Source organism: Oricola nitratireducens, from assembly GCF_014904745.1.
Lineage (GTDB): Bacteria > Pseudomonadota > Alphaproteobacteria > Rhizobiales > Rhizobiaceae > Oricola > Oricola nitratireducens.
The window spans coordinates 337,996-393,572 of sequence record NZ_JACZCS010000001.1; the positions used below are offsets into that span (position 1 = coordinate 337,996).

General features: G+C 64.1%; 58 protein-coding genes, 1 pseudogene and 1 riboswitch (2 of these 60 only partly in view). Of the genes and pseudogenes, 32 read left to right on the forward strand and 27 right to left on the reverse strand.

What is annotated here, in order from left to right; all coding sequences use genetic code 11:
• The 6 genes from hemC to IG169_RS01685 all read left to right on the forward strand — a co-directional run.
• On the forward strand, positions 1-718 hold the 3' portion of the coding sequence (gene hemC / locus IG169_RS01660) for a hydroxymethylbilane synthase (protein ID WP_428982222.1). It extends 227 nt beyond the left edge of the window; the window shows 718 of its 945 coding nt (coding positions 228-945); the start codon falls outside the window, past its left edge; the stop codon is at positions 716-718.
• A 22-nt stretch (positions 719-740) separates the two neighbouring features.
• Positions 741-1,481 (forward strand): uroporphyrinogen-III synthase, encoded by a 741-nt coding sequence (locus tag IG169_RS01665; protein WP_193174399.1) that lies wholly within the window; start codon positions 741-743, stop codon positions 1,479-1,481.
• Between the two features lie 75 nt (positions 1,482-1,556).
• A complete protein-coding gene (locus IG169_RS01670) occupies positions 1,557-2,996 on the forward strand; it encodes a COG4223 family protein (protein WP_193174400.1) in 1,440 nt (479 codons plus the stop codon).
• A 12-nt stretch (positions 2,997-3,008) separates the two neighbouring features.
• On the forward strand, positions 3,009-4,727 hold the full coding sequence (locus IG169_RS01675) for a heme biosynthesis protein HemY (protein WP_193174401.1): 1,719 nt from the start codon (positions 3,009-3,011) through the stop codon (positions 4,725-4,727).
• Between the two features lie 50 nt (positions 4,728-4,777).
• Positions 4,778-5,263, forward strand: a complete 486-nt coding sequence (locus IG169_RS01680; protein ID WP_193174402.1) for a tellurite resistance TerB family protein — start codon at positions 4,778-4,780, stop codon at positions 5,261-5,263.
• Positions 5,260-5,973, forward strand: coding sequence for a glutamine amidotransferase (locus IG169_RS01685; protein ID WP_193174403.1), 714 nt, complete (start codon positions 5,260-5,262; stop codon positions 5,971-5,973). Before IG169_RS01680 ends, IG169_RS01685 begins: the two co-directional genes overlap by 4 nt.
• Positions 5,974-5,981: 8 nt before the next feature.
• On the opposite strand, the gene IG169_RS01690 is transcribed toward IG169_RS01685, so the two are convergent.
• A complete protein-coding gene (locus tag IG169_RS01690; RefSeq protein WP_193174404.1) occupies positions 5,982-7,226 on the reverse strand; it encodes an MFS transporter in 1,245 nt (414 codons plus the stop codon).
• A gap of 138 nt (positions 7,227-7,364) precedes the next feature.
• On the opposite strand from IG169_RS01690, the gene IG169_RS01695 reads away from it, so the two are divergent.
• Together IG169_RS01695 and IG169_RS01700 are read left to right on the forward strand one after the other, a co-directional pair.
• Positions 7,365-7,658 carry a YggT family protein gene (locus tag IG169_RS01695; protein WP_193174405.1) on the forward strand — a complete coding sequence of 98 codons (294 nt, stop codon included), beginning with the start codon at positions 7,365-7,367 and terminating at the stop codon, positions 7,656-7,658.
• A complete protein-coding gene (locus tag IG169_RS01700) occupies positions 7,658-7,978 on the forward strand; it encodes an ACR/YggU family protein (protein ID WP_193174406.1) in 321 nt (106 codons plus the stop codon). Before IG169_RS01695 ends, IG169_RS01700 begins: the two co-directional genes overlap by 1 nt.
• An 11-nt stretch (positions 7,979-7,989) precedes the next feature.
• On the opposite strand, the gene ppa is transcribed toward IG169_RS01700, so the two are convergent.
• Positions 7,990-8,526, reverse strand: a complete 537-nt coding sequence (gene ppa / locus IG169_RS01705; protein ID WP_193174407.1) for an inorganic diphosphatase — start codon at positions 8,524-8,526, stop codon at positions 7,990-7,992.
• Between the two features lie 142 nt (positions 8,527-8,668).
• On the opposite strand from ppa, the gene IG169_RS01710 reads away from it, so the two are divergent.
• A complete protein-coding gene (locus IG169_RS01710; protein WP_193174408.1) occupies positions 8,669-9,292 on the forward strand; it encodes a hypothetical protein in 624 nt (207 codons plus the stop codon).
• A gap of 15 nt (positions 9,293-9,307) precedes the next feature.
• Here the strand turns inward: IG169_RS01710 and IG169_RS01715 are convergent, their stop codons facing one another.
• The 8 genes from IG169_RS01715 to ccmA all read right to left on the reverse strand — a co-directional run bounded on the left by IG169_RS01715 (position 9,308) and on the right by ccmA (position 15,969).
• Positions 9,308-10,840, reverse strand: a complete 1,533-nt coding sequence (locus tag IG169_RS01715; protein ID WP_193174409.1) for a nitrilase-related carbon-nitrogen hydrolase — start codon at positions 10,838-10,840, stop codon at positions 9,308-9,310.
• 128 nt (positions 10,841-10,968) lie between these two features.
• Positions 10,969-12,237: an Hsp70 family protein gene (locus IG169_RS01720; RefSeq protein ID WP_193174410.1), complete on the reverse strand. Its 1,269-nt coding sequence runs from the start codon at positions 12,235-12,237 to the stop codon at positions 10,969-10,971.
• Between the two features lie 153 nt (positions 12,238-12,390).
• Positions 12,391-12,897 carry a GNAT family N-acetyltransferase gene (locus IG169_RS01725; protein ID WP_193174411.1) on the reverse strand — a complete coding sequence of 169 codons (507 nt, stop codon included), beginning with the start codon at positions 12,895-12,897 and terminating at the stop codon, positions 12,391-12,393.
• Positions 12,898-13,053: 156 nt separating this feature from the next.
• Positions 13,054-13,653, reverse strand: a complete 600-nt coding sequence (locus IG169_RS01730; protein ID WP_193174412.1) for a DsbE family thiol:disulfide interchange protein — start codon at positions 13,651-13,653, stop codon at positions 13,054-13,056.
• Positions 13,650-13,820 (reverse strand): heme exporter protein CcmD, encoded by a 171-nt coding sequence (gene ccmD, locus IG169_RS01735; protein ID WP_193174413.1) that lies wholly within the window; start codon positions 13,818-13,820, stop codon positions 13,650-13,652. The genes IG169_RS01730 and ccmD overlap by 4 nt, the downstream gene beginning before the upstream one ends.
• 4 nt (positions 13,821-13,824) lie before the next feature.
• Positions 13,825-14,610, reverse strand: coding sequence for a heme ABC transporter permease (locus IG169_RS01740; protein WP_193174414.1), 786 nt, complete (start codon positions 14,608-14,610; stop codon positions 13,825-13,827).
• 82 nt (positions 14,611-14,692) lie between these two features.
• A complete protein-coding gene (ccmB, locus tag IG169_RS01745; protein ID WP_193174415.1) occupies positions 14,693-15,358 on the reverse strand; it encodes a heme exporter protein CcmB in 666 nt (221 codons plus the stop codon).
• Positions 15,355-15,969: a heme ABC exporter ATP-binding protein CcmA gene (ccmA, locus tag IG169_RS01750; protein ID WP_193174416.1), complete on the reverse strand. Its 615-nt coding sequence runs from the start codon at positions 15,967-15,969 to the stop codon at positions 15,355-15,357. Before ccmA ends, ccmB begins: the two co-directional genes overlap by 4 nt.
• Before the next feature lie 298 nt (positions 15,970-16,267).
• On the opposite strand from ccmA, the gene acnA reads away from it, so the two are divergent.
• Positions 16,268-18,958, forward strand: a complete 2,691-nt coding sequence (gene acnA / locus IG169_RS01755; RefSeq protein ID WP_193174417.1) for an aconitate hydratase AcnA — start codon at positions 16,268-16,270, stop codon at positions 18,956-18,958.
• A 330-nt stretch (positions 18,959-19,288) separates the two neighbouring features.
• Here acnA and IG169_RS01760 read toward each other — a convergent pair.
• Positions 19,289-19,570: pseudogene (locus IG169_RS01760) on the reverse strand (GIY-YIG nuclease family protein); the annotation flags it as partial.
• 228 nt (positions 19,571-19,798) lie between these two features.
• Here IG169_RS01760 and IG169_RS01765 point away from each other — a divergent pair.
• The 4 genes from IG169_RS01765 to IG169_RS01780 all read left to right on the forward strand — a co-directional run bounded on the left by IG169_RS01765 (position 19,799) and on the right by IG169_RS01780 (position 22,637).
• The gene (locus IG169_RS01765; protein ID WP_193174419.1) at positions 19,799-20,452 is read left to right on the forward strand and encodes a hypothetical protein; all 654 of its coding nucleotides are present in this window, start codon (positions 19,799-19,801) and stop codon (positions 20,450-20,452) included.
• 101 nt (positions 20,453-20,553) lie between these two features.
• Positions 20,554-21,141 (forward strand): TetR/AcrR family transcriptional regulator, encoded by a 588-nt coding sequence (locus tag IG169_RS01770; RefSeq protein WP_193174420.1) that lies wholly within the window; start codon positions 20,554-20,556, stop codon positions 21,139-21,141.
• Between the two features lie 35 nt (positions 21,142-21,176).
• Positions 21,177-22,154: a zinc-binding dehydrogenase gene (locus IG169_RS01775; protein WP_193174421.1), complete on the forward strand. Its 978-nt coding sequence runs from the start codon at positions 21,177-21,179 to the stop codon at positions 22,152-22,154.
• 99 nt (positions 22,155-22,253) lie between these two features.
• Positions 22,254-22,637, forward strand: coding sequence for a VOC family protein (locus IG169_RS01780; protein WP_193174422.1), 384 nt, complete (start codon positions 22,254-22,256; stop codon positions 22,635-22,637).
• Here the strand turns inward: IG169_RS01780 and IG169_RS01785 are convergent.
• Together IG169_RS01785 and IG169_RS01790 are read right to left on the reverse strand one after the other, a co-directional pair.
• Positions 22,634-23,512, reverse strand: coding sequence for an NAD-dependent epimerase/dehydratase family protein (locus tag IG169_RS01785; protein WP_193174423.1), 879 nt, complete (start codon positions 23,510-23,512; stop codon positions 22,634-22,636). The genes IG169_RS01780 and IG169_RS01785 overlap by 4 nt on opposite strands.
• Positions 23,509-24,324 carry a glycosyltransferase gene (locus IG169_RS01790; RefSeq protein WP_193174424.1) on the reverse strand — a complete coding sequence of 272 codons (816 nt, stop codon included), beginning with the start codon at positions 24,322-24,324 and terminating at the stop codon, positions 23,509-23,511. Before IG169_RS01790 ends, IG169_RS01785 begins: the two co-directional genes overlap by 4 nt.
• 72 nt (positions 24,325-24,396) lie before the next feature.
• Between IG169_RS01790 and IG169_RS01795 the strand changes: the two genes are divergently transcribed.
• Positions 24,397-24,957 carry an NUDIX domain-containing protein gene (locus tag IG169_RS01795; RefSeq protein ID WP_343225524.1) on the forward strand — a complete coding sequence of 187 codons (561 nt, stop codon included), beginning with the start codon at positions 24,397-24,399 and terminating at the stop codon, positions 24,955-24,957.
• Between the two features lie 19 nt (positions 24,958-24,976).
• Here the strand turns inward: IG169_RS01795 and IG169_RS01800 are convergent, their stop codons facing one another.
• The gene (locus IG169_RS01800; RefSeq protein ID WP_193174425.1) at positions 24,977-26,197 is read right to left on the reverse strand and encodes an NAD-dependent epimerase/dehydratase family protein; all 1,221 of its coding nucleotides are present in this window, start codon (positions 26,195-26,197) and stop codon (positions 24,977-24,979) included.
• A 136-nt stretch (positions 26,198-26,333) separates the two neighbouring features.
• Positions 26,334-26,428: riboswitch (glycine riboswitch) on the forward strand.
• A gap of 187 nt (positions 26,429-26,615) precedes the next feature.
• Between IG169_RS01800 and IG169_RS01805 the strand changes: the two genes are divergently transcribed.
• The 3 genes from IG169_RS01805 to IG169_RS01815 all read left to right on the forward strand — a co-directional run bounded on the left by IG169_RS01805 (position 26,616) and on the right by IG169_RS01815 (position 29,596).
• Positions 26,616-27,881 (forward strand): D-amino acid dehydrogenase, encoded by a 1,266-nt coding sequence (locus IG169_RS01805; protein WP_193174426.1) that lies wholly within the window; start codon positions 26,616-26,618, stop codon positions 27,879-27,881.
• Positions 27,882-28,012: 131 nt separating this feature from the next.
• The gene (locus IG169_RS01810; protein WP_343225525.1) at positions 28,013-28,777 is read left to right on the forward strand and encodes a DUF1223 domain-containing protein; all 765 of its coding nucleotides are present in this window, start codon (positions 28,013-28,015) and stop codon (positions 28,775-28,777) included.
• A 405-nt stretch (positions 28,778-29,182) separates the two neighbouring features.
• Positions 29,183-29,596 carry a DUF2794 domain-containing protein gene (locus IG169_RS01815; protein WP_193174427.1) on the forward strand — a complete coding sequence of 138 codons (414 nt, stop codon included), beginning with the start codon at positions 29,183-29,185 and terminating at the stop codon, positions 29,594-29,596.
• Here IG169_RS01815 and IG169_RS01820 read toward each other — a convergent pair.
• The 4 genes from IG169_RS01820 to IG169_RS01835 form a co-directional block, all read right to left on the reverse strand.
• Positions 29,588-30,208: a GNAT family N-acetyltransferase gene (locus IG169_RS01820; RefSeq protein ID WP_246717055.1), complete on the reverse strand. Its 621-nt coding sequence runs from the start codon at positions 30,206-30,208 to the stop codon at positions 29,588-29,590. The genes IG169_RS01815 and IG169_RS01820 overlap by 9 nt on opposite strands.
• Positions 30,209-30,276: 68 nt before the next feature.
• Positions 30,277-31,053 (reverse strand): Bax inhibitor-1/YccA family protein, encoded by a 777-nt coding sequence (locus IG169_RS01825; protein WP_193174428.1) that lies wholly within the window; start codon positions 31,051-31,053, stop codon positions 30,277-30,279.
• A 222-nt stretch (positions 31,054-31,275) separates the two neighbouring features.
• Entirely contained in the window at positions 31,276-33,828 is a 2,553-nt protein-coding gene (locus IG169_RS01830; protein WP_193174555.1) for an ABC transporter permease, read from the reverse strand.
• Positions 33,829-33,833: 5 nt separating this feature from the next.
• Positions 33,834-34,532, reverse strand: coding sequence for an ATP-binding cassette domain-containing protein (locus IG169_RS01835; protein WP_193174429.1), 699 nt, complete (start codon positions 34,530-34,532; stop codon positions 33,834-33,836).
• Between the two features lie 53 nt (positions 34,533-34,585).
• Here IG169_RS01835 and IG169_RS01840 point away from each other — a divergent pair, with 53 nt between their 5' ends.
• The 4 genes from IG169_RS01840 (at position 34,586) to IG169_RS01855 (ending at position 36,712) form a co-directional block, all read left to right on the forward strand.
• Positions 34,586-35,221: an arylesterase gene (locus tag IG169_RS01840; RefSeq protein ID WP_193174430.1), complete on the forward strand. Its 636-nt coding sequence runs from the start codon at positions 34,586-34,588 to the stop codon at positions 35,219-35,221.
• A 144-nt stretch (positions 35,222-35,365) separates the two neighbouring features.
• Entirely contained in the window at positions 35,366-35,959 is a 594-nt protein-coding gene (gene thpR, locus IG169_RS01845; protein ID WP_193174431.1) for an RNA 2',3'-cyclic phosphodiesterase, read from the forward strand.
• The gene (locus IG169_RS01850; protein ID WP_193174432.1) at positions 35,956-36,249 is read left to right on the forward strand and encodes a 4a-hydroxytetrahydrobiopterin dehydratase; all 294 of its coding nucleotides are present in this window, start codon (positions 35,956-35,958) and stop codon (positions 36,247-36,249) included. Before thpR ends, IG169_RS01850 begins: the two co-directional genes overlap by 4 nt.
• A gap of 52 nt (positions 36,250-36,301) precedes the next feature.
• The gene (locus tag IG169_RS01855) at positions 36,302-36,712 is read left to right on the forward strand and encodes a YkvA family protein (protein ID WP_193174556.1); all 411 of its coding nucleotides are present in this window, start codon (positions 36,302-36,304) and stop codon (positions 36,710-36,712) included.
• A 20-nt stretch (positions 36,713-36,732) separates the two neighbouring features.
• On the opposite strand, the gene IG169_RS01860 is transcribed toward IG169_RS01855, so the two are convergent.
• Entirely contained in the window at positions 36,733-37,305 is a 573-nt protein-coding gene (locus tag IG169_RS01860) for a hypothetical protein (RefSeq protein ID WP_193174433.1), read from the reverse strand.
• 140 nt (positions 37,306-37,445) lie between these two features.
• Entirely contained in the window at positions 37,446-38,024 is a 579-nt protein-coding gene (locus IG169_RS01865) for a sigma-70 family RNA polymerase sigma factor (RefSeq protein WP_193174434.1), read from the reverse strand.
• 304 nt (positions 38,025-38,328) lie between these two features.
• Here IG169_RS01865 and IG169_RS01870 point away from each other — a divergent pair, with 304 nt between their 5' ends.
• Positions 38,329-38,844, forward strand: a complete 516-nt coding sequence (locus tag IG169_RS01870) for an invasion associated locus B family protein (protein ID WP_193174435.1) — start codon at positions 38,329-38,331, stop codon at positions 38,842-38,844.
• Positions 38,845-38,967: 123 nt separating this feature from the next.
• Complete coding sequence (gene rlmN / locus IG169_RS01875; RefSeq protein WP_193174436.1) at positions 38,968-40,203, forward strand: dual-specificity RNA methyltransferase RlmN; 1,236 nt, start codon at positions 38,968-38,970, stop codon at positions 40,201-40,203.
• An 8-nt stretch (positions 40,204-40,211) separates the two neighbouring features.
• On the opposite strand, the gene IG169_RS01880 is transcribed toward rlmN, so the two are convergent.
• Positions 40,212-40,856: a LysE family translocator gene (locus tag IG169_RS01880; RefSeq protein ID WP_193174437.1), complete on the reverse strand. Its 645-nt coding sequence runs from the start codon at positions 40,854-40,856 to the stop codon at positions 40,212-40,214.
• Between the two features lie 87 nt (positions 40,857-40,943).
• Between IG169_RS01880 and IG169_RS01885 the strand changes: the two genes are divergently transcribed.
• Both IG169_RS01885 and IG169_RS01890 read left to right on the forward strand, forming a co-directional pair.
• Positions 40,944-41,702: a phosphatase PAP2 family protein gene (locus IG169_RS01885; RefSeq protein ID WP_193174438.1), complete on the forward strand. Its 759-nt coding sequence runs from the start codon at positions 40,944-40,946 to the stop codon at positions 41,700-41,702.
• Between the two features lie 87 nt (positions 41,703-41,789).
• On the forward strand, positions 41,790-43,016 hold the full coding sequence (locus IG169_RS01890) for an argininosuccinate synthase (RefSeq protein ID WP_193174439.1): 1,227 nt from the start codon (positions 41,790-41,792) through the stop codon (positions 43,014-43,016).
• Positions 43,017-43,022: 6 nt separating this feature from the next.
• On the opposite strand, the gene IG169_RS01895 is transcribed toward IG169_RS01890, so the two are convergent.
• Both IG169_RS01895 and IG169_RS01900 read right to left on the reverse strand, forming a co-directional pair.
• On the reverse strand, positions 43,023-44,273 hold the full coding sequence (locus tag IG169_RS01895; protein WP_193174440.1) for a multidrug effflux MFS transporter: 1,251 nt from the start codon (positions 44,271-44,273) through the stop codon (positions 43,023-43,025).
• Positions 44,270-44,734: a MarR family winged helix-turn-helix transcriptional regulator gene (locus tag IG169_RS01900; RefSeq protein WP_343225538.1), complete on the reverse strand. Its 465-nt coding sequence runs from the start codon at positions 44,732-44,734 to the stop codon at positions 44,270-44,272. The genes IG169_RS01895 and IG169_RS01900 overlap by 4 nt, the downstream gene beginning before the upstream one ends.
• Before the next feature lie 175 nt (positions 44,735-44,909).
• Here IG169_RS01900 and IG169_RS01905 point away from each other — a divergent pair, with 175 nt between their 5' ends.
• Positions 44,910-46,952 carry a M3 family metallopeptidase gene (locus tag IG169_RS01905; RefSeq protein WP_193174442.1) on the forward strand — a complete coding sequence of 681 codons (2,043 nt, stop codon included), beginning with the start codon at positions 44,910-44,912 and terminating at the stop codon, positions 46,950-46,952.
• A 6-nt stretch (positions 46,953-46,958) separates the two neighbouring features.
• Here the strand turns inward: IG169_RS01905 and gnd are convergent, their stop codons facing one another.
• Positions 46,959-47,939, reverse strand: coding sequence for a phosphogluconate dehydrogenase (NAD(+)-dependent, decarboxylating) (gnd, locus tag IG169_RS01910; protein WP_193174443.1), 981 nt, complete (start codon positions 47,937-47,939; stop codon positions 46,959-46,961).
• 147 nt (positions 47,940-48,086) lie between these two features.
• On the opposite strand from gnd, the gene IG169_RS01915 reads away from it, so the two are divergent.
• Entirely contained in the window at positions 48,087-49,175 is a 1,089-nt protein-coding gene (locus tag IG169_RS01915) for a site-2 protease family protein (RefSeq protein WP_193174444.1), read from the forward strand.
• Here IG169_RS01915 and IG169_RS01920 read toward each other — a convergent pair.
• Entirely contained in the window at positions 49,172-49,414 is a 243-nt protein-coding gene (locus IG169_RS01920; RefSeq protein WP_193174445.1) for a hypothetical protein, read from the reverse strand. The two genes, IG169_RS01915 and IG169_RS01920, sit on opposite strands and share 4 nt — an antisense overlap.
• 173 nt (positions 49,415-49,587) lie before the next feature.
• Between IG169_RS01920 and typA the strand changes: the two genes are divergently transcribed.
• The 3 genes from typA to IG169_RS01935 all read left to right on the forward strand — a co-directional run bounded on the left by typA (position 49,588) and on the right by IG169_RS01935 (position 53,788).
• Positions 49,588-51,408, forward strand: a complete 1,821-nt coding sequence (gene typA, locus IG169_RS01925) for a translational GTPase TypA (RefSeq protein WP_193174446.1) — start codon at positions 49,588-49,590, stop codon at positions 51,406-51,408.
• Positions 51,409-51,621: 213 nt separating this feature from the next.
• Positions 51,622-52,425 (forward strand): hypothetical protein, encoded by an 804-nt coding sequence (locus IG169_RS01930; protein ID WP_193174447.1) that lies wholly within the window; start codon positions 51,622-51,624, stop codon positions 52,423-52,425.
• Positions 52,426-52,570: 145 nt separating this feature from the next.
• Positions 52,571-53,788 carry an MFS transporter gene (locus tag IG169_RS01935; RefSeq protein ID WP_193174448.1) on the forward strand — a complete coding sequence of 406 codons (1,218 nt, stop codon included), beginning with the start codon at positions 52,571-52,573 and terminating at the stop codon, positions 53,786-53,788.
• Between the two features lies 1 nt (position 53,789).
• Here the strand turns inward: IG169_RS01935 and IG169_RS01940 are convergent, their stop codons facing one another.
• Positions 53,790-54,452, reverse strand: a complete 663-nt coding sequence (locus IG169_RS01940) for a septation protein A (RefSeq protein WP_193174449.1) — start codon at positions 54,450-54,452, stop codon at positions 53,790-53,792.
• A 267-nt stretch (positions 54,453-54,719) separates the two neighbouring features.
• On the opposite strand from IG169_RS01940, the gene IG169_RS01945 reads away from it, so the two are divergent.
• Positions 54,720-55,391: a hypothetical protein gene (locus tag IG169_RS01945; protein WP_193174450.1), complete on the forward strand. Its 672-nt coding sequence runs from the start codon at positions 54,720-54,722 to the stop codon at positions 55,389-55,391.
• Here IG169_RS01945 and ftsY read toward each other — a convergent pair whose 3' ends face one another.
• Positions 55,392-55,577, reverse strand: the 3' end of a protein-coding gene (gene ftsY, locus IG169_RS01950; RefSeq protein ID WP_193174451.1) for a signal recognition particle-docking protein FtsY. It continues 1,575 nt past the right edge of the window; the window shows 186 of its 1,761 coding nt (coding positions 1,576-1,761); the start codon falls outside the window, past its right edge; it ends in the stop codon at positions 55,392-55,394.

Consider the following 55,577-nt stretch of genomic DNA (forward strand, 5'->3'; position numbering starts at 1 on the left):
ACTCGCCGACGGGCGGATCGATCTCGCGGTGCATTCCTCGAAGGACATGCCGACCGTCCTGCCGGACGGGCTGGCGATCACGGCGTTTCTGGAGCGCGAGGACCCGCGCGACGCCTTTATCTCCAACAAGGCGAAGTCGCTGACGGACCTGCCGCAGGGCGCGGTGGTCGGTTCCTCGTCGCTGCGCCGCCAGGCGCTGATCCGCAAGCTTAGGCCCGACATCTCGGTGGTGCAGTTCCGGGGCAATGTGCAGACACGGCTGCGCAAGCTGTCGGAAGGCGTTGCCGACGCGACGCTGCTCGCCAATGCCGGGCTTCGCCGGCTCGGCATGGCCGACATCATCACCGACCTGATGGATCCGGACTTCTTTCTGCCAGCGCCGGGCCAGGGCGCAATATGCATCGAGGGACGGGCCGGCGACGTGCGCACCGACGCGCTGGTCGAGCCGTTGAACCACGATGTCACGGCAACGGCGCTTGCCTGCGAACGCGCCTTTCTCGCCGAACTCGACGGCTCCTGCCGGACGCCGATCGCGGGCCTGGCGACGGTCGACGGAAGCGGTGTCGCGTTTCGCGGCATGATCCTGACACCCGACGGGAGCGAGGCGCACGAGATCGCTCTTGCCGGCCCCGTTTCCGATTCCGCCGCCCTCGGCCGCGACGCCGGCCGCCGTCTGCGCCGGGATGCCGGCGACGCGTTCTTTTCCTCCTGGCTGTGAGCGCGGCTCGGCAATGAGCGCGGTGGCGAAACCCGTCATCTGGATCACGCGGCCGCAGCCCGGCGCGGACAAATCGGCTGCCGCGATCGCGACGATGGGGTTCCATCCGGTCGTCGTTCCGCTGACCGAAGTGGCGGCGACGGAGCCCGCGATCGACCCGGCGGAAGCGGCACGCGCCGATGCCGTCGTCGTCACCAGCGGCAACGCGGTGCGGCTCGTGCCCGACGCGCTCGTCTCGGCGCTTTTCGACAAGACCGTCTACACTGTCGGCGCGGCGACGAAGGCCGACGCGCTGGCGCGCGGATTTCGCGATGTCCGCTCCGCCGACGGGGCGGTCGACGATCTCGTGGCGCTGGTTTGCGCGCGCGAGAAACCGGGTTCGGCGCTGGTCTATCTGTGCGGCAAGCTGCGGACCGGCGACCTGGAAGGAAAGCTCGCCCGCAAAGGCCTGAACTGCCTCGTTTGCGAGGTCTATTCGACCAAAATAGTCAGTCATATGACTGATATTCTGGAGAAAAAATTGTCGGCCGGATCGCCCGACACGGTGCTTTTCCATTCGGCTCTTTCGGCCCGCGCCTTCGCGGAACATGCCAAGGCGCAGTCTCCGCAAGTTTATGAATATACGCGGTTTTTAACGATCTCCGAGCGAGTCGCCATGGCGCTTCCGGATTACCTGAAAGACCGGATTACCGTCGCGGAAGAACCAACCGAGCAATCCCTGCTCGCGGCGCTCTGCGACATCGTGTCCGCCGGCAGGGACTGATTCCCGATTCTCGCCCTTTAGCTTTGCGAAAGCCGTGCTAAGACGACGCGAAGCACTTCCTGCAGGAGTCTCCCGATGGTTCAGAAGCCGACCAGCCGGCGCAGCAAACCGACGCGCAAGCCCGTGACACTCGATCTCGAAGCCACCGAGGTCACCGAGGCGCCGAAAACGAACGAAACCGTTCCCGAAGCCGAACCCGTCGCGTTCGAATTCGGCCGTCCCGCAGAGGCGGAAATCGAGGCGGCGGCGGCCGCGACCTCGGGCGCCGCCGACGCGATGGACGAGGCCGCGCGCGGCGCGGTCGAAAGCAGTGAGCGGCCGGTGGACGAAAAGCCTGCCGACACTGCGGCCCCGGAACCGGCCATGGCTGCCCCGCCCGCGGCAAACGGCCGCGGCCTGTCGGCGCTTGGCGGCGGGATCCTCGGCGGACTCGTCGCGCTGTTGCTCGCCGGTGGTTTGCAGTGGGCGGGCATCATCCCGTCGCTGCGCACGGCGCCCGCGCCTGACCTGACGCCGCTGCAATCGCAGATCGACATGCTGACCTCCAAGGTCACGTCGATGGAAGGCGCCGCGCCGTCGGCGCCCGGCAATCTGTCCGACGAAGTCGAGGCGGTGCGTGGCGTGGTCGACACCCACGGCCAGGCGCTGGCGACGGTCCAGGACGATTACGCCGCCCTGAAGCAGCGCGTCGATTCGCTTGCCAATGCGGTTTCCTCGGGCGGCGCCGGTGAGGGCGCCGGTCTGAAAGCACTGTCCGGGCGCATCGGCGACGTCGAGACGCAACTTGCCGACCTGTCGGCCAAGCTCTCGGTTCTTGAAGGCGGGACGTCGGGCGTCGACGCGGCGGCGCTGGAGGCGGTTCGCGGCGAGGCCGGGTCTGCGGTCCAGGCGGCGAAAGACGCAAGCGACGCCATTGCCGGCCTGAAGACTGAAATCGGCGCGCTGCAGGAGCGCGTCGCGGGCGTCGAGCATGACATCCAATCCGGCGCCGGCAACCGCGTCGCCGCAGCCATCGCCGCGACGGCGCTGAAATCGGCGGCCGACCGGGGAACCGGCTTCATGAGCGAGCTCGAAGCCTATGCCTCGGTCAGCAAGGACGACGCCGGCGTCGCGGCATTGCGCGATTACGCGGCGACGGGCGTTCCGACGCTGGCGCAGCTGACCGAACGGTTTCCGTCCGTCGCCAACCAGATCGTCGCGGCGGCAAGCGGGGTTGGCCCCGATGCCGGAATCGCGGACCGGCTGATGGCAAGCGCGCGGTCGCTGGTCAAGGTGCGGCCGGTCGGCGAGGTCGAGGGCGACGATCCGGGCGCGATCGCCGCGCGGATGGAAGTCGCGCTGCATGACGGCGATCTCGATCGCGTGACGGCCGAATGGGACAAGCTGCCCGAGGCGTCGAAACAGGCGTCGTCCGGGTTCATGGCCGACCTGAAGGCACGCCGCGAACTCGACAGGCTGATCTCCAATGTGCTGACGGGCGCGGTCAAGGCCGGCGCGCCGGATGCGGGCCAATAGGGAGCGACGGGCATGTTACGCGTATTATTCTTCGTTATCGCCGTCGCGGTCCTGGGTTTCGGGTTCGCATGGGTCGCCGACACGCCCGGCATGATCGTGATGACGATCGCCGGACGCGAGATCACCGTTTCGCTGATGGTTGCCGCCGTGGCGCTGGTGACCATCGTGGTCGCGATCATGCTGACATGGTGGATCGTGCGCGTTCTCATCACCTCGCCGCACCGGGTGCAGCGTTTCTTCCGGGCGCGGCGGCGCGACCGGGGTTACCAGTCGCTGTCGACCGGAATCATCGCGGCGGGCGCCGGCGACAGCGTCACGGCGCGGCTCATGCTCAAGCAGGCCGGCGGGTTGCTCAATTCGACGACCGAGCCGCTGTTGCAGCTGCTCGACGCGCAGGCGAGCATGGTGGAAGGCCACAATGACGACGCCCGGCAGAAATTCGAGGCGATGCTTGAGGATCCGGAATTGCGCATTCTCGGCCTCCGTGGCCTCTACATGGAGGCCAAGCGCCTCGGCGACCGGGCGGCGGCGAAGCATTATGCCGAAAAGGCCGCCGAACTGGCGCCGCATCTCGGCTGGGCCGGCAACGCCGCGCTGGAACTGAAGACGGCCGCCAGCGACTGGGACGGGGCGATCCGGCTTCTGGAAAGCCAGAAGAAGGCCAAGCAGATCGACCGCGACGCGGCCAAGCGCAAGCGGGCCGTGCTTCTGACCGCGCTGGCGCTGGAAAATCTCGAGAAAGATCCCGCCAAGGCGAAGTCGGCAGCGCTGGAAGCGCACCGGCTGGCGCCGGATTTCGCGCCGGCCGCGGTTGCCGCCGCGCAGGCGGCGTTCCGGCTGAACGATCAGCGCAAGGGCGTGCATGTGCTCGAAGCGACATGGCGCAAGGCGCCGCATCCCGAAATCGCGCTTGCCTATGTCAATGCGCGGCCGGGCGATTCGGCGAGCGACCGCTACAAGAAGGCCAGGCGGCTGGCGCAGTTGAAGCCGAACAATACCGAATCCTCGATGATCGCGGCGCAGATGGCGCTGGAAGCGGGCGAATATTCCGATGCGCGCAAGGCCGTGGCCACGGTGCTGCGCAACGATCCGCGCGAGGGCGCCTTCATGCTGATGGCCGATATAGAAGACGCCGAAACCGGCGATCAGGGCAAGGTGCGCGAATGGCTCGCCCGGGCGGTGCGCGCGCCGCGCGATCCGGCCTGGACGGCCGACGGCTATGTCTCGGGAAGCTGGGCGCCGATCTCGCCGATCAGCGGACGCCTCGACGCCTTCGAGTGGAAGGTGCCGGTCGAGCGGCTCGGTCCGGTGCTGGAAAACGACCTCGATCCGATGGTGCCCGGGATTCCCGCCGGCAGCCCGGCCGCGCCGCCGGAGACGAAGCCGGCGAAGTCTGCGCCCGAGTCTGTCGAAGCCGAAGTGACCGAGGATACCGGGACCATCGAAGAGGCCACGGAGGATGCGGCATTCGGCCCGGTGATCGACGCGGTCGCGGTCGATGAACCGGCCAAACCGGCGGCGGAAGAAAAGCCGGCCGAAAAAGCCGCCGAAACGGAAACCGCGAAAGCGGCGCCCGAGCAAGCGGCAAGCGCGCCGGCGGAAAATCCGGATACCGGCAAGGCAAAAACCGTCGCCGAGCCGGAAATCGAGCAGCGGCCGCTTCCCGACGACCCGGGAATCGACGCCGATTCGGAGCCGGACGAATCTTCGCGCCGTTTTCGCCTGTTTTGAATGTTGCACTGCGGCGGGCAAACTGACAGTTTCCCGTCGAGGTAATTGGAATGTTTGAACGAATCGCTGCTTTTTTCAAAGGGCTGAATATCGACGCGGCGCATGACGGCGACCGCGCTTTTCCCCGGGACGATCCGAGACTGGCTGCGGCGGCGCTGATGTATCACGTCATCGGGGCCGACGGCGTCTACAGCGAGGCCGAGCAGGAGCGCTTCGCGACGGTCCTCAAGGAAACCTACGCGCTCGATACGGAGACGCTCGACAAGCTGATCGCGGCGGCGCGCGACGCCGACAACGAGGCCGTCGATCTCTACCAGTTCACCAGCGTCCTGATGAAGACCCTCGAGGCGGACGAGCGCGTGCATTTCATCGAGCTGCTGTGGGAAATCGTCTATGCGGACGGTTCGAACCACGAGCTCGAGGACAATCTGGTCTGGCGTGTCGCCGAACTGCTCGGCGTCGACGGGCGCGACCGCGTGCTGCTGCGCAACGCCGTTCAGGCGCGGGTCACCGGCAGCGGAGACGCCGAGGGATGACGGAGACCGCCGGCCGCGAACCGGTCCTGATCGTGCTGCATCAGGAAACCTCGTCTCCAGGCCGTGTCGGGCAACAGCTTTCGCGCATGGGATTTCCGCTCGATATCAGGCGGCCGCCGCTCGGCGATGCCTTGCCCGAAACGCTGGAAGATCATGCCGGCGCGGTGGTGTTCGGCGGGCCGATGAGCGCCAATGACGAGCACGACTACATCCGCTACGAGACCGACTGGCTGGCGGTTCCGCTGAAGGAGGACAAGCCGCTACTCGGCATCTGCCTTGGCGCGCAGATGCTGGTCAACCATCTCGGCGGCACGGTCGAAAGCCACCCGGACGGACTGGTCGAGATCGGCTGGTACAGGATCGACCCGACCGAGGAGGGACGGGCGCTGATTGAGTGGCCGGAGATGATCTACCAGTTCCATCGCGAGGGCTTTTCGCTGCCGTCGGGCGCCGTGAGGCTGGCGGCCGGCGAAACCTACGAAAACCAGGCGTTCCGCTACGGAGACAATGCCTGGGCGGTGCAGTTCCATGCCGAACTGACGCAGGCGATGATGCAGCGCTGGGTGGTGCGCGGCGCGCATCGCTTCGAATTGCCGGGCTCGCAGCAAGGCAAACAGCACCTGCAGGGCCGCTATCTCTACGATCGCGCCGTTTTCGCGTGGCTGCAGGATTTCCTCGATCTGGTGTTCCTGCCCGGCGACCGCGCCTGAGACAGGTTTTATCCCTGCCGGTGCAGGTAGCGCGCGTCGCGCAATTGCGGGAACAGCAACGCCCAGGCGACTGCGACGCCGATCGCACCGGCGCCGCCAAACACCACCGCGGGAACCACGCCGATCAGCGCCGCCATGAAACCCGCGCGGAACTCTCCGAGTTCGTTGGACGCGCCGAGGAAGACCATGTTCACCGCGTTGACGCGGCCGCGCACCTCGTCCGGCGTCCACAGCTGCAGCAACGTCTCGCGGACATAGACGCTGACCATGTCGGCGGCACCGATCAGCGCCAGCGCGCCGATCGACAGCCAGGTCAGCGACGACAGGCCGAACAGGGCGGTGAACAGGCCGAAAAGGCCGACGAAGAAAAGCAGGATGCGGCCGGCATGATCGGTGATCGGCGAGGCGGCGAGAAAGCCCGCCATGACGATGGCGCCGATGCCGGGCGCGGAGCGCAGCAGGCCGAGGCCCCAGGGGCCGAGATGCAAAATGTCGCGGGCATAGGCCGGCAGCAGCGCCACCGCGCCGCCGAGCAGGACGGCGAAGAGATCAAGCGAGATCGCGCCGAGAACGACCTTTTCCTTGCGGATGAAGCGCAGCCCGTCGAAGAGCGAGGAAAAGGTGACCTTGCGGGTTTCGCTGCGCACCGGCGGCCTGGGAATGCGGGTGATCAGCAGGAACGACGCCAGGAACATCGCCACCGCGACCGCATAGGCGACATTGGCGCCGACGCCGTAAAGGAGGCCGCCGGCGACCGGGCCGACGATGCTCGCCACCTGCCAGGAAGACGCGTTCCAGGCGACCGCGTTGGCGAAGTCTTGCTGCGGAACGAGGTTGACGACCAGAGACTGCGAGGCGGGGCCGAAAAAGGCGCGGGCCGTGCCCATTCCGGCGAGCGCGATGAAGATCGGCAGCGGGCCCGACAAGCCGCGTATCGAAAAATACAGGATCGCCCCGGCGCAGGCGCATTCCAGCGCCACGGCGGCGCCCATGACATGGCGGCGGCCGAACCGGTCGGCGACGGTGCCGGTGACGAGAACGAGCAGCAGCAGCGGCAGGAACTGGACGAGGCCGATCAGGCCCAGATCGAAGGGATCGCGGGTCAGGTCATAGACCTGCCAGCCGACGGAGACAGCGACGATCTGGACGGCGAAAGTGGAGAAGAACCGCGCCGTCCAGTAGTTGACGAAGGCCCCGTGAGCGAAAGCCGCAAAGCGCTTGGCGCTGATCGTTTCGGGGGAATCCGCTGTCATGTCGGCCACCGTTATTTGCTGGACGGCCGCTTGGCAAAGAAGAAATGCCGGCGATGGCGATTTTCATCCGCCGGCATCGTCTTGCAGGCGGCGGCCGGAACGCCTAAGTGATCTTCGGCTGTACAAAGGAGACTGCGCGTGGGCCTGACGATCATTCAAACGCTGTTGTTCGCGATCGGTATCTACAAGTGGATCGTGATCGCGATGGTCATTTTCTCGTGGCTTTACGCGTTCAACGTGGTGAACAACCACAATCGCTTCGTCGCGATGATCGGCGATTTCCTTTACAAGGCGACCGAGCCGCTGCTCCGGCCGATCCGCAGCGTCATCCCCGATCTCGGCGGCATCGACATTTCGCCGATCGTGCTCTTCGTCGCCATCTTCTTCCTCGAGCGCATCATCATCAACGTGCTGGCGCCCGCCATCATCTGATGGATTTGCCTGCGTTCGCCCGTGCCGGCGACGGTCATGTCGACATTTTCCTGCGCGTGACGCCGAACGCGTCGCGCAATGCGATCGAGGGTGCGGAGACGCGCGACGACGGCCAGGTCCGGCTCAGGCTGCGGATCACGGCGCAGCCGGAAAAGGGCAAGGCGAACAAGGCGGCGATCGCGATTCTGGCCAAGGCGCTTCACTTGCCGAAATCGGCCTTCAGCGTCATTTCCGGGGAGACCGCCCGCGACAAGACGCTGCGCATCGGGGCCGTCGACGGGATTGCCGTCGCGCTGAACGGGCTGGCGAAAACGGATTAGTTAAACCGGTCTCAGGCTTTCGCGGTCTTGGCGCGCTCGACGGCTTCCAGGATCAGCTGCTTGGCGGTATCGACATTCTGCCAGCCACCGATCTTGACCCATTTGCCGGGCTCGAGATCCTTGTAGTGCTCGAAGAAATGCTCGATCTGCTTGAGCGTGATGTCGGGCATGTCGACATAGTCCTTGACGTTGTCGTAGCGCTTGGTCAGGGCATGCGTCGGCACCGCGATGATCTTCTCGTCCTGGCCGGAATTGTCTTCCATCAGCATCACGCCGATCGGGCGGACATTGATGACGCAGCCCGGAATGAGCGGGCGGGTGTTGCAGACCAGCACGTCGATCGGGTCGCCGTCATCGGACAGGGTGTGCGGGACGAAGCCGTAATTTCCGGGATAGGTCATCGGCGTATAGAGGAAGCGGTCGACCACCAGAACGCCGGCATCCTTGTCCATCTCGTACTTGATCGGCTGGCCGCCGACCGGCACCTCGATGATCACGTTGATATCTTCGGGCGGGTTGTTGCCTATCGCAATCGCTTCGATGCGCATCCGGTTACTCCTTGGTGTCGGCGGCTGATACCGGTTTTTACTGTGCGGTGCAACAATACCAACGCCGCATTCCCTTCCCCCACGCTACATTGCCCCTTTGGCGGCGGGATGGCATTCTCGCCGGAACCGGAGATGGATGGCGATGACCGCAAGAGACCTGTTCCTGTCCTGCGCGTTGATGGCTTTTACGCTGGACGTGCCCTTGCCGGCGCATGCGGGCGGCGCGGTCGACAGCATCTACACCAGGATCGAGTTCGATACCGGCTGCATCGCGCTGTTGACGGACGAGGTCGGCGGCACGTTTTCGTGCTCCGGCCATGCCGGATACGGGATCCTGTTTTCCGAGGGGGATCTGCGCCAGACGGTGTTCTTCGGCTATGTCGGCGACTGGTATGCCGGCAATGCCTGGGAGAGCTTCGGCGCCTTCAACCAGGCAAACGACACGGTGGAATGGCGGCTGCGCGACGGCGTGCCGTTCGCGACGATCCTCCGTTGGTATATCGAGAATCCAAACCCGGATACGGGCGCGCCGGACGAGGCGCATCGCGGCCAGGTGCTGGTCGTCTCCAAGGTCGGCCAGCCGGGGATCGGCGACGCCTGCGTGGTCGGCTATGTCGACGCGCTGGCCAATCCGCAAGCCAATGACCTGGCGCGCCAAGTAGCGGACACGATGGCCGACGGCTTCGCCTGTCGTATCGACGAGCCGGCCTATCACGGCGTACGCGGGCCGCTCAGCGGCGATCCGACTCGGGTGTTCAGCAAGTAGGGCGCACCGTTCAGATCAGGCGGGCGGCATCGCCGGTGCGGCTCGTCCCGACCGGCCGGCGACTATCGCCAGCACCGCGAACAGCACCACCAGTCCACAAGACAGCCAGCCCAGCCAGTCGCCGAAGCGCCCGTAAAGTGTCCGAACGCCTCTCATCGGCACGTCGACATACATGATCCCGGGCACGCCGGTGCCGCGATGCATCTGTGCGAGGACGTGGCCATAGGGATCCATGGCATAGGTGATGCCGTCATAGGTCGGGCGGATATGGGTGAAGCCGTTCTCGATCGCCCTATAGGGATCGTTGAGCGTGATGCCCTTGGGAAATTCGTGCGATCCGGTCAGCATGATGTCGGCGCCGGCTCGGCCCGCCTGGCGGGCGAAGTCGGGAAAACTCATGTCGCGGCAGATCGCCAGGGCGATGCGCCCATAGGGGCTGTCGGCGGTCTGGATGATCTCGGCGCCCTTTTTGAAAACGGCGTTTTCGCCGAAGTCGCCGAATCCGAGCAGGAAACGTTTTTGGTAATCGGCCCGGACCGCGCCGGTATCGTCGATGAGCAGGTGCCGGTTCGCGCCCTTGCCGGTTTCCGGCACCCAGCCATAGGGGATCGCCAGCCACACGCCGTTATCGGCCGCGATCTTCGAGAATTCCGCGCGGGCGCGTTCATGGTTCGCCTCGGTGACGAGGATGGCGAATTCGTTGAAGGCGACGATTTTTGCGCCGTTGGCCGCGGCCGCGGCGGTCATGGAGCGGATATGGTTCATCGTCGGCCCGTAGGGCGAGGTCATCCGGTCCTCGAAGACCTGAACCATCGATGCGGGACCGCCTTCCTCCTTTGGCATCACGACAGCGGCAACCTTGACCGTTTGTCCGTCGGGCGCGTTCATGATGCGCAGGCTGCCCCATGCGTAGAGCCCGCCCGCGACCAGGACGAAAGCCAGGCCCGCCGCGACCGCCTGCCGGTGCCGGAAACCGCTCTCCCAGGCATGGTTGACGCAAGACGCAAGCCACGACCACAGGAACACGAAGCTCCACAGTCCGGCGAGCGCGTAGATCTGCAGAAGCGGCAGGGGCGCGGTGGAGAAGACGTTCTTTGCTGCGGTGCCGTCGATCGGCGGCGGCATAGAGGACAGGAACATCGACGCCGTCATCGCGGCGGGGAAGACGAGTGTGGCGTAAAGTCGTTTGCCCAAACGCGGCGCGACGAGCCGGTCGACCACAAAGGGCAGCGCATAATAGAGCGCGATGATCGTCGAGCGGATGACGTTGAACACCAGACTCAGGGTCGGGTCGCCCACGTCGAAGATACCCCACAGCGAAATATTGAAAGCGAGCACGAATCCCAGGATCGTGAGACCGATCGAACGGCCGGCCGGCAGCACGCGGCTGAACCGCAGGATGAAGATCGGCGCGACGACGATCATTGCCGGGATCATCGGCAGAAAGTCGCTGCGGCGGCAGAACATGAACAGGCCGAACCCGAGGACGAAAAGAACGGCGGCTTCAGTAAAACCTGCCCGGTGAGTGGCGTGTGCTGGACCCGGCATCGGCGGCTCTCCCCTTCCTCGATGCGAAGCGGCGCGATCAAACTGAAGACCCATCCTCCCCGCGCCCGCGTGATCGAAGCCTACCAACGGCGAAACCGGGGATCATTGACCCGTATCAAGTCCGGCGCCTAGCCGAACCGGCGCCCGGCCTCCAGGGCCAGGCCGATACCGACGCTGCCGAACCGGTCGCCGTCGACGACTGTCGCATCGGGAACGATGTCGAGCAGGGCCTGCCTCACCGCCGGTATCGCCGTGGTGCCGCCTGTCAGGAAGATCGTCGAGATCCTGGCCGGGTCGAGCCCCGCGTCCCCTATGGCGGTTCGCATCGCTTGCTGTATCGCGCGCGTTTCCCGGCCGATGATGTCGTCGAACCCGGCGCGGTCGATGCCCACGCGCAGCCCGCGTTCGACGGCCTCGAGATCGATTTCGGTCGCCGGCGCGTCGGTCAGGTCGATCTTTGCCGCCTCGACCGCCAGCGCCAGCCTGTGGCCCAGCCGCTCGTGTAGCACATGCGACAGCCGCTCGATGAGATGCGGGCTTTCGGACAGTCTCAGATAGTCCTTGACCTCGCGCATCACCGCCTTGTCGTAGAGCAGGTGAATCTTCTGCCAGGTCGAGAGCGAGACGAAGACGTGCCGGGGGATCGTTATCAGGCCGTCGCCGAAGTCCCTGTTGAGGCGGCTGTTCAGGCCGAGTTCCGGCATTACCTTGTCGAGGCTGGTCAGCCGATCCAGGTCGGTGCCGCCGACACGCACGCCGCCGGTCGACAGGATGTCGTTGCCCCTGTCGGCCCTGTTCCGGCCGGCGGGCGAAATCCGGACCACCGAAAAATCCGAGGTACCGCCGCCGAGGTCGGCGATGAGAGCGATTTCCTCGGTCCGGACAGCCCTCTCATAGTCCAGCGCGGCGGCGATCGGCTCGTACTGGAACGCCACATTCCGGAAGCCGGCGGCCCGGAATATCCGCTCGAGGGTCTGTTCCGCTTTCCTGTCGGCGCCGCCGTCGTCATCGATGAAATGGACGGGCCTGCCGGCAACGACCGTATCGATTTCCGACCCGCAGAATTCCTCCGCCTTCAGCCTGATTGACCGGATAAAGCCGGCGATGATGTCGACGAATGCCACCTTCGTTCCGTTGATATAGGTGTTTTCGTCCTCGAGGCTGGTTCCCAGGATGCTTTTCAGCGCCCGCATGAACCGCCCCTCGGTATCGCCGACATAGGCCTCGATCGCGCCGCGCCCGTATTTTCGCTGCCCGTCCTCGAAATCGAAGAACACCGTGCTCGGCATGTCGAACTTGCCGTCCTCGAGCGGCACCAGCACCGGTGTGGTGCCGTCGATGAATGCGGCCGTGCTGTTGGACGTGCCGAAATCCACGCCGATTGCGGTCTTGTTCATGTTGGAATTTCTTTTGCTTGAATTCGCGGGCGCCAAGGATCCTGGCGTCGAGGGTCAGATGGATATGACCGGTTTCATGACAGGGTCATGACACGGTGTCCGATGCGATGGCAATCGCGGGCGGGCGGGCGGACAGGGAGCGGCTTGAACCGGTTACTGCCAGACGAAGGCGACCTTGCGCAGCGGCTTGCTTTCGAAGGTCTCGAAACCCTGCGCGATGTCGCGGCCGCCATGTCCCTCGTAGAAGCGGATGGCCGTGGCGTTGTCTTCCAGCGCCCAGACGACGAGGCCGTCGCAGCCGTGGTTTTTCAGGCTCGCCTGCGCCGCGTCGAAAAGCATCGTCCCGAGTCCGATGCCCTGATATTCCGGCCGGATATAGAGCTCGTAGATCTCGCCTTCCTGCGGCAGGGCGCGGGCGCGATTGAGCCCGAAGGTGCAATAGCCGGCGATCAGGCCGCCCATGTCGATGACCATGACGGAGGTGCCGCGCGCGATGGCGCGTTGCCACCAGCCGGCGTGGCGGCGGCCGATCATCGATCGCAGCGACTTGTGCGGGATCAGGCCTTCATAGGCGTTGCGCCATGCCGCCGCGTGCACGTCCGCTATTTGATCGGCATCTCTGCTGGAAGCGGGCCGGATATCGACTGTGAGCGACGTCATGATCGAGCAAACATGCTTTACTGGAGGGGTGTGGGCAAGCATCAAAACCGTTTTGTGAACGTCTATTCACACCCTGGTGTTGATTACCTGTCGAAACGGCCCCGGCGATGGTCAGATTTCATTATTCGGATTGACAATGGATGGCGGTTTTTCTGTTCAGCTGCCGGTTTTTTCGCCCCGCAGCCGCGGCAGGATTTCGGTAGAGATCACTTCGGGTGTTAGCGGGCCGACATGTTTGTAGAGGATGGTGCCGTCGCCGGACACGATGTAGGATTCCGGCACCCCGTAGACCCCCCATTCGATCGCCGCGCGGCCTGACCTGTCGGCGCCGGCGATGGCGTAGGGATTGCCGAGGCCTTCGAGGAAGCCGATGGCGTTCTTCGGCTTGTCCTTGTAGTTCAGCCCGGCGATGATGACGCCCTCCTGCTTCGAGAGCGCCAGCAGCAGCGGATGCTCCTCGCGGCAGGGCGCGCACCAGGATGCCCAGACATTGACCAGGATCGGATGGTCGGGAAATTTCGCGGGATCGAAGCCGGCCACGGGCGACCCGTCGGGCGCGGTCAGGCCGGCGATGGCGGGAAGGGCCGTCTCCGGCGCGGGTTTGCCGATCAGCACCGAGGGGACGACCGAGGTGTCGCGGTGCGGCTTCATGAGCATGATCGCGAACAGGCCGGCCAGCGCGACGAAGGCCGCGACCGGAATGAACACGGCCCAGTTGATCTTCCTGCCGGACGGCTTTTGCGCGGTGTCGCTCATGCTCGGTGCCCGGCTCGGTCCTGCGAACGTCGGCGCACGCCGCTTTCCTCGAGCCGCTTCAGTTCGGCGAGGCGGGCGCGGCGGTCGAGCCAGAGCCACAGGCCGATGCCGCCGAGAACGATCGCGGTGAGCGTGTAGGAAACGAAAACATATTGCGCGTGGGTCATCGGTCTACTCGGCCAGAACCGGCTTGGCGGCCCCGCGCTGCTCGCGCGCGCTTGCGCGGCGCATGGAGGCGATGCGGCGGCGCCAGATCTCGGTGCGCATGGCGACCATGTGCATGAAGAAGAACAGGAGCGTGAAGCCGACCGCCATGACGAGGAGCGGCCACAGCATGCTCGGATCGATGGTCGGGCCGTCCATGCGGATGACGGCGGCGGGCTGGTGCAGCGTGTTCCACCAGTTGACCGAGAACTTGATGATCGGAATGTTGACCGTGCCGACCAGCACCAGGATCGCGACGGGACGGGCGGCCTTGACGGGATCGTCCATGGCGCGCTGCAGCGCGATGATACCGAGATACATCAGGAACAGGACGAAGACCGAGGTCAGGCGCGCGTCCCAGACCCACCAGGTGCCCCACATCGGCTTGCCCCAGAGCGAACCGGTGGCCAGCGCCAGAAAGGTGAAGGCGGCGCCGATCGGGGCGGCGGCCTTGATCGAGACATCGGCGAGCGGGTGGCGCCAGATCAGCGTGCCGAGCGCGGAGACCGCCATCACCATGTAGCCCATCATCGACAGCCAGGCGGCCGGCACATGCACATACATGATGCGCACCGTGATGCCCTGCTGGTAATCCGCCGGCGCGGTGAACGACATGTAGAGGCCGACAATCAGGATGATCGCGCTCAGCCCGCCGAGCCACGGCAGGATCTTCCCCGAATAGGAGAGGAAGCGGGTCGGGTTGGCCAGCGCCGTCAGGCTGAAACGTCGGGCCGGGGCGATCGTGTCACTCATGGGAGTTTACTCATGGGCGTTTCTTAATGGGTTCCGCGAAACGGCGCAATTCTTGGCTGCTGCGCAATTTGGCCGCGCCGGGTCAGTCGGATGATCCTTTCAGCGCCGCTCCGGCCGCCAGCGGCCCGAGCGCGGCAAAAAACAGGGTCAGCGCGCACATCAGCAGAAAGGGCTGCAGGAACGGCGCCGGGTCCTCGACAGCGCCATAGGCCGCCATCACGCCGAAAATAAGGACGGGAATGACGAAAGGCAGCACCATCACCGAGACCAGCAATCCGCCGCGCGGCAGGGCGACGGCGATGGCCGCTCCGGTCGCGCCGATGAAGGTGATGGCGGGCGTGCCGGCGAGCAGCGTCGCGGTGGTGGCGGCGATGGCCGCCGGCTCCATGTTCATCAGCAGGCCGAGCGCCGGCGACACGATGACGAGCGGCAGGCCGGTCGTCAGCCAGTGGGCGACGCATTTGGCGAAGACGGTCAAGGCCAGCGGGTGCTCGTGGCCGGCCATGATCAGGAGATCGAGCGAGCCGTCCTCGCGGTCGGCCTGAAACAGACGGTCGAGGCCGAGCAGCGAGGCGAGCAACGCGCCGATCCACAATATCGCCGGGCCGATGCGGGCGAGAAGCTTGAGATCCGGGCCGACGCCGAAGGGGACGACGGTAATCACGGCGAGAAAGAAAAGGATGCCGATCAGCATCCCGCCGCCCGCCCGCACGCCGATGCGGATATCGCGCAGGATCAGCGCCATCATGCGGGAAGCGCCTCGCCGAATGTGAGCCGTTTCATGCCGTCGACGGCGATCGGCAGATGCGTCGCGGCGACGACGATGCCGCCGGCCTTCATGTGATCGCGCACGAGGCCGGCGAAGTGGCGCTCGGAGGCCGCGTCGAGGCCGGAGGTCGGTTCGTCGAGCAGCCAGACCGGGCGCCAGTTGAGCAAGAGCTTGGCGATCGCGATGCGGCGGCGCTGACCGGTCGACAGATAGGAAAACGGCAGGTCGGCGGTGTGTTCCAGCCCGACGGTTTGCTGCACCTCGTCGATGGCCATCGCCGGCTTGCCCGCGAAGGCCTGCCAGAAGGCGAGGTTTTCGCGCACGGTCAGCGCCGGCTTCATCGCGTTGATCGGGCCGAGATAGTGGGACGCGGCGGCGAGGTCGGTCCATTCGCCGGTCTCGTCCTCGATGCGCGCCGTGCCGTGAGCGGGCCGGAGCAGCCCCGCCATGGCGCGGATGAGCGTCGATTTTCCGGCGCCGTTCGGCCCGGTCACGACGAGGCCCTCGCCGTCGCCGAGCGAAAAGCCAATGTTCTCGAATATCAAACCGGAGCCGCGGTCGGCGGCCAGATCGTCGACGACAAGTTTCATCGCTCGGCTACTCCCCGCCGGGCATGTGGCATGGAATGCACGAAATAGGCAACAACCCGTGCTTTTTTGACTTTCGACGGTCTGGAAAGGGCCTAAAAACTGATCTATACGGAGCGCGACGCACCAGCGGCCGGTGCGCAAACATATTGAGCCGACCTAATTGTCGGGCCTCTTCGCGTGGCCTGGCAGGGACGGACAGCGGAAATGGTCGCACCCGCATCTTCACGGTCGCACGTTCGATGTGCATGCGGAAGAGTTCGTCCCTCGCAAGGCCAACCGAACTCGAAAGGTTAAGACCGTGTCAAAGATCGACAGCTTCAAATGCCGCAAGACGCTCAATGTCGGCGGCAGGGACTACGTCTATTACAGCCTCGCCGAAGCCGAAAAGAACGGCCTCGAAGGCATTTCCAAACTGCCCTACACGATGAAGGTTCTGCTCGAGAACCTGCTGCGCAACGAGGACGGCAATTCGGTCAGGAAGGCCGACATCCAGGCCGTCGCCAACTGGCTGAACGACAAGGGCGCCGCCGGCTACGAGATCGCCTATCGCCCGGCGCGCGTGCTGATGCAGGACTTTACCGGCGTTCCGGCGGTTGTCGATCTCGCCGCGATGCGCGACGCGATGGTGTCGCTCGGCGGCGATCCGGAGAAGATCAATCCGCTGGTGCCGGTCGATCTCGTCATCGACCACTCGGTGATCGTCGACGAATTCGGCACGCCGATGGCCTTCGCCCACAATGTGGAGAAGGAATACGAGCGCAACGGCGAGCGCTACCGCTTCCTGAAATGGGGCCAGCAGGCGTTCAAGAACTTCCGCGTCGTGCCGCCCGGCACCGGCATCTGCCACCAGGTCAACCTCGAATATCTCGGCCAGACCGTCTGGACGAAGGACGAGGGCGGCGAGACGATCGCCTATCCCGACACCTGCGTCGGCACCGACAGCCACACAACCATGATCAACGGCCTCGGCGTTCTCGGCTGGGGCGTCGGCGGCATCGAGGCCGAGGCGGCGATGCTCGGCCAGCCGATCTCCATGCTGCTGCCGGAAGTCATCGGCTTCAAGCTGACCGGCAAGATGAAGGAGGGCGTCACCGCCACCGACCTGGTGCTGACCGTCGTGCAGATGCTGCGCCAGAAGGGCGTGGTCGGCAAGTTCGTCGAGTTCTACGGCGACGGCCTCGATCACCTGACGCTGGCCGACGCGGCGACCATCGGCAATATGGGTCCGGAATATGGCGCGACCTGCGGCTTCTTCCCGATCGACTCGGAAACCCTGAACTACCTCAACATGACCGGCCGCGACGAGGACCGCATCGCGCTGGTCGAGGCCTATGCCAAGGAACAGGGCATGTTCCGCGACACCGGCTCGGCGCATCCGGTGTTCACCGACACGCTGGAACTCGATCTCGGCGACGTCGTGCCGTCGATGGCCGGCCCGAAGCGTCCGGAAGGCCGCCAGGCGCTGGAAACCGTGGGCGAGAAGTTCTGCGAATCCTTCGAAAAGGAATACAAGAAGAACCCGGCCGAACTCGACAAGCGCTATGCCGTCGAGGGCGAGGATTACGATCTCGGCCATGGCGACGTCGCCATCGCCGCGATCACGTCCTGCACCAACACCTCCAACCCGTCCGTGCTGATCGGCGCCGGACTGCTGGCGCGCAACGCCAACAGGCTCGGCCTGAAGCAGAAGCCCTGGGTGAAGACGTCGCTGGCGCCCGGCTCGCAGGTCGTCGCCGAATATCTCGAAAATTCCGGCCTGCAGAAGGAGCTCGATTCGATCGGCTTCAACCTCGTCGGCTTCGGCTGCACGACCTGCATCGGCAATTCCGGTCCGCTCAACGGCCCGATCTCCAAGACGATCAACGACAAGGGCCTGATCGCCGCCGGCGTATTGTCTGGCAACCGCAATTTCGAGGGCCGCATCTCGCCGGACGTGCAGGCGAACTATCTCGCCTCGCCGCCGCTGGTCGTCGCCTACGCGCTGGCCGGCACGGTCAATATCGACCTGACGAAGGAGCCGATCGGCGAGGACAAGGACGGCAACGACGTCTTCCTGAAGGACATCTGGCCGACCAACAAGGAGATCCAGGAGTTCATCCTGAAATACGTCACCCGCGCGATCTTCGAGAAGAAATATGCCGACGTGTTCAAGGGCGACGAGAACTGGCAGGCGGTCAAGGTGCCGGCCGGCCAGACCTATGCCTGGGAAGACGCCTCGACCTATGTGCAGAACCCGCCCTATTTCGTCGGCATGGGCAAGTCGGCCGGCGAGATCGGCGACATCAAGGACGCCCGCATTCTCGGCCTGTTCGGCGACAAGATCACCACCGACCACATTTCGCCGGCCGGTTCGATCAAGGCGCAGTCGCCGGCCGGTTCCTACCTGATGGATCACGGCGTCGGCGTCGCCGATTTCAACCAGTACGGCACGCGGCGCGGCAATCACGAGGTGATGATGCGCGGCACCTTCGCCAATATCCGCATCCGCAACCACATGCTGGGCGAAAACGGGCGCGAGGGCGGCTACACGATCCATTACCCCTCCAAGGAGGAGATGCCGATCTACGACGCCGCGATGAAATACAAGGAAGAGGGCCGTCCGCTGGTCATCTTCGCCGGCGGCGAATACGGCAACGGCTCGTCGCGCGACTGGGCGGCCAAGGGCACCAACCTGCTCGGCGTCAAGGCGGTGATCGCACAGTCCTTCGAGCGCATCCACCGCTCCAACCTGGTCGGCATGGGCATCGTGCCCTTCGTTCTCGAAGAGGGAACGACGTGGCAGTCGCTCGGCCTCAAGGGCGACGAGACGGTGACCATCGAGGGCCTCAACGACGTCAAGCCGCGCCAGAAAGTGATCGCCAAGGTCACCTATGCCGACGGCGTCACCAGGGACGTGCCGCTGATCTGCCGCATCGATACCGCCGACGAGCTCGGCTACGTCCACAATGGCGGCATCCTGCAGACGGTGCTGAGGGATCTCGCGGCGTAAGCCGTAGCGGCATTGCTGAAATGACGAACCCGCCGGGCTGGAAAGCGCGGCGGGTTTTTGTTTGGCGGCGAAGGGTCATTTTGTGACCGTGTCGCGCAAGCAACTCGCCATGGCGGCGAGAAGGCGGTGAAGGCCGGTTCGCGTGAACGGTCTGCGGCTTTCTCCGCCGATTCTGACGAAGCGACATATCCCGCGCATGGGCGATGATCGTCGCGCAGATGTCGGCGATTAGCCACCAAGCTCACCTCTCCTCCGTCATCCTCGGGCTCGACCCGAGGACCCATTCCGTGAAGTTTCCGTCTGGCAGGGAGACGCAGGACGGTCACCAGCCGAGCCCCGATAGAGTTCTTCCCATTGGGGATTTACAGCTTCGATCAGGTCGATCTTCCATTGCCGCCGCCAGCGCTTGAGTGATTTCTCGCGCTGGATCGCATCGGTGATGTCGTCATGTTCCTCGTACCAGACGAGGCGGACGGCGCCGTATTGCGCGGTGAAGCTCTTCTTCTTGAGCCGCTGCTTGTGGTCGTAAATGCGCTGCGACAGATCAGCGGTGACGCCGATATAGATCGTGCCGCGCTTCTTGCTCGCCAGCATGTAGACATAGCCGCCCATCGTTTCAACTTCACGGAATGGGTCCTCGGGTCAAGCCCGAGGATGACGGAGGGGGGAGAGATCGCCGGTGCCCGATCTCCAGCAGGGGTATGAGAAAACTCGCCCCGAACTTATCCACCATCCTCCCGCAGCATTTATCCTTCCTCCGCACCGCGATTGGCGGCGATGGAGAAAAACATGAACTGGCCCCGGGCAATCGAACGCAACCGCGAGGCGCTTCTGCGCATCGTGGAAGCGCTGTTCGCCATGACCGGTTTATCCACCGACCTTGTCCTCGGGCCTGACCCGAGGATGCCCCGCCATCTCCACAATCACATCCTGCGCATTCTCCGTGCGGCCGAATCCGCCGTCCGCCGCCTGATCGTGATCGCCGCGCGCGATGTTGTTGTTGTGGTGGCGCCCCGCAAACAAGCCGCCACATCATCCACCACCACAACAACCACATCCGCCGCTATCGCCCTGCCCCTGCTCGATCCGCGCAAGCGCTTCGATTTCCGCCCGCGCCGCCGCGCGAAATCCTTCCCGCGCATCTGCGTCATCGGCGTTTCCGAACCGCGCCCGATCCCTGAAATCCGGATCCCCACGCCCGACGACGAGATCGACGCGACCCGCCTTTGCCGCCGGCTCGCGGGGCTCAAACGCGCGCTGGACGATCTCCCCGGGCAGGCCAAGCGCCTCGCCCGCTGGAAAGCCAGGCGCGACCTCGGGTTGAACCGCAGCAAATATGTCTCGCCGATGCGCCCCGGCTGGCCGCCCGGCCGCCGCAAGCGGGCGTTTCACGAAGTCGACGATATCCTCACCGAATGCCACGCGCTGGCGCTGGACCGGGAGAACGCGGCGTGCGCGGCAAGCGGGAGGGCGCATGCGCCACATGCGCCGTAAATGCAGAGCCGGCGGCCCTGCCGCCGCCGTGCCCGCGCGCCGCATGAATTTTTCTTCGCTAGCCACTAGACGACCGGTCTACTACTTCCTATATGCCCGCCATGACCGCAGAGAACAAAACCGGTAACACCCGCCAGCGCATCCTCGATACCGGCCGTGAGCTTGTGCTCAAGGGCGGTTTCGGCGGTGTCGGGCTGAAGCAGCTGCTCGATTGCAGCGGCGTGCCGAAGGGGTCGTTCTATTACTACTTCGCCTCCAAGGAGGCCTTCGGATGCGCGCTGCTGCAGGATTATGTCGACGACTATCTCCGGCGCATGGACGCTCTGGCGCAAGAGCCGGGCAGCGCGGGCGACAAGCTGATGCGCTTCTGGTCCGCATGGCTCGACGGCGACGAGGCCGGCGGCATCGCCGAAAGGTGCCTGGTAGTGAAACTCGGCGCGGAGGTTTCCGACCTGTCGGAGGAGATGCGCCGCATCCTCGACGACGGCGTCGCGCAACTGATCGGCCGGCTGGCGCAATTGCTTCGTGACGGCGCGGCGGACGGTTCGCTCCGGCCGCAGGCGGAGCCCGAGGTCGCGGCCCGCCTTCTCTATGCCCAGTGGCTCGGGGCGGCGATCCTGGCGAGGCTTTCGGCGGACAGGACGCCGCTGACGGATTCGCTTGAGGACATGCGCCGCCTCCTGCCCTGACTTTCAATTTTCATTCGCAATCCAAGGAGATACCCATGCGCACTCTCGTTCACGACCGTTTTGGCGACCCGGCCGAGGTTCTTCACCCGGCGGAAAGCCCCGAACCGGTTCCCGGCAAGGGCGAGGTGTTGATCCGCACCGTGCTGTCGCCGATTCACAATCACGATCTGTGGACCGTGCACGGGAGCTACGGCTACAAGCCCGAGCTTCCGGCCATTGGCGGAACCGAGGCGGTCGGCGTGGTCGAATCCGCCGGCGAGGGCGTCGATGCGGGTCTCGTCGGAAAACGCGTCGCGGTCGCCGGCGTGCACGGCACATGGGCGGAATCCTTTGTCGCGCCTGCCGCCGGGATCGTTCCCCTGCCCGACGCGATCCCGGACGAACTCGGCGCGCAGCTGATCGCCATGCCGTTCAGCGCGATCTCGCTGCTGGAGTTTCTTGCGGTCGAAAAGGGTGACTGGGTCGTCCAGACCGCCGCCAATGGCGCGGTCGGCAAGATTCTCGCGACGCTGGCGCGTGCGCGTGGCATCAATCTGCTCAATCTCGTGCGGCGCGACGAAACCGTCGCCGAACTCGAAGAACTGGGCATGGACAATGTGCTTTCCACCGCCACCGACGGCTGGAAGACGGCGGCGAAGGCGATCCTCGGCGAAGCCGGCGCGCGCGCGGCTGTCGATTCCGTCGGCGGGGAAATCGCGACCGACCTTGCCGATCTTCTCGGCAATGAGGGTCTGCTGGTGACATTCGGCACCGCGACGGGCGCGCCGCTGCAGCTCAATTCCGGCACGCTCATCTTCAAGCATCTCACCGTAAAAGGTTTTTGGGGCGCCAAGGTCAGCAATGAAATGGCGCCGCACGACAAGGCGCGCCTGATCGGCGAGCTGGTCGGGCTCGCCGCGCAGGGCGCGCTGAAGCTGCCGGCCGGCGGAATCTTCAGCTTCGACGATATCGCCGAAGCGGTGAGCGCGGCGCTGACCCCCGGCAGAAAAGGGAAAATCCTCCTGCGGCCGTAAACCGGACCGGCCCGGACGAAAAAGCCGGGAACACCCTTGACCTCAACCTTTGTTGAGGAATTATGGTCCGGCCATTCACGTCAAGGAATGGAGACAAGGATGAGTCAGGGTGTTCTCGAGCACGTCAATTTCACGGTCACCGACCCGGAGAAAACCGCCGAGCGGTTGTGCGACCTGTTCGGCTGGAAAATCCGCTGGAAAGGCGCCGCCAAATATGACGGCTTCACCGTGCATGTCGGCTCGGACGACAGCTACCTGGCGATCTATGCCAAGGGCACGCCTGGCGACCCGGCCGAGGAGACCTATTTCACCCGCGGCGGGCTGAACCATATCGGCGTCGTGGTCGACGATCTCGACGTCGTCGAAGCGCGCGCCAGGGCGATGGGCTACGAACCGCACAGCCACGCCGACTACGAACCCGGACGCCGGTTCTATTTCGACGACGAGGACGGGATCGAGTTCGAGGTGGTGAGCTACGCCTAGAGCAAGCCGCCCAGATCCAGCCGCCCTCTCGGCGTCCAGCCCAGCGCCTTCAGCCGCGCGCAATCCATCGCGTTATACGCCGAGGCGTCGGCGCGCCCGGGCAGCGGCCGGTTGCAGCTGGTCAGGCGGGCATGCTCGGCGAGCAGGTCGTGCCGGTCGAGCAGAATGTCGGAGACGTTGAACAGGGAACCGGCCGCGCGGATCGCTTCCGCGCCGCCTTCCAGCATCAGCCGGACAGCGGCGGCCATGTCGTTGCCATGGACCTCAGTGCCGGCGCGCGGCGCGATTGTTTTGCCGGATTCATAATCCGCGAACAGGTCCGCCCATTTGTGGGTCCGGCCCGGTCCGGCGGGGCCGTAGATGCCGGTGACGCGCAGCGAGACGGGCAGGAAAACATCGTCCGCCATTGCAGCAATGCCGCGCTCGACGTCCAGTTTGACCGCGCCGTAGAGCGTGTCGGGGTGCGGCTCGGTTTCCTCGGTCAGCATCGCGCCGGGCAGCTGTGTGCCATAGACCGCGCGGCTGGAGAGGAACACCGCGCGGGCGACGCCGGCCTGTTTCGCGGCCGCGAACAGCGCCAGCGAGCCGTCGACATTGAGCCGGCGAAAGGTCTCGGGATCGTCGCCCTCGCCGCCGCGGAATTTTCCCGGCACGTGGTGGAAGCCGGCATGGACAAAGCCGTCGACGCTTTCGAACTGGACGGCCGAGATGTTTGCCGGTTCGAGATCGCCGGAAATGAAATCCACCGGGTTTGAAAAGACCTTGTCCTCGGGTTTCGTCCGGCCCATCACGGTGACTGCGTGGCCCGCCGCCAGCAGGGCCTCGACGATGAAGCGTCCGGCATAACCGGTGCCGCCGGTAACGAGAACCTTCATTGCGAAACCGCCGGATTGGCCAGCGTGTCGATGTCGGGGATGTTCTCGCCGCTGCGGTAGGCCTGCCAGAGATCGATCAGCGGCCGCAGTTGCGCGCGCTTCGGGTGGTCTTCCTGCCAGGGTTTTTCATACTGGTAATGGACGACATTGACCGAGTTCCAGTCCCACAGTTCCGGCATGTTGAACCAGACATATTGCAGCATGTTGTCGAAGACCGGCAGACCATGCCACTGCGGGAAGAAATCCTGCAGGAAGGTCTGGTCGGTACGCCGCCAGAAGACGCCTGGCCGGTCGAGCCTTTGCATCATTGCCGCAAAGGTTTTCCTCGACGGCTTGGCGGCGAAGACGCCGGAGTTCAGGCGGTGGAAATCGGCGAGGCTCTCATAGACGTTCGGCGCGGCGGAAAATTCCGGATAATCGAACAGCCGGTCGATATTGCGCATGACGATGGCGTCGGCGTCGATGAAAACGCAGTTTTCGTATTGCTCGAGTTCCCACAGGCGCAGCTTGGCGAAATTGTCGAGCGGGGTGTGGAAGGCCGGCTTGTTGCCCTTGGTGAAGGGCGCGTCGGCATGCAGCTTGTCGCGCTGGTGGCGGGCGTTGAATTCCGGCGAGGTGTCGAGCAGCGCGGCCTCGACGCAGCGCGCGCCGAGCGCCGTCAGAGGTTCCAGCTCCGCCGCCCCGACCGCACCCGTATGCATGACGACGATATCGGCCCCGGTGCCGGTCAGGACGAGCGAGCGCACCAGCGCGATCGCCGCGTCGGCGTAGTCATGATTGGTAACGAGAGTGACATAAGCGTTGGCGGACATGGTATTCCTGTTGGCGGCGGCCGGCGAATATGATGATACGACCAAGGACGCGGCCGCTCGGGAGACGTTTCAGTGCATGTGATCGACAATATCAAGACCATTCATGACGGCTGGGGCCGGTTTCATCTGGTGACGATGGTCAGCCCCGACGGAACCCGGCATCCGCGCCAGGTCGAGGATCACGGCGACGCGGTCTGCGTGCTGCCCTACGATCCGGAGCGCCGCGTGGTTATGCTGGTCCGCCAGCCGCGCGTCGGGCCGCTGTTTGCGGGCAGGGACGCGTTGCTGCTGGAGGCGCCCGCCGGGCTGACCGACGGCGAGGAGCCGGCCGATGCGGGGCGGCGCGAAGTGATGGAAGAGACGGGAATCCGCCTCGGCGAATTGCAGCATGCCGGGTCGCTGTGGTCGATGCCGGGTTGCGCGACGGAGATGATGCATTTCTATCTCGCGGCCTATGTCGAGGCCGACAGGATCGGCGACGGTGGCGGCGTTGATGGCGAGGGCGAGGAAATCGAGGTCGTCGAGATGCCGATCGCCGTGGCGGCCAGACAGGCCGCCAGCGGCGGGATCACGGACATGAAGACAGTCTTCGCCCTGCAGGCGCTGCAGCTTCGCCATCCGGCCCTGTTCTGAGCGCCTGCCGGGAATTGCCTTAGCTGACGCTTTTCAGCCGCTTGCCTTCCGGATCCTTCTCGACGGTCTTGGCGATGTCCTTGGTCCAGGCCGAGACGGCGGGGACGCGGCTGCGGTCGACGCGATAGGCGAATTTCTTCGCCACCTCGACAACCTCGTCGAGCAGACCCTCTTCCAGCGTGATCGGATTGAGGCCGAGTTCGAGGAACTGCTCGTTCTTGACGATCAGGTCGTTCTCGGAGGCTTCCTTGCGCGGATTCGGCAGGTAGGCGACTTCGGCTCCGGTCATTTTCGAGATCATCTCGGCCAGATCGCGCACCCGGTGGGTCTCGGTCATCTGGTTGAAGATCTTCACCTTCTCTCCGGCTTCGGGCGGATTGTTCAGCGCCAGTTCGATGCAGCGCACCGAATCCTGAATGTGGATGAAGGCGCGGGTCTGGCCGCCGGTGCCGTGCACGGTGAGCGGATGGTCGATCGCCGCCTGGATCAGGAAGCGGTTGAGTACCGTGCCGTAATCGCCGTCGTAGTCGAAGCGGTTGATCAGCTGCGGGTGCTTGCGCGTCTGGTCGGTGTGGGTGCCCCAGACGATGCCCTGGTGCAGGTCCGTGATGCGCAGCCCGTCATTCTTGGCGTAGAACTGGAACAGCAGCTGATCGAGACACTTGGTCATGTGGTAGATCGAGCCGGGATTGGCCGGGTAGAGGATCTCCTGGGCGACCGTTTCGCCTTCCAGCGTCTCGATGCCGACCGGCAGATAGCCTTCGGGAATAGCCGCGCCGATGGTCGAGTAGCCGTAGACGCCCATGGTGCCGAGATGGACGAGATGGGCGTTGACGCCCGTTTCGACAATCGCGTTGAGCACATTGTGCGTCGCGTTGACGTTGTTGTTGACCGTGTAGTTCTTGTGCCGGTCGGATTTCATCGAATAGGGCGCTGCGCGCTGCTCGGCGAAATGGATGATGGCGTCCGGCCTGTGCTCGACGAGCCATTGCTTGAAGATCTCGTAATCCCTCGCAAGGTCGATCAGGTGGAACCGGATCTTGCGGCCCGTCTCCTCGTGCCAGATGCGTGTGCGCTCCTGGATCGAGTCCATCGGGGTCAGCGACTGGACGCCGAGTTCGGTGTCGATCCAGCGGCGCGACAGGTTGTCGATGATGTGAACGTCATGGCCCTTGTCGCTCAAATGAAGCGAGGTTGGCCAGCCGACGAAGCCGTCGCCACCGAGAACTGCGATTTTCATGTGCGTCTTCCTGATTCCTGGCGTCGTTGATGCCTGATAAAAGCGTTTTGTGACAGAAATGAAAAGGGACTGTCACATTTCTTCCCCGCCCACAGGATTCGATTGCACGCATTCGCGAAATCGGATATGCGGCGGCCATTGTCGCGCGGGAGAGACCGGGTCCGTACACGACCTGGCGCCGAAGGAGCAACCGCCCCGGAAACTCTCAGGCAGAAGGACCGCGCGAAAAGCAACAATCTGGAGAGTGGCGGTCCGACCGCCCACCGAAGGAGAAAGCCCTGCCGGATGAGCCGACACAGCGGTTTGCGGCCGGAAACGGCTAAGCCCGGGCAAAGCTCTCAGGTCCCTGACAGATGGGGTGCGAACCAAGAAGGCGCGCGTAGCGCCGGTTCGCCATGGTCATCTGAAGGGAACCGACATGACCCGAATTGCAGTCATTGGCGCCGGCATCGCCGGAACGACAACCGCATGGTCGCTCGTCAAGCGCGGCTACGACGTCACGCTTTTCGACCGGCAACGCTATGCGGCGATGGAAACGAGTTTTGCCAATGGCGGCCAGCTCTCGGCATCGAACGCGGAAGTCTGGACGCATTGGTCGACCGTGCTCAAGGGCATCAGGTGGATGCTGAAGAAGGACGCGCCGCTGCTGTTCAGCCCGGCGCCGAGCTGGCACAAATTGTCCTGGATCGCCGAATTCATCGCGGCCATTCCGCATTACGAGAAAAACACGGTCGAAACCGTGCGGCTTGCCATCGCGGCGCGCGATCACATGCAGGCCATGGCCCGCGAGGCGGGCATCGCCTTCGATCACGAGAAGCGCGGCATCCTGCACATCTACCGCAACAAGGCCGGATTCGATCACGCGGTGAAGGTCAGCCGTCTGCTCGCCAAGGGCGGGCTCGAGCGGATCCCGGTTGCACCGCAGGACATGCGCGCGCTCGAACCGGCGCTGACCGGGGATTTCCACGGCGGCTTCTATACCGAAAGCGATACGACCGGCGACATCCACAAATTCACCGCCGGGCTCGCCGATGCCGTCGAGCGCCTTGGCGGTCGGTTCGAGACGGGCGCCACGGTCACGCGGCTTGTCCGCGATGGCGACGGAGTAACGGTCCGGTTCGACAAGGGCGGGGATAGCCACGAGGCCCGTTTCGACGGCATCGTGGTCGCCGCGGGCGTCGCCGGCCGCGGCTTCGCGGCACAGCTTGGCGATCGGGTGAACATCTATCCGGTCAAGGGCTATTCGATCACCGTCAATCTCGACACTGCGGCAAGCCGCAACGCCGCGCCGCGCGTCAGTCTGCTCGACGACGACGCCAAGGTGGTGACCAGCCGTCTCGGCGCCGACCGGTTGCGCATCGCGGGCACGGCGGAATTTGCCGGCGAGAACCGCAACATCCGCGCCAACCGGATCCGTCCGCTTGTCGAATGGTGCGAGGACCTGTTCCCTGACGTGGCGACCGAAAATGTCGTGCCGTGGGCCGGTTTGCGGCCGATGATGCCGACCATGATGCCGCGCTTCGGCCGCGGCCGCCATGCACGCGTCTTCTACAATACCGGTCACGGTCATCTCGGCTGGACGCTTTCCGCCGCGACGTCGGAGGCGGTTGCCGCGGTGATCGCCGGCGATCTGCCGTCCGAGCGCGGCGCGCCGGTCTTGCGGCCGTCCCTGGTCGCGGCCTGACAGGCCGGGCATTCATGATCGCACCCCGCCGGGAAATCCCCGGCGAGGCGGCTCTCACCCTAAAGTGAATTCCCATTGAACACCCGCCTCCGTACATTTCATGCTCGGATGCCGGAACAGGTTGGACACGGGTGAAAAGACTTCTTTCCATGATGGCGCTTGCGGCGGGACTTGCCGCCTTCGCGCAAACCGACGCGGTCGCGGGCGATGCGCTTCCGGCGCAACCGCTCGGCGTCGTGGAACTGTTCACCAGCCAGGGCTGCAATTCCTGCCCGCCGGCCGATTCCGCGCTGATGGAGCTTGCGGCGCGCGGCGATGTCGTCGTGCTCGGTTATCACGTCGATTATTGGGACTATCTCGGCTGGGCGGACACGCTCGGCTCCGATGCCAATACCAAGCGCCAGTATGATTACGCGCGCGGGCTGAAACGGCGCGGGGTCTATACGCCGCAGGCCGTCATAAATGGGCGTTCGCACACCAATGGCGGCCATCTTCGCGAAATCCTCGCCGCGCTGAAGCAGGACCAGGCGCAAGGCAACGGCCTGACGGTGCCGCTGACGCTGAAGGATCTTGGCGACCGAATGCGGGTCACGGCCGCCGGGGCGCCGATCGGCGACGCCAAGGTCCACATGGTGCTCGTCTATTTCAGGCGGCACGCGGATGTCGCCATCGCGCGCGGCGAGAACGCCGGCAAGACGATCCCCTATGTGAATGCGGTCGTGGATTACCAGACGATCGGGATGTGGGAGGGGCGGCCGCTGACGGTCGATATTCCGAACTCGGAGCTGACCGCGAAAGACGCCGATGGCTGCGCCGTGCTTCTCCAGAAGGCCACGAAAAGCGGCGATCCCGGCGCGATCATTGGCGCAGCCATCCTTCCCCGCCAAACGAGCTAGGCGCGGTTCAGGGTCGCAAGGTGTGGACCGGTACGATGTGGTATCGGGGGGCTGGGGGGCTAGAGGTTTCCAATACCTGCACCGAACCGGTCCATAGGTGGCAAAGCCTAGCGCCGTGAACCGGCTGCCACCCTCACCCTGCTTATTGCGCTCCCCAGACATGTGTCGTGGAACACAATCGGCAACAGCCAGAGGTTCCATTCGAAACGGGGCCGCGATGTGTCGCAACTGCGGCGAAAAGGTGGCCGCTGGTCACTGATAGGTACATCGTGTTCCAAATTGTGAGTGGGTCGTTAACGACCTGTTAATGCAGGTTTGCGTCCTCTGGGTCTGCCTTTTCGGACGGTTGCTCTTGCAAGAACGCGAAAACACGGCAAACTTTACCGCGAAACAGCGGGAGCATGAATGGCCGAGGACGATTCGCATATATACGCGGTCCAGCCGCCGGATGACGGCCAGGACCGCTCCGACACGGTGATACCGCTCGCACCATCCCGGCAAAGCCGGCAGGATTTCGTCATGGTGCGGTTCGACCGGCGCGAACTGGACCAGATCCTTCGCATCTACAGCCTGATGGTCGGCGCCGGAGAATGGCGGGACTACGCCATCGACCACCTCAAGGACCGGGCCGTCTTTTCGGTGTTTCGCCGGTCTTCCGAAGTGCCGCTCTACCGGATCGAGAAGACGCCGAAATTGGCGCGCAGGCAGGGCGCGTTCAGCGTCGTCGCCGCGTCAGGCATGGTCCTGAAGCGCGGGCACGAACTCGCCAATGTGCTGAAAGTGTTCGACAAGCCGCTCAGGGTCGTCGCCTCAAACTGATTCGGTCTTCGGCCGGTACAGCGTTCCCGGAAACGCGTTTTCGTCGGGCAGGGTGTCTTCGCCGTCGCCGAGCGCCCTTTGCATCAGGACAGTGTCGAGCCACCGGCCGAACTTGAAGCCGGATCCCCTGAAGGTGCCGATCATCTCGAAACCGAGGCTTTCATGCAGGCGGATCGACGCCTTGTGCGAGGAGCCGCCGATGACCGCGATCATCTGGCGGAAGCCGAGCGCCTCGGCCCTGGCGAGGAGTTCCACCATCAGCGCCCTGCCGATGCCGCGGCCCTGCATCTCCGAATCGATATAGACGGAGTTTTCGATCGACCAGCGATAGGCGGGCCTGGCGCGAAAGGCGTTGGCATAGGCGTAGCCCGCTATACGGCCGCCGTCCGTTTCGGCGACGATATAGGGAAAACCGGGGTCGCGGACGGCCTCGAAGCGGTTGCGCATCTCCGCCTCGTCCGGCGGATCGAGTTCGAAGCTGGCGGTGCCGTGCAGGACGGCGTGGCGGTAGATGGCGGTGATGGGGGGAACGTCGGAAAGGGCGGCGTCCCGGATTTCGACAGGCGGCATGCAGATGACCTTGCAGATGTTGCGCCTGCCAGTAATCGGCATTTTTTCCCGCTGTTCAAACAAAAAAGGCGGCCGGGAGGCCGCCTTTCGCGTGTCTATGATCCGGTGCGTCAGTTGCGGTTGCCGAGGAACTGCAGCAGGAACATGAACAGGTTGATGAAGTCGAGATAGAGGCGCAGCGCGCCCATGATCGCCTTGCGGCCGGCAACGGCTTCGCCGTCACCCTCGTAATACATCGACTTGATCTGCTGGGTGTCGAAGGCCGTCAGTCCGGCGAAGATCAGCACGCCGATCACGGAGACCGCGAACTGCAGCGCGGAAGACTGCAGGAACAGGTTCACCAGCGATGCGACGATCAGGCCGATCAGGCCCATGAACAGGAACGAGCCCATCGCCGACAGGTCGCGCTTGGTGGTATAACCATAAAGCGACAACGCGCCGAAGGCGGTCGCGCTGATGAAGAACGTCTGGACGATGCTTGCCGGGGTGTAGACCAGGAAGATCGACGACAGGGAAAGACCCATCAGGCCGGCGAAGATCCAGAAAGCCGTCTGGGCGCCGGAAACCGTCATGTTCTGGATGCGGGCGCTCAGATAGAACACCATTCCGAGGGGAGCGAGCATGACGACCCAGCGCAGCGGGGAACCGTAAAGCGCCACGCCGACATTCGACAGCATCTTGCCATTGCCCAGCGTGGCGACAGCCGCGGAGGGATCGGTGGTGGTCGCGAGCATCATCGTGCCCAGCGCCGCAAGTCCGGTGATCACCAGGCCAAGCGCCATCAGGTTGTAGACGCGGATCATGTAGGCGCGCAGCCCGGCGTCGATGCTCGCATCATAGGTGCGAGCCTGGCCGGCGCGCGTATTCAGGTTTCGAAGTTCAGCCATTTTTACCTCTGTTGCTCACAAATCCCGTCGGGTGTCCGGCCGGCGCATTTGCTTCCGACCGCGGCGCCGCTGGCGGGACTCCAGCATGCCTGCGGATAATATGAGGTGTGAAGAGGGCACAAACAAGACCGGGAGACCATGATTAAGCGGCGGAAATGCCATCCGTTTTTATCTTAATAGCGTCCTGCGCGATCGACGGTTAACGAAACCTTGCGCAAATCGTTACAAGTTGCGCAAAACCGGCGCCGCCTTCTGGCCGAGGATGCGCCATGTGCCGGCGAGGCCGAAGCCGACGGTCAACACAAGCGCGGTGAGCAGCGTTCCCGCCGCGACGCCGGGAAGCAGCTGCCACGGCAGGTTCATGATCTGCGCGATCACGAACCAGGCGGCGACGCCGCCGGCAAACAGCGCGAACAGCGCCGTCGCCGTGCCAAGCATCAGATATTCCAGCGAGAAGGCGCCGATCAGCATGGTGCGGGTCGCGCCGAGCATTTTCAGAACCACCGCGTCGTGCACGCGGGCGCGGTTGCCCGCCGCAAGCGCCCCGCCGAGCACCAGCACCGAGGCGACGAGCGCGACGGCGGCGGCGGCCCGGATCGCGGTGGCGAGCTGGCCGATCAGCCGGTTGACGAGGTCGATCGCGTCCTTGACGCGCACCGAGGTGACCGTCGGAAAGGCCTGCGTCACGTCGCGCAGGATGGTCGCCTCGGTCGCGGTATCCGCGCCGGGCATCGTCAAAGTCGCGAGCCAGGCATGCGGCGCGCCGGCAAAGGTGTTCGGCGAGAACACCATAACGAAATTGATGGCGAGCGATTCCCACTGCACCTGGCGCAGATTGGCGATGCGCGCGGTGATATTGCGGCCGAGCACGTTGACCGTGACGGTGTCGCCGATGCCGAGCCCGATTTCATGCGCTTCCTCGGCGGAAAACGAGACCAGCGGTTCGCCGGAATAGTCCTTCGGCCACCATTTGCCCCCGACCAGAGTGGAGTTTTCCGGAACGGTCGCGGAATAGGTGACGCCGCGGTCGCCGCGCAGCACCCACGCGCCTTCCGGCGGCAAGTCCATCTTTACTACGTCCTGCCCGTTCAGTTCGACGATGCGGCCGCGCAGCATCGGCACGCGCTGCAGCACGGCGCCAGAGCCGGCCGTTTTCGTCACCAGCGCGGAAAAGTCGTCGATGATGGCGCCCTGGATGTCGACAAAGAAGAAATTCGGCGCCCGCTCGGGCAGGTTGCCGGCGATCTGGCGGCGCAGATTGCCGTCGATCAGGGCGAGGCTGACGAGCAGCGTCAGGCCGAGGCCGAGCGACAGGACGACCGACGGCGTCAGCGCGCCCGGCCGATGGATGTTGCCGATCGCGAGGCGAAGCGATGTCGAGCGCACCCGCGGCGCCCTTCTCGCGATCGCCTGCACGGCGACGGAAACGGCGCGCAGCACGCCGAAGGAGAAGGCGATGCCGCCCAGAAAGATTGCGGCGATGCGGCGGTCGAAGGACGTCTCGACAGCAAGCAGGGCGAGCGCGGCGATCAGGACGATGGCGGTGGCGAGATAGGCGAGGCGCGGCCGGCGGTCGCCGTCGAAGCCCTGGTCGCGGAACAGCGCGGTCGCCGGGATGTCACGCGCTCGGCCGAGCGGCAGAATGGCGAAGGCGAGGGTCGTCACGAATGCGAACACGGTGGCGAGCGCCAGCGCGCCGGGATAAAGCCCTTGGCTTTCCGGCAGCGGGATGATGTCGGCGAGCGCCCAGGCGGCGACCCAGGGCATGAGCGAGGCGAGAACGAGACCGGCGACGATGCCGACGACGGCGATCGCGAGGATCTGCATCAGATAGACCATGGTGACGAAACCGCCCGGCGCGCCGAGGCACTTGAAGGTCGCGATCACGTTGCGCTTGGAATCGAGAAAGGCGCGTACGGCATTGGCCACGCCGACGCCGCCGGTCACCAGCGCGGTGAGGCCGACCAGCGTCAGGAACTGGGCGAAGCGCTCGATATTCGCCGACAGGGCCGGCGCGGCGTTGGCGCGATTGCGGATCGACCAGCCGGCGGCCGGGAATTCGGTTCCCGCCCGCTCGCTCATGCGGCGCAGATCGTCCGGCGTCGTCGAGGGCGCCGCGCGGACCTTGTAGACATATTCGACCAGCGAGCCCGGCTGCACGAGGCCGGAGGCGTTCAGACCGTCCATCGAGACAAGCATGCGCGGCGCGAAGGCGAAACCGTCGGAGACGGCGTCCGGTTCGCGGGTCAGCACCGCCCGGATCCTGAAGGTCGCATTGCCGAGGCGGATCCTGTCGCCGACGGAAAGCCCGAGGCGTTCGAGCAGGATTTTCTCGACGGCGGCGCCGTAGAGGCCGTTCTTCACGTCGAACAGGTCGGCGCGCGGCAGGGCGGGGTTCGTTTCCAGCTTGCCGTAAAGCGGGTAGGACGTATCGACGGCCTTCAATTCGACAAGCGACTGGTCGGACTGGTCCTCGAGGCGGGCCATGGAGCGCATGTTCGCGCTGACGGCGACCTTGCCGAGGCTGTCGAGAAAGGCGCGTTCCGCATCGGTGGCGGTGCGGTGGACGAGTTCGAAGCGCAGGTCGCCGCCGAGGATGACCTGGCCTTGCTCGTCGATACCCTGTGTGACCGACTGCGAGACGGCGTTGACGCCACCGATCGCCGCTGTGCCGAGCGCGATGCAGGCGAGGAAAACATAGAAGCCGGACAGCCCGCCGCGTAGTTCCCGCATCGAAAAGCGCATCGCCAGCGCGATGCCGCGCGCAAGCGGCATGCGGGTCATTCCGCGGCCTCGTCGAGGGGATTTCGTTCGCGGACATGGCCGGAATCGACCATCACCCGGCGGTCGCATTCGCGCGCCAGATCGAGATCGTGGGTGACGAGCACGAAGGTCATGCCACGCTCGCGCTGTTTGGAGAACAGGAGTTCGGAAATCAGGTGGCCGGTATCGCCGTCGAGATTGCCGGTCGGCTCGTCGGCGATCAGGATCTTGGGATCGGGCGCGAGCGCGCGGGCAATGGCGACGCGCTGCTGCTCGCCGCCCGACAGTTGCCCCGGATAGTGGGTGACGCGGTCCTGCAATCCGACGGAAGCGAGTTCCCGTTCGGCCTTCTCGAAGGCGTTGCGCGCGCCGGCGAGTTCGAGCGGGACGGCGACGTTTTCGAGCGCCGTCATGTTCGGAATCAGATGGAAGGACTGGAAGACGATTCCGATGTTCTGGCCGCGAAAGGCGGCGATGGCATCCTCGCGCATCGCGTTGAGCGTCGCGCCGGCCACCTTCACGTCTCCGCGGTCGGGCCGTTCGAGACCGGAGAGAACCATCAGGAGCGTCGTCTTGCCCGATCCGGACGGCCCGACAACGCCGACCGATTCTCCGGCGCCGATGTCGAGATGCACGCTTTTGAGGACATGGACGGCGTTAACGCCACTGCCGAGCTTCAGATCGACGTCGGTGAGGGAAATGAGAGCTTCTGTCACGGATGATCGATCCTATATGAACGGCATTGGGACAAAATGGTGTCGGAGCGGCGATGTTCAAAGTCTGGTTACGTATTTTTCTCCTCGCCGGTTTGCTGTTTGGCGCCGTTCGCCTCGCCGAGGCGGGCGAAACGCTCTCCGGCGTCGGGTTCGGCGACAGCCTGATGGCGGGATATCAGCTTGGCCCGGGCGAGGCCTTTCCCGACCGGCTGCAGGCGGCGCTCAGGTCCGAAGGCCACGACGTGACGATCGCCAATGCCGGGGTGTCCGGCGACACGACGGCGGACGGGCTGGCGCGACTCGACTGGTCGGTGCCCGACGGAACGGACTTCGTGATCCTGGAACTCGGCGCAAACGATGCGTTGCGCGGTCTCTCACCGGACATCACGCGCGCCAATCTCGACAAGATGATCAGCCGGCTAAAGGAACGCGGCATCGACGTCATCCTCGCGGGCATGCTGGCGCCGCCGAATATGGGCGAGGATTATGCCGCGAAATTCGATGCGATCTTCCCGGAGCTGGCCGAAAAGTACAAATTGCCTTTCCACCGGTTTTTCCTCGACGGTGCGATCACCGACCGCGCCAAACTGCTCGGCGACGGCATGCATCCCAACCCGGCCGGCGTCGATGCCATGGTGGCGAAAATCCTGCCCGTCATGCGGGATTATCTCGCCGCACGCGGCGACTAGAAAGGTTTCCGCCGCGCGTGCGGACAGGCCCTGCGCCAAAGTCCGATCCCAGTTTTAGCTTGCGCGGTCAGCCGGTCCGTGATTCGATTCGGGTGGGGACAAAGTGATTTGCCTGTCACACTTCCGAGCACGGGGGAGAGCGTCATGCCGCGTCTGTTTGCCGCCCTGGAAATTCCGCACAATGCGGCGATGTCCTTGTCATTGCTGCGTGGAGGACTGCCCGGCGCCCGCTGGATCGACGTCGAAAATTACCACCTGACACTGCGCTTTATCGGAGATGTGGAACACCATGTCGCCGACGAGTTCGCCGATGCGCTGTCGCGGGTGCGGCGGTTCGAATTCCGGCTGGGACTGTCCGGTCTCGGCGTCTTCGGCGGCAAGAAGCCGCATTCGCTGTTCGCGACCCCCACAGCCTCGCCCGACCTGACCGAATTGCAGGCGGAAATCGATCGCATCTGCCAGCGGCTGCGGCTGCCAGCCGATCCGCGCAAGTTCACGCCGCATGTGACCATCGCGCGGCTGCGCAACACGCCGCCGGAACAGGTGGCGCGCTATCTGTCGGGCCGCGGCAATTTCCATGTGCCGCCGTTCGCGGTGAACCGGTTCGTCCTGATGTCGTCGCGGGAATCGGTCGGCGGCGGACCCTATATCGTCGAGGAAAGCTATCCGCTGACGCCGCGCATTTCGGTTCCCAACGTGGCAAAAAACGCGCCGGCCGCCGAGCGCCTGGTACGGTGAGCCGGGAGAAACTCGACGCAGGCGCAATCGCCGCCGGGCTGGACAAGCTCGAGGGCTGGACCGTTGCGGACGACGGCAACGCGATCCGCAAGACCTTCAAGTTCAAGAATTTCCGCAAGGCTTTCGCCTTTATGACGGAGATGGCGATCACGGCCGAAAAGATGAACCATCATCCCGAGTGGTTCAACGTCTACAACCGCGTCGAGGTCACCCTGACGACGCATGACGCCGGCGGCGTCACGGAGCTCGATCTCAAGCTCGCCGGCGCGATGGATGCGGCGGCCGCTTGAAGCCGGCGGCACGGTTCACCACATTTGTCGCATGAAAAACGGACAAGACGGCATGGATGACGCGCTGATCGGCGAGATCCTCGAACCGGGCTCCGGCGAGGAGCAGAACCGTCGCGAGCAGCGTGTGCGCGAGCAGTTCTGGTCGACGGTCCGGAAGGCGGCGCGCAAGGTACCGTTCATGGAAGACGTCGTTGCCGGCTATTTCTGCGCGCTGGATCCGAAGACGCCGGCGCGGGTGCGCGGCATCCTTCTGGCCGCGCTCGCCTATTTCGTCCTGCCGCTCGATTTCATTCCCGATTTCCTGCTCGGCGTCGGCTTTACCGACGATGTCGCGGTGCTGATGGCGGCGCTCGGTGCGGTGCGCAGCAACATCACCGACGCACATCGCCTCGCGGCGCGCCGGGCGCTTGCCGATCACCGAAATGACGAGGCGGAAACGGATAATCCCGTAATCGACGTTTGAGCCCGTCCGACAGGCGCCGGTCAGGCCGACGGACCGTAAATCCCGGTATCGTCCAATGTGATCGAGGCAAGAACAGAGGCCGCACCCTGTGTCTGCCCGTCTTCACCCGCTTGCCGTTTTAGAGCGGCATCCAGCTTCTCGCCGTCATCACCCTGCGGATCGATAATGGCGTTGATCATCGAGTCGATCGACATACCGAGCTTGTCCAGCCCCAGGTCCTTTTCGATCCCGGCAAGGACGAGGGAACCGTCGTCTTGTTTCTTGATCTCCGAAACCACCCTGCGGATGGCAGAGCCATAAGACGCCTGGCTGTCGTAATCGTCCATCTTGATCCCGAACGCTTCTCCGACCTTCTCCATCAGATCGAGCTTCATTTTGGTGACATCGACATGGTTTACGCTGAAAACGGATTCGGAGGCCGCTGCACGCGCGTCGCGGAAAGGATCGCCGACACCGTTGGCGGTTGCGACGATGTCATTTCCGACGGGAGCGGTGTCGCCGACCGCAGGCGAAGACGGCTGATACTGCCGCATGATCTGCAGGGCGGAGGAATTGATCGAAGAAATAGAGGTCATGCCTGCTCCCGGCGGCAATATCGTCTGACAATCATTGAAACGGTTTGCCGGAATCTGGGGCCCGGTATCATGCCGGCGCGAATCGATTATTACTCAATCAAGTATTAATTTCCTACAAATTGTTTAATACTTTCACGCGGCCCCGGGCCGCGCGCCGATTACGGGAAATCGGTATCGATCCGCGCGTCGCTTTCCAGCGCGGCGCGCATTCGCGCAAAGGCGAGGCGGATCCGCGACTTGACCGTGCCGAGCGGCAGCCCGGTTTCCTCGGCGATCTGGCTGTGTGATTGGCCGAGATAGAATGCCTTCCGGACGAGCTCCAGCTGTTCCGTCGGCAGGTCTTTCAGGGCCTCGCGGACGCGTTCGTCGCGCTGTTCCGACTCGAGGATGACATCGGCGGATTCCGGCTCGTCGGGCTGGAAAACCGGATCGTCGGGATCGAGCAGCCCCGACTTGTCGCGGCGGACCAGATCGATACGACGGTTGCGCGCGACGCGGAACAGCCAGGTGCCAAGCGACGACTTCGCGGGATCGAACAGGTCCGCCTTGTGCCACAGCACCATCATCACCTCCTGGGTGAGTTCCTCGGCCTGGCCGGGCTCCAGCGCCATGCGGCGCAGGTAGGAATTGATGCGCGGGGCGAAGTGATCGAACAGTTCGGTGAAGGCTGTCCTGTCCCGGGACGTGGCAACTGCGCTTGCGAGCGCCGCAAAATGCTTGTGTTGCTTTTTGTCCATTCGATCCGTCGGTTGCCAGAATTCCCGTTTTAAGTAGATCGGGGCAGGATCAGGTCCCGCTCGGCAATGATAGTGCCGCGAGGGCAGGTCTGTCATCCGCTTTGCGGAATAAAGTCAAACTCTTGCCGCTTTCCCGCTGCAATCGTCACGCGTTGGGACAACGGTGTCGCGCATCACAAGGCGGGCGGGCGAAAAGGGTAAAATCATTGGCGTTCCGTTCACGGTTTGGTAACCCTAACTCGTCCAGATTGGGTTAACCAAATCCTCATGTTTCATGCGTGACCGACAAAAACCGGTAGGGAATATGTTCACAAGAGCGAAAGTCTTCGCGGGATTGCTGGCAGCGAGTGTGCTTGCGAGCAGTGCGGCAAGCGCCATGGCGCAGACGCCGACACGCATCGGCGAGTTTAACGACTGGGGCGCGTTCAGCTATGATTCGGGCGGCGGCAAGGTTTGCTATGCGCTGTCCGTGCCGACCTCGAAAGAACCGGCCAATGTCGACCATGGCGACAATTTCTTCCTGGTGACGCAGCGCACCAAGCAGAACGTCACCTATGAACCGCAGTTCATGGCTGGCTACACGCTGAAAGAAAGCTCCAAGGTCACGGTCAGCGTTGACGGAAAACCGTTTACGTTCTTCACCAAGGAAAATTCCGCATGGGTCGAGAATGCGGCTCAGGAACCGGCGCTGGTGGCGGCGATGAAAGCAGGCACCAAAATGATCGTGAAGGCGGTGTCGCGGCGTGGCACCAACACGACCTATGAATATTCGCTGTCCGGCGTGACGGCGGCGCTCGACGCCATTCAGAACTGCAAATAACGCACTATATACGCCGTAACGGACGATGCCGGGACCTGATCCCGGCTTTCGCCGTTTGAGGCAACGTGACGCGGCGTCCCCGGTATGATAAGGCGCGCATCTTGCAGACATGACGGATTGACCATGGGCGTTTCCATCGACCTGACAGAAAGCGCTGTGCGCGAGGCGCCCGGCGAGACCGCGCGATTGGCGGCGGCCGAAAAGCCGACGCTGATCGGCCTGACCCGCGCGCAACTCGGCGACGCGCTGAAGGACGCCGGCGTGCCGGAACGCCAGGTGAAGATGCGCGTCCAGCAATTGTGGCACTGGCTTTATGTGCGTGGCGTTTCCGATTTCGACGACATGACGAATGTGTCGAAGGACCTGCGCGCGATGCTGAAGGAGAATTTCTCCATCGCGCGGCCGGAAATCGTCGAGGAGCAGGTTTCCAACGACGGCACGCGCAAATGGCTGCTGCGGTTTCCGCCGCGCGGCGCCGGCCGTCCGGTCGAGGTCGAGACCGTCTATATCCCCGAGGAGGGGCGCGGCACGTTGTGCGTTTCGAGCCAGGTCGGCTGCACGCTGACCTGCACCTTCTGTCACACCGGCACGCAACGCCTCGTGCGCAATCTCACCTCCGAGGAAATCGTGTCGCAGCTGCTACTGGCGCGCGACCGGCTCGGCGATTTTCCCGACAAGGACACGCCGCAGGGCGCCATCGTTCCGTCGGAAGGCCGCAAGGTGTCCAACGTCGTGATGATGGGCATGGGCGAACCGCTCTACAATTACGACAATGTGCGCGACGCGCTGCTCGTCTTCGCCGACGGCGACGGGCTTTCGCTGTCGAAGCGCCGCATCACGCTGTCGACCTCCGGCGTCGTGCCCGGGATCGTGAAGATAGGCGAGGAGACCGGCGTCATGCTGGCGATCTCGCTGCATGCGACCAACGACGAACTGCGCGACGTGCTGGTGCCGATCAACAAGAAGTATCCGCTCAAAGACCTGCTCGATGCCTGCCGGGCCTATCCCGGCCTGTCGAACGCGCGGCGCATCACTTTCGAATATGTCATGCTGAAGGGCGTTAATGACGGCCTCGCCGACGCGAAACAACTGGTGACACTGCTGAAGGGCATCCCGGCCAAGATCAATCTTATCCCGTTCAACAAGTGGCCGGGCTCGAACTACGAATGTTCCGACTGGGAGCAGATCGAGAAATTCGCCGATTTCATCAACGCCAACGGCTATGCCTCGCCGATCCGCACGCCGCGCGGCCAGGACATCCTCGCCGCCTGTGGCCAGCTCAAGTCAGCGTCGGAACGGATGAAGAAGACCGAGCGGCTTGCCTATGAAGCGATGATGATCGCCGGGCACGGCGAATAGGCTGATCCCTAGCGCGACTGGGTAAGCAGGATCTTCACCGCGAAGGCGGAGAAGACGCTGGCCATCAGCCAGTCGATGACGCGGGTGACGACCGGCTTTTGCCTGAGCGTTGCCGACATCCAGCCGGCGGCCAGCACCATCGCGGAGGTGATCGGTATGGCGATGACCATGAACAGTGCGCCGAGGAAGAAGAACTTGCCGGTCGCATGCGGATCGCCGGCGGCGACGAATTGCGGCAGGAAAGTCATGAAGAACAGGATGATCTTCGGGTTGAGCAGGTTGATGCCGATGCCGGTCAGGAAACTGGCGCCGACATGCGGCGCCTGCCGTTTTTCCGTCTTCATCGTCAGCGAGGAACCGTTGCGGATCGCGTCGATGGCGAGCCAGACGAGGTAGCCAGCGCCGACGACCTTGAGTGTGGCGAAGGCGGCGGGCGCGGCGACGATCAGCGCCGACAGGCCGAGCGCGACCATGGACGTATGGATGGCGACGCCGGCATAGGCGCCGAACATGCAGGCGAAACCGGCGGCGCGGCCCTGGCTGAGCGTCCGCGACAGGAACAGCGTCATATCGGGTCCGGGCGTGATCGCGAGGACGATCGCGGCGACGGAAAATGCGGCCAGCGTCGGCCAATCGGGAATGAAGACAGGCATTGCGGCGTGATCTCGTTTGCGTCGATGCGCCCGGACTTGCAGGGTGTGGCGCACCATGCCACAGGGAACGCCGAACCAACAAGGACCGTGACACTCTTGCCGATACCGCGCGCCAACAATCCGTTCGGGCCGCTCGCCGATCCGCTCGTCGCTACCGTCGCGGCGGCAGTGTGGTTCGTGCTGCTGCTGCAGTTCCGCCTCGCGCCGCAGCTGGATCTCGCGGTGTCAGGCTGGTTCTTCGATTCGGCCGCCTGCGCGGCGACCGAGCGGGCCAACGGCATGGGCTGTTCGGGTTTCCCGTTCGCCGGCACGCCGGTCCTCTACAGCATTCGCGAAATCCTCCATCCGTTGCCGGCGATTCTCGGCATCATCGCCCTGATCGTGCTGGCGGCCGAATTATGGGCGGGACGGCGCTGGCGCAATGCCGCCGTGCGGCTGAAGACGGTGCTGGTGGCGGCCCTGATTCTCGGACCCGGTCTGATCGTCAACGGCGTTCTGAAGGCGCATTGGGGCCGTCCGCGGCCGTGGATGACAGAGGATTTCGGCGGCTGGCTCGCTTTTGTCGAGGCGGGCACCAGGACCAGTCTTTGCGCGTCGAACTGTTCCTTCGTCTCCGGCGAGGCGGCAGCAGCGGGATGGCTGATGTGTATCGCTTTGCTACTCGCCGTTCATCGCTACGTCTGGTCGGCGCTTGCCGTCGGGGTGGTTGCCGTCGCCATGGCCGTGCTGCGCGTCGCCTTCGGCGCGCACTATCTTTCCGATGCCGTTCTCGGCTTCACCATGACCATCGTGATCTTTCTGGTTCTGGCCGCATTCGCCGAATGGACGGTGGCGCGGCAGCGCTAATCAAAGCAAACCGCTTGCACCGCCGCGCAAACGCAATATGGTGCGCGCGATTTTCCCAATCCCGCAATCGACTGGAACAGAAGCGAAATGAGTGCCGCAAAGAAAGACGTCAAAAAGGTCGTGCTCGCCTATTCGGGCGGACTCGACACTTCCATCATTCTGAAATGGCTGCAGACCGAACTCGGCGCCGAAGTCGTGACGTTTACCGCCGATCTCGGACAGGGCGACGAGCTCGAGCCGGCGCGCAAGAAGGCCGAGATGCTCGGCATCAAGGAAATCTATATCGAGGATTTGCGCGAGGAATTCATCCGCGATTTCGTCTTCCCGATGTTTCGCGCCAACACCGTCTACGAGGGCGTCTACCTGCTTGGCACGTCGATCGCGCGGCCGCTGATTTCCAAGCGCCTCGTCGAAATTGCCGAGGAAACCGGCGCCGACGCCATCGCGCATGGCGCCACCGGCAAGGGCAACGACCAGGTCCGTTTCGAACTGTCGGCCTATGCACTCAATCCGGACATCAAGGTGATCGCGCCGTGGCGCGATTGGACCTTCAAGTCACGCACCGACCTGATCAATTTCGCGCGGGATCACCAGATCCCGGTGCCGAAGGACAAGCATGGCGAGGCGCCGTTCTCGGTCGATGCAAACATGCTGCACTCCTCTTCCGAGGGCAAGGTGCTGGAAGATCCGTGGATGGAAGCGCCGGAATATGTCCACATGCGCACCGTCTCGCCGATGGACGCGCCAGACGAGGCGACCGAGATCGAAATTGAGTTCAGGAACGGCGACGCGGTCGCGCTGAACGGCAAGGCAATGTCGCCGGCGACCCTGTTCGCTGCGCTGAACGATCTCGGCCGCGACAACGGCATCGGTCGGATCGACCTCGTTGAAAACCGATTCGTCGGGATGAAATCGCGCGGGGTCTACGAGACGCCGGGCGGCACCATCCTGCTCGCCGCTCACCGCGCCATGGAATCGATCACGCTCGACCGTGGCGCCATGCACCTGAAGGACGAATTGATGCCGCGCTACGCGGAACTGATCTATAACGGCTTCTGGTTCTCGCCGGAGCGCGAGATGCTGCAGGCGGCGATCGACCACAGCCAGAAGGATGTCGAGGGCACGGTCCGTCTGAAGCTCTACAAAGGCAATGTCATAACCACCGGCCGCAAGTCGCCGAAATCGCTCTACTCGGAAGAGCTTGTCACTTTCGAGGACGATCGCGGCGCTTACGACCAGAAGGACGCGGCGGGCTTCATCCGGCTCAATGCGCTACGCTTGCGCACGCTGGCGGCGCGCAAGCGCAACAGCTGACAGCGACTATTCCGCCGGCGCCGGTGTCACCGGCGCGGCGACCTCCTGCGGCATCGCCTCGCCGCGGGCCAACCTTGCCTCGACGCGCCGGTAGAACAGATAGGCGATGATGCTGACCGCGCCCATGGCGGGGATCACGATGGAAATCGAGGCCACCGGCGAACCGATCCAGGCGCCCACCGTTCCGCCGACCAGCCCCGAGCCTACTTGGAAGAAGCCGGTCAGTGACGAAGCCTGGCCCGCAATATGCGGAAACGGGCGCATGCCCGCCATCAGCAGGTAGGGCATGATCATCGCCACGCCGAAGGACATCAACGCTACCGATCCCATTACCGTCAGCAGCGACGGCCCGAACACATGCGGCGCAATCGCCATCGAAACGCTTCCGGCGAAGATGAAGCAAAGGCCGGGGGCGACCGCCTGGCGCGGCGTCATCCAGCGCATCATCACACGAAACGCCACCGATCCCAGGAAGAACACGCCCGACTGGCACAGCATCGAGAAACCGAACTGCATCGGCGTCATGCCGATGACATCGATCATCACGAAGGGCAGCATCGTCGCCAGGGCATAGAAGATGCCCGCCCCGAAGGCGACAGAGATGGCCGAGGTCATGAATTCGGCGCTGCGAAGAAGTTCTCCGTAAGAGCGCGCGATCCTGCCTGGGCGGAACCGTGACGGATCGGGTACGATCGTCTCCTTCAACGCGAACAGGCCGATCGCGCCGATGCCTACCCCGAAGAGCAGCATCAGCACGAACACCGCATGCCAGCCGGCGACCGCGACCGTGAAGCCGCCGAGCGCCGGCGAGATCGACGGCGCGACGGCGAGCATGATGCCGACGAGATTGAGAATGCGCGCACCGGCGTCGCCGGGAAAGAGATCGCGCACGATGGCGCGCGAAACGGTCACGCCGATCGCCGCGCCGATGCCCTGCACAAGGCGGGCGGCGATCAGCACATGGACGTTCGGCGCCAGCGCCGCGCCGAGGCTTCCGGCGATGTAGATCGCGATGAAGACCAGCGTCGACAAGCGCCGCCCGAATGAGTCGGCGACCGGCCCGGCGGCGAGCTGGAAGAACGCGAAGCCGGCGAAATAGGCGGTCAAAGTCGCCTTGATCACGGCGGGCGTCGTCTGGAACGCCTCGACGAGTTGCGGCATGGCCGGCGTGTAGAGCGCCATGGAGATGGGGCCGAGCGCCACCAGGACGGACGAAATCAACGTCGTGCGCCGAACGCTCATGATCGGGGCTGTCATTGCGGGTCCACCTCCGCCGTCTCGGAGGTCAGAAGGCCGTAGAGATTGGCGCGCACCTGCTTGAGCGCTTCCATCATCGTGTCGCGCTCGGCCGGGGCGAGGCCGGCAAACGATTGCTCGCGGATGGCCGCGGTTTGTTCGAGAATGCGGTCGATCAGTTTCTTCGCGGTCTCGGTTGCGACGACATTCTTGGCGCGCCGATCATCGGGATCGGGCGCGCGAGTGACGAGGCCCTGCTTTTCCAGCTTGTCGATGTAAACACATGCCGTCATCGGCTCGATGCCGAGGCGCTCCGCGATCTGGCTCTGCCGCGCGCCTTCCAGTGCCGCGATATGGAGCAGCGCGCGCGCCTCGCCCGGTGTGATGCCGAGGCCGGCGCTCGCAATGCGCTTCTCCAGCATCGCGCGCGTCATGCGCGCGATGTCGGTCACCATGAAGCCGAATGTCTCGGAATCGATCACGGGCAAGGTCTTTCATAAGTCATGCATATAATAAGTCCGACTTACTATATTTCCGGGGTCTGTCAAGCGCCGCTTTCGTTCTTCGGCGCCGGATCGCGAGAATGCATCTTGGAAACCGCGCATTCATCGCCTAGCTGAAACAGCAAACCATTTCCCGATCCCGCAAGGAGCCTCTATGACCGCGACTGCCACCATCTCGCCGCTGACCGACTGGACCGGCCCGCATGGCCTTCCGGATTTCACGGCGATCCGCGACGAGGACTTCGAACCCGTCATCCGAGCGGCCTTCGATGCGCATCTGGCCGAGATCGAGTCGATCGCCGCCGATCCGGCCGAGCCGACATTCGAGAACACGGTGGAGGCGCTGGAAAGGGCGGGCGAGAAGCTGTCGCGGGTGTCGGCGATCTTCTTCAACCGCGCCGGTTCGCACACCAACGATACGATTCGCGCGGTCGAGCGCACGGTGTCGCCGCTCTATGCGCGCCACCGCACCGCGGTTGCCATGAACAAGCCGTTGTTCGCCCGTGTCGACGCGCTGTGGAAAAAGCGCGATGCGTTCGGCCTGACGACGGAACAATACCGCGTGCTGGAACGGCGCTGGAAGGGTTTCGTGCGCTCCGGCGCGGCGCTGGAGGGCGCGGCGCAGAAACGCTTTGCCGAAATCACCGAGCAGCTGGCGACGCTCGGCACGCAGTTCGGGCAGAATGTGCTCAAGGATGAATCCGACTGGGTCCTGTTTCTCGAGGACGAAGCCGATCTCGAGGGCCTGCCGGGCTGGCTGGTCGATGCGCTCGCCTCGGTTGCCGAGGAGCGCTGTCATCCCGGCAAGCATGCCGTCAGCCTGTCGCGCTCGATCGCCGATCCGTTCCTGACCTATTCGACGCGGCGTGATTTGCGCGAAAAGGTCTACACTGCATGGTCCGCGCGCGGCGAAAACGGCGGCGAGACCGACAATACAAACGTTATCGCCGAGACACTGGCGCTACGCCAGGAGCAGGCGGCGCTGCTCGGTTACGAGACCTATGCCGCCTACAAGCTCGACGACACGATGGCCAAGACGCCGGGCAATGTGAGCAATCTGCTCGAAACCGTCTGGGAAAAGGGCGTTGCGCGCGCCGGGGAGGAAGCCGACGACATCGCGGAGCTGATCGCAGCCGAGGGCCACAATTTCGCGCCGGCGAAATGGGACTGGCGTTATTACGCGGAGAAAATCCGCCAGCAGCGCTTCGATTTTTCCGACGACGACGTCAAACCCTACATGCAGCTCGAAAAGATGATCCAGGCGGCGTTCGCGGTTGCGACGCGGTTGTTCGGCATCACTTTCCAGGAGGTGAAGGGTGCGCCGCTCTATCATCCCGACGCACGGCTGTGGGTCGTGAAAAACCCGGACGGCTCGCACAAGGCGCTGTTCATCGGCGATTATTTCGCGCGGCCCTCGAAGCGGTCCGGCGCGTGGATGAGCGGGCTGCAGAGCCAGTCGAAGCTTCTCGGCGAGCCGCCGATCATCCTCAACACGATGAATTTCGCCAAACCGCCCGCAGGAAAGCCGGCCTTCCTGTCCTTCGACGATGCGCGCACGCTGTTCCATGAATTCGGCCACGCGCTGCACGGCATGTTGTCGGACGTTACCTATCCGTCGGTTTCGGGCACCAGCGTCTCGCGCGACTTCGTCGAACTGCCCTCGCAGCTTTACGAGCACTGGCTGACGGTGCCGGAGGTGCTCAACACCTATGCGCTGCATGTCGAGACGGGCGAGCCGATGCCGAAGGAACTGCTCGACAAGGTGCTGGCGGCGCAGACCTTCAATGCCGGTTTCGAGACGGTCGAATACACCGCTAGCGCGCTGGTCGACATAGCCTATCACGCCAGGAAGAACGCTCCGGAAAAGCCGCTGGAATTCGAGGCGAAGGTTCTGGAGGATATTCGCATTCCCGACGCCATCGCGATGCGGCACCGCTCGCCGCATTTCCAGCACATCTTCGCCGGCGACGGCTATTCGGCGGGCTACTATTCCTACATGTGGTCGGAAGTGATGGATGCTGACGCTTTCGACGCCTTCGAGGAAACCGGCGATCCGTTCAACGCCGAGATCGCCGAGAAGCTGAAGACGCATATCTATTCGTCGGGCGGCACCGTCGATCCGGAGGACGCCTACAAGGCGTTTCGCGGCCGCCTGCCGACGCCGGACGCGATGCTGAAGAAACGCGGGCTGGTCTGATCCGGCCTATTTCTTCTCCAGATGTCCGCCGAAGGCGAAGCGCATCGAGGAGAGGAGACGGTCGGCGAATTCCGATTCGCCGCGTGACGTAAAGCGCTGGAAGAGCGCCGCCGACAGGACCGGAACCGGGACGCCGGTGTCGATCGCCGCATTGATCGTCCAGCGGCCCTCGCCGGAATCGGATACGCGGCCATCATAGCCGTCGAGGTTCGGATCCTGGCTTAGCGCCTGCGCCGTCAGGTCGAGCAGCCAGGACGAGATGACGCTGCCGTGGCGCCAGACCTCGGCGATGGACGCGACGTCGAGATCGAAACGGTAATATTCGGGATGGTCGAGCGGGGTGGTCTCGGCATCGGCGTCGCGGTCCCGCGCGCCGGCATTGGCCGCTTTCAGCAGGTTCATGCCCTCGGCATAGGCCGCCATCATGCCGTATTCGATACCGTTATGGACCATCTTGACGAAGTGCCCCGCGCCGGCCGGGCCGCAATGCAGATAGCCGCGCTCGGCGGGGGTTTCGCCTTCTCCGCCCGGTGCGAGCGCTGCAAAGACGGGGTCGAGCCGCTGCACGGCTTGCCGGTCGCCGCCGATCATCAGGCAGTAGCCGCGATCCAGCCCCCAGACGCCGCCGCTGGTCCCGACATCGACGAAGTGGATGCCGGATGCCTTGAGCCGTTCATCGGCGTCAACGGCCTCGCGGTAGGGAGAATTGCCGCCGTCGATGATGATGTCGTCCGGCGCCATCAGGGCGGCGAGGCTGTCGACCGTCTTTCCGACGATCGCCGCCGGCAGCATGATCCAGGCCGTGCGGGGCGGTTGCAGCAACTCAACAAAGCTTTCGAGGCTGTCGGCGCCTTTGGCGCCTTCGGCTTCAAGCGCGGCGACACTGTCGGGGTGAATGTCGTAGACGATGCATTCGTGACCGGCACGCAGCAGTCTGCGCACCATGTTGCCGCCCATCCTGCCCAGTCCGATCATACCGATTTGCATGCCGCCAAGTCCTTGCTGGTTTCCCGATCCAGTACCACTTAGATAGAAAGGGTCGCGTTGTCAGCCTTGCCGCAAGCCGGCTGGTCATCGCATCCCGGCCGGGACAAGCGAAAGCGGCGGCCGCCGCGCCAATCTGGAGTTCATGCGATGCAATGGTCATTTCCGGTCGCGAAGATTGCGGGAACCGAGATCCGCATTCACCTGACCTTCTTCCTGCTGCTGCTGTGGATCGGCATTGCGTATTACCAGCAGGGCGGCAGTTCGGCGGCGATAGAGGGCGTGGCGTTCATCGTCGCTGTCTTCGCCTGCGTCGTGCTGCATGAACTCGGCCATGCGACCGCCGCGCGGCGCTATGGCATCAAGACGCCGCAGATCACGTTGCTGCCGATCGGCGGTGTCGCGCAACTGGAGCACATGCCGGAAAAGCCGAGCGAGGAAATCGTCGTGGCGGTCGCCGGCCCGCTGGTGAATGTCGTCATCGCGGCCGTGCTGATCATTGCCTTGGGACGGTATCCCGACATCGCGACGATCTCGCAGATCGAAAACACGTCGCTCGGTTTTGTCGCGCGGCTTGCGGTGGTCAATATCGTGCTGGTGCTGTTCAACCTGATCCCGGCCTTTCCGATGGATGGCGGGCGGGTGTTGCGGGCGTTGCTCGCCATGCGGTATTCGCGCGTTCATGCCACCGAAATCGCGGCGCGCGTCGGCCAGGTGGCGGCCTTTTTCTTCGGTTTTCTCGGGCTTCTTTCCGGCAATGTCCTGCTGATCTTCGTGGCGATCTTCGTCTATGTCGCCGCCGCCTCGGAATCCCAGGCGACGAGCCTGCAGGCAATCGCCTCGAAGGTGAAGGTTCGCGACGCCATGATCACGCATTACGATGCGCTCGGTCCGGCCTCGACGCTGGGCGATGCGGCAGAGGCGCTGCTGCGCACGACGCAGCACGAGTTCCCCGTCGTCGATGGTGGCGGTAATCTGCGCGGCGTCCTGACGCGCGAAGGTATGGTGGCGTCGCTGCAGGAGCGTGGCCGGTCGGCGCCGGTGTACGAGGTGATGATCCGGGACATCCCGGTGATCGGCGAAACCGAAATGCTCGACGCCGCGTTCAAGCTCCTGCAGGGCGCGAACGCCCCGGCGGTCGGCGTGACGGACCGCGAGGGACGTCTCACGGGCTATGTGACAGCCGAAAACATAGGCGAACTGATGCTGGTTAGCGAGGCGTCCGGCAGAGCATCCTAGTCCGGGTAGCAGGCGAGCGGGATATCGGGCCAGCGCGCCAGGTCGCAGCCAGCGATCTGTCGCCGGGTTTCGAAACCCTTGCTGACCGGTCCGGTCACCATCGGGTCCACGCCGTAAGGCGCATCGGCGTAGGCCAGTTCGGCGGCGGTCGGGTTCGTGTCGGGCGCGGTCACGGCGTCGCCGGCAATTGCAACGGCCGCAGCAAGAGCCGCGGCGGACAGGATATGAAGTAATGCCATGGTTCGTTCTCCCGGAACGCAAACTGCGCCACCCGGGTTAACAATTCATTAGGCATTGGTTCGTGACGTCAAAACACGGACGGTCTTTCGCAATTGCGAAAAAGCCGGTATGAGCACCTCAACAACGCAATGCCGGGCCGAAGAGCCCGGCCTTTCATTTTCGGAATCAAGACATGGCAATCCGCAATATCGCGATCATCGCGCATGTCGATCATGGCAAGACAACGCTGGTCGACGAACTGTTGAAACAATCCGGTGTCTACCGGGAAAACGAGCGCGTGCAGGAACGCGCGATGGATTCCGGCGACATCGAAAAGGAACGCGGCATCACCATTCTCGCCAAGGCGACCTCGGTGGAATGGAAAGGAACGCGTATCAATATCGTCGACACGCCCGGACACGCCGATTTCGGCGGCGAGGTGGAGCGCATCCTGTCGATGGTCGATGGCGCGATCGTGCTGGTCGACGCCGCCGAAGGCCCGATGCCGCAGACCAAGTTCGTCGTCGGCAAGGCGCTGAAGGTCGGGCTCCGCCCGATTGTCGCGGTCAACAAGATCGACCGCTCCGACGCGCGCGCCGACGAGGTCATCAACGAGGTGTTCGACCTGTTCGCGGCGCTCGACGCCACGGACGAGCAGCTCGATTTCCCGATCCTCTACGGGTCCGGCCGCGACGGCTGGATGGCGCCAGAAACGGAAAAACCGGCCGACGCGTCGCTGGCACCGCTGTTCGATCTCGTCCTCGAGCATGTTCCCGAACCGACGGTCGCCGAGGGACCGTTCCGAATGATCGGGACGATCCTCGAAGCCAACCCGTTCCTCGGCCGCATCATTACCGGCCGGATCCATTCCGGTTCGATCAAGTCGAACCAGTCGGTCAAGGTTCTGTCTGGGGACGGCAAACAGATCGAAACCGGCCGGATCTCGAAGATCCTCGCCTTCCGCGGCCTGGAACGCCAGCCCGTCGAAGAGGCGCATGCGGGCGACATCGTCGCCATCGCCGGCCTGTCCAAGGGCACGGTCGCCGACACGTTCTGCGATCCGTCCGTGACCGAGCCGCTGCAGGCGCAGCCGATCGATCCGCCGACCGTGACGATGAGCTTCCTCGTCAACGATTCGCCGCTTGCCGGCACCGAGGGCGACAAGGTGACGAGCCGCGTCATCCGCGACCGGTTGCTCAAGGAAGCCGAGGGCAACGTGGCGCTCAAGATCGAAGAATCCGATTCAAAGGATTCGTTCTATGTCTCCGGCCGCGGCGAATTGCAGCTGGCCGTGCTGATCGAGACGATGCGCCGCGAGGGTTTTGAACTGGCCGTGTCGCGTCCGCGCGTCGTCATGCACAAGGACGAAAACGGAACGTTGATGGAGCCGATCGAGGAAGTCGTCATCGATGTCGACGAGGAGCATTCCGGCGTCGTCGTGCAGAAGATGTCGGAGCGCAAGGCCGAGATGACCGAGCTTCGCCCGTCGGGCGGCGACCGCGTCCGTCTGGTTTTCTATGCACCCACGCGCGGACTGATCGGCTATCAGTCGGAATTGCTGACCGACACCCGCGGCACCGCCGTGATGAACCGCCTGTTCCATGACTATCAGCCCTACAAGGGCGAGATCGGCGGCCGCACCAATGGCGTGCTGTTGTCCAACCAGCCCGGCGAGGCGGTCGCCTATGCGATGTTCAACCTGGAAGACCGCGGCCCGATGATCATCGAGCCCGGCGACAAGGTCTATCAGGGCATGATCATCGGCATTCACACCCGTGACAACGATCTCGAGGTCAACGTCCTCAAGGGCAAGCAGCTCACCAACATCCGTTCGGCAGGCAAGGACGAAGCCGTCAAGCTGACGCCGCCGATCAAGATGACGCTCGACCGGGCGCTGTCCTGGATCCAAGACGACGAGCTGGTGGAGGTGACGCCGAAGAACATACGCCTTCGCAAGACATATCTCGATCCCGTCGACCGCAAGCGCATGGAAAAGACGAAAGCCACCGCCTGAGCGCGGCGCAATCAAAAGGCGGAGGCACGTGCCTCCGCCTTTTTCGGTGCTGACAAGCCGACTTAACGCCGGCCGTTTACCTTACAGAATATTATATTTCAGCATACATACCCCGATTGACATGTATCAATGATCGGGAGGCGCTTCGCCGCTTGGATCGCGCAAGGGAGGAAGGGAATCGCCCCTGCCCCTACAGCGATCGAGGAGAAATTTATGATTCTGCTGAACAAAAAGAAAAAACTGCAAATCGCGTTGCTGACCGGTGTATCGGCTTTCGCCTTCCTGGTTGGCGGAATTTCCGTCGGAAGCCACAACCTGCTCGATCTGGGCACGCATACCGCGATCGCTGAAGGCAGCGGCGGCGGCAATGGCGGTGGCGGTAATGGCGGCGGCGGCAACGGTGGCGGCGGCAACGGTGGTGGCGGCCATGATGCCGACGGCGGCGATCATGGGTCGGGCGGTCAGGGCGGACGCCCCGACAATGCCGGTGAAGACTCGGACGGAAAAGGTCCGAAGGCCGGTCAGGCCGGCAAGGGTGATGGTGGCGGCAAGCCCGCCTGGGCCCAGGAAGGCATTCCGGAAGTCGAACTCGGCCGGCTGAGCGTCGCGCGCTCGCCCTCGAAGGTTCTCGCGCGCGCACTGGACGAAGTCCTCACCAACTGGGACCCGGCAACGGCCAATATCTACGATTTGAGCGCCAAGGCCTTCGCGGACTATGTTGCCGCCAACTGGGATTCGATCACCATCGTCGACTCGCCGCTGCAGAACCTGGCCATGCTGGAAGCTCTGTATGACGGCACGCTCAACCTGTCGTCCATGGGGATCAATCCGGCGAGCACAACCGATCTCGCCGCAATCTTCCTGGGCGTCGCATCGGACAAGACCGTTCCGATCAGCACCGACACCGTGATCGCGATCAACGTGATCATGGACCTCGGTCTCAACTCCGGCGAAATCGAGACCCTGGCTGACAAGGCCGAGGATGTCCGCGAAGGCGTTCTCGAAGGCCACGGCTGACGGCTGGCACAACCGGACCGATACAACCCCGGGCAATTGCCCGGGGTTTTTTATTCGCCGCGGCATAAACTCTGAGTTGAAAGTGAATTGCCCGATATTCGCACCGGGCCTATGCAATGCTGCCGACGTTTCCCGGAGTGCAGCGGTGCTTTCATCCTTCGTCATCATTTTTCGAGACCCGCTGCTGCGGCTGACGGTGACGGCGCTCTTCCTGACGGGCGTGGCCGTCTCCTCGGTGATGCCCTACGCCTCGCTGGTGGCGGTGGAACTGCTCGGCCTTTCGGACGCCGCCTATTCGGCGGTGCTCACAGTCGCCTCCTCGGTGATGGTGATCACCTCGGTCGTCGTCGGGATCGTGACCGACCAGCGCGCGAACCGGCGCCAGATGCTGGTGCTCAGCTTCGTTTTCGCGACAACCGGCTATTCGCTCGTCTGGCTCACGGGTTCGCCGGTTGCATTCGTCGTCGCGCATACCGTCCTGCTGCCGCTGGGCTTCAGCGTGTTCAGCCAGCTTTTCGCGCTGGGGCGGCTGGCGGGAAGGACCCGCGGCGGCGAGCATGCCGACCAGATCTTCGCGATCATGCGCGCCTCCTTCTCGCTTGCCTTCGTGATCACGCCACCGCTCTGGTCGCTGGCGCTCGCGTCCGGGATGGCGCTGATCGGCGTCTATCTTTCGGCGGGGGCTTCGGCGCTGATCTGTTTTATCCTGTTCGCCATTTTCTGGCCGGCCGGGCCGTCGGGCCAGCTCGAAGACCCGAAATCGGGATTGCGCTTCGTTGCGGCATTCCGGGAACTTGCCAAAGGCGGGATCGCCGCACGCATTCTGGCGGTCGGCCTGGTGACCGGTTCTAACCAGCTCTACATGGCGGTATTCGGCCTGCTGATCGTGAAGGAAATCGGCGGGGCGATGCCGGATGTGGGCCGGTTTCACGGTGCGATCGCGCTTCTGGAAATTCCGTTCATGCTGATGTGCGGACTGGCATTGCGGCGTGTTTCCAAGGCGGGGCTGATTGCGTTCGGCGGCGCGGTTTATGCCGGCTTTCTGTTCCTGTTTGCCTCGATGACCTCGATGGCGGCCACCTATGTTCTGGTGGTGCCGGCGGCGTTCGGCGCCGGGATCATCCTGTCGGTGTCGATCAGCTATCTGCAGGACCTGATGTCGGCGCGGCCGGGCGCCGGCGCGGCGCTGATGGCGGTGTCGAACTTCGTCGGCCAGATGGTGGCGGCGATGACCTTCGCGATCGGTACGGCGATCACGACCTATGCCGGCACGGCCGTGCTCGGCGGGATGCTGGCGCTGATCGGCGCCGGCGCGCTTCTCGCTATGGAGGGCTGGCGCAAGCCGCACCCGGCGACGGCGTGAACTATTCCCCGGCCGGTTTCTTTTCCGGCTCGTCCAGCGAATGCCGGGTAATCAACGGCATTTGCGACAGGGTGAAGAGAATGGCGAGGGGGGTGAAACCCCAGACCTTGAAGGCGACCCAGAAATCGGTCGAGAAATTGCGCCAGATGATCTCGTTGACGGCCGCCATGGCAAGGAAATAGAGCCCCCAGCGCAACGTCAGCTTGTTCCAGCCTTCCTCGTCGATGTTGAAGGCGCTGTCGAAAACATAGCGCAGCAGCGACGTGCGGAAAAAGAACAATCCGCCCAGCAGAAGCCCGCCGAAGATGGTGTTTATGATGGTCGGTTTCAGCTTGATGAAGACTTCGTCATGCAGCCACAGGGTCAGGGCGCCGAAAACGAGGACGACGACGCCGGAAACAAGCGGCATGATCGGCAGGGTGCGGGTCAGCATCCAGGAGGCGGCCAGCGCGATCACCGTGGCGGCCATGAACAGCGCCGTGGCGATGAAGATCGGACCGCCGACATCGGCGAGGACCGGGAAATGCCCGGCCAGCCACTCGCCGCGCGAATTGCCGAAAAAGAAGACGATGAGCGGCCCGAGTTCCAGCGCGAGCTTGAGCATCGGATTGATTTTCTCGCGTGCGGGATCGGAGGGGTCGCGTTCGAAGATCGGCTTTGACATGTGTTTTCCGGCGTTTCGTTCCTGACCGTGTTTCTCACCTAGGCGATCGGATGGGCAATTGCCAGTAAGAAGCGGCCAGCATAAGGCGGCGCATTTATGTTGCAGCGCAGCATTCGGGAGTATTATGGTTAATCGTTCGTCAATGAATCGGGCACACACTCGTCTGACGACCGTTCTGCTTCGGCAGAGCGACTGCCATCTGGGAGGAACCGGGCCGCCAAGCGAAGCCTGCCTCCCGCGCGCTTCGCCCATCGAAAGGAGCGCGCGATGCCCAGATTATCTTTTTCCCGAGTTCTCGCGGTTCTGTTTGTCTTGACGGCGTCTCCCGCCGCCGCCTGCGAATTCCTGACCGATGCCGGAAACGGCCCAGAAGCCGTGCAATTCGCCGACATCCAGCCCGGCATCGCACCCGGCGCGCTGCGGTGCGGAAGCGACCTCTTTCCCGGCTATCTCTGGACGCTTGGCGTCGATGGCCAACAGGCCGAGCTGGGCATCCGCGACGACAAGCTGTTCGACGCCGAGTCCACCGGTCCGCTCGTCGAGCTTCTTTCCGCCAAGGTGGAAGGCCACGCCCGTGTCACCGTGCACGAGCGCCGCGAAACGGCCGCCATGCCGCGTTCGCCGTTGCCGCAAGGCTGGTTCCAGTATCGCCGCTTCGTGACCTTCTGCGATGCGACCGGCTATGATGATCCGCTCGACTGTTCGCTCGGCAGGGCCCGCGTCAAGGCCCGCGCGACGGCCGCGGATTCCGACCGCGACGGCTATCTCGACATGTCCACTCACGAGATCAGCTTCTATGATGGCGCATCGAAGCTGCACGTGCTGAACTTCGTCACGCCCTGGACCGAAAGCCTGACGGCCGATATCGCGACCTGGATCGAGGCGATCAATGCGGTCAGTGACGCGCTGAAACCGAAAAAATTCGCTTCCGCCGACTGATCAGGCGGCAAGCCCGGCGATCGCGCGGGCGAAATCGTTGGCGCGGAACGGCTCGAGATCGTCGACGCCCTCGCCGACGCCGATGAAATAGACCGGCAGCTTGTACCTGGCCGAGATGGCGACGAGGATGCCGCCGCGCGCCGTGCCGTCGAGCTTGGTCATAACGAGGCCGTTGACGCCGGCCAC

Bases quoted from the DNA above. Each gene is read 5' to 3' on its own strand.
- IG169_RS01800 (WP_193174425.1), bottom strand. From the start codon at position 26,197: ATGAAAATCGCAGTTCTCGGTGGCGACGGCTTCGTCGGCTGGCCAACC.
- IG169_RS01870 (WP_193174435.1), top strand. From the start codon at position 38,329: ATGTTCACAAGAGCGAAAGTCTTCGCGGGATTGCTGGCAGCGAGTGTG.
- ccmA (WP_193174416.1), bottom strand. From the start codon at position 15,969: ATGAAACTTGTCGTCGACGATCTGGCCGCCGACCGCGGCTCCGGTTTG.
- IG169_RS01830 (WP_193174555.1), bottom strand. From the start codon at position 33,828: ATGCCGCTTGCGCGCGGCATCGCGCTGGCGATGCGCTTTTCGATGCGG.
- IG169_RS01700 (WP_193174406.1), top strand. From the start codon at position 7,658: ATGGATTTGCCTGCGTTCGCCCGTGCCGGCGACGGTCATGTCGACATT.
- IG169_RS01820 (WP_246717055.1), bottom strand. From the start codon at position 30,208: ATGCCGATTACTGGCAGGCGCAACATCTGCAAGGTCATCTGCATGCCG.
- IG169_RS01865 (WP_193174434.1), bottom strand. From the start codon at position 38,024: ATGGACAAAAAGCAACACAAGCATTTTGCGGCGCTCGCAAGCGCAGTT.
- IG169_RS01855 (WP_193174556.1), top strand. From the start codon at position 36,302: ATGGATGACGCGCTGATCGGCGAGATCCTCGAACCGGGCTCCGGCGAG.
- IG169_RS01740 (WP_193174414.1), bottom strand. From the start codon at position 14,610: ATGAGTGACACGATCGCCCCGGCCCGACGTTTCAGCCTGACGGCGCTG.
- IG169_RS01785 (WP_193174423.1), bottom strand. From the start codon at position 23,512: ATGAAGGTTCTCGTTACCGGCGGCACCGGTTATGCCGGACGCTTCATC.
- IG169_RS01880 (WP_193174437.1), bottom strand. From the start codon at position 40,856: ATGCCTGTCTTCATTCCCGATTGGCCGACGCTGGCCGCATTTTCCGTC.
- IG169_RS01815 (WP_193174427.1), top strand. From the start codon at position 29,183: ATGGCCGAGGACGATTCGCATATATACGCGGTCCAGCCGCCGGATGAC.
- IG169_RS01670 (WP_193174400.1), top strand. From the start codon at position 1,557: ATGGTTCAGAAGCCGACCAGCCGGCGCAGCAAACCGACGCGCAAGCCC.
- IG169_RS01675 (WP_193174401.1), top strand. From the start codon at position 3,009: ATGTTACGCGTATTATTCTTCGTTATCGCCGTCGCGGTCCTGGGTTTC.
- IG169_RS01805 (WP_193174426.1), top strand. From the start codon at position 26,616: ATGACCCGAATTGCAGTCATTGGCGCCGGCATCGCCGGAACGACAACC.
- IG169_RS01770 (WP_193174420.1), top strand. From the start codon at position 20,554: ATGACCGCAGAGAACAAAACCGGTAACACCCGCCAGCGCATCCTCGAT.
- IG169_RS01685 (WP_193174403.1), top strand. From the start codon at position 5,260: ATGACGGAGACCGCCGGCCGCGAACCGGTCCTGATCGTGCTGCATCAG.
- IG169_RS01840 (WP_193174430.1), top strand. From the start codon at position 34,586: ATGTTCAAAGTCTGGTTACGTATTTTTCTCCTCGCCGGTTTGCTGTTT.
- ppa (WP_193174407.1), bottom strand. From the start codon at position 8,526: ATGCGCATCGAAGCGATTGCGATAGGCAACAACCCGCCCGAAGATATC.
- ccmD (WP_193174413.1), bottom strand. From the start codon at position 13,820: ATGACCCACGCGCAATATGTTTTCGTTTCCTACACGCTCACCGCGATC.
- ccmB (WP_193174415.1), bottom strand. From the start codon at position 15,358: ATGATGGCGCTGATCCTGCGCGATATCCGCATCGGCGTGCGGGCGGGC.
- IG169_RS01940 (WP_193174449.1), bottom strand. From the start codon at position 54,452: ATGTCAAAGCCGATCTTCGAACGCGACCCCTCCGATCCCGCACGCGAG.
- IG169_RS01945 (WP_193174450.1), top strand. From the start codon at position 54,720: ATGCCCAGATTATCTTTTTCCCGAGTTCTCGCGGTTCTGTTTGTCTTG.
- thpR (WP_193174431.1), top strand. From the start codon at position 35,366: ATGCCGCGTCTGTTTGCCGCCCTGGAAATTCCGCACAATGCGGCGATG.
- IG169_RS01920 (WP_193174445.1), bottom strand. From the start codon at position 49,414: ATGGCATTACTTCATATCCTGTCCGCCGCGGCTCTTGCTGCGGCCGTT.
- IG169_RS01775 (WP_193174421.1), top strand. From the start codon at position 21,177: ATGCGCACTCTCGTTCACGACCGTTTTGGCGACCCGGCCGAGGTTCTT.
- IG169_RS01725 (WP_193174411.1), bottom strand. From the start codon at position 12,897: ATGACGTCGCTCACAGTCGATATCCGGCCCGCTTCCAGCAGAGATGCC.
- IG169_RS01715 (WP_193174409.1), bottom strand. From the start codon at position 10,840: ATGCCGGGTCCAGCACACGCCACTCACCGGGCAGGTTTTACTGAAGCC.
- typA (WP_193174446.1), top strand. From the start codon at position 49,588: ATGGCAATCCGCAATATCGCGATCATCGCGCATGTCGATCATGGCAAG.
- IG169_RS01915 (WP_193174444.1), top strand. From the start codon at position 48,087: ATGCAATGGTCATTTCCGGTCGCGAAGATTGCGGGAACCGAGATCCGC.
- IG169_RS01890 (WP_193174439.1), top strand. From the start codon at position 41,790: ATGAGTGCCGCAAAGAAAGACGTCAAAAAGGTCGTGCTCGCCTATTCG.
- IG169_RS01930 (WP_193174447.1), top strand. From the start codon at position 51,622: ATGATTCTGCTGAACAAAAAGAAAAAACTGCAAATCGCGTTGCTGACC.
- gnd (WP_193174443.1), bottom strand. From the start codon at position 47,939: ATGCAAATCGGTATGATCGGACTGGGCAGGATGGGCGGCAACATGGTG.
- IG169_RS01895 (WP_193174440.1), bottom strand. From the start codon at position 44,273: ATGACAGCCCCGATCATGAGCGTTCGGCGCACGACGTTGATTTCGTCC.
- IG169_RS01710 (WP_193174408.1), top strand. From the start codon at position 8,669: ATGACCGCAAGAGACCTGTTCCTGTCCTGCGCGTTGATGGCTTTTACG.
- IG169_RS01905 (WP_193174442.1), top strand. From the start codon at position 44,910: ATGACCGCGACTGCCACCATCTCGCCGCTGACCGACTGGACCGGCCCG.
- IG169_RS01730 (WP_193174412.1), bottom strand. From the start codon at position 13,653: ATGAGCGACACCGCGCAAAAGCCGTCCGGCAGGAAGATCAACTGGGCC.
- rlmN (WP_193174436.1), top strand. From the start codon at position 38,968: ATGGGCGTTTCCATCGACCTGACAGAAAGCGCTGTGCGCGAGGCGCCC.
- IG169_RS01790 (WP_193174424.1), bottom strand. From the start codon at position 24,324: ATGTCCGCCAACGCTTATGTCACTCTCGTTACCAATCATGACTACGCC.
- IG169_RS01690 (WP_193174404.1), bottom strand. From the start codon at position 7,226: ATGACAGCGGATTCCCCCGAAACGATCAGCGCCAAGCGCTTTGCGGCT.
- IG169_RS01825 (WP_193174428.1), bottom strand. From the start codon at position 31,053: ATGGCTGAACTTCGAAACCTGAATACGCGCGCCGGCCAGGCTCGCACC.
- IG169_RS01680 (WP_193174402.1), top strand. From the start codon at position 4,778: ATGTTTGAACGAATCGCTGCTTTTTTCAAAGGGCTGAATATCGACGCG.
- IG169_RS01780 (WP_193174422.1), top strand. From the start codon at position 22,254: ATGAGTCAGGGTGTTCTCGAGCACGTCAATTTCACGGTCACCGACCCG.
- IG169_RS01720 (WP_193174410.1), bottom strand. From the start codon at position 12,237: ATGAACAAGACCGCAATCGGCGTGGATTTCGGCACGTCCAACAGCACG.